General features: G+C 70.9%; 59 protein-coding genes, 2 tRNA genes and 1 pseudogene (1 of these 62 only partly in view). 39 read left to right on the top strand and 23 right to left on the bottom strand.

The features are described from left to right. Positions 1-109 carry the end of a xanthine dehydrogenase family protein molybdopterin-binding subunit gene (locus ACH4ZX_RS24890; RefSeq protein ID WP_398276671.1) on the top strand. 2201 nt of this gene lie to the left of the window's left edge, so the window shows 109 of its 2310 coding nt (coding positions 2202-2310); its start codon lies off the left edge, out of view; its stop codon occupies positions 107-109. A gap of 206 nt (positions 110-315) precedes the next feature. Here the strand turns inward: ACH4ZX_RS24890 and ACH4ZX_RS24885 are convergent, their stop codons facing one another. Then, on the bottom strand, positions 316-948 hold the full coding sequence (locus ACH4ZX_RS24885) for an RDD family protein (RefSeq protein WP_398276668.1): 633 nt from the start codon (positions 946-948) through the stop codon (positions 316-318). Between the two features lie 381 nt (positions 949-1329). Here ACH4ZX_RS24885 and ACH4ZX_RS24880 point away from each other — a divergent pair, with 381 nt between their 5' ends. Next, on the top strand, positions 1330-2016 hold the full coding sequence (locus ACH4ZX_RS24880) for an SUKH-4 family immunity protein (protein WP_398276665.1): 687 nt from the start codon (positions 1330-1332) through the stop codon (positions 2014-2016). Positions 2017-2168: 152 nt separating this feature from the next. Here the strand turns inward: ACH4ZX_RS24880 and ACH4ZX_RS24875 are convergent. Next, positions 2169-2240 (bottom strand) — tRNA-Cys (locus tag ACH4ZX_RS24875). A 185-nt stretch (positions 2241-2425) separates the two neighbouring features. Between ACH4ZX_RS24875 and ACH4ZX_RS24870 the strand changes: the two genes are divergently transcribed. From ACH4ZX_RS24870 to ACH4ZX_RS24845, 6 genes are all read left to right on the top strand, one after another. Then, positions 2426-3892, top strand: a complete 1467-nt coding sequence (locus ACH4ZX_RS24870) for an MFS transporter (RefSeq protein WP_398276662.1) — start codon at positions 2426-2428, stop codon at positions 3890-3892. Between the two features lie 12 nt (positions 3893-3904). Next, positions 3905-4102: a hypothetical protein gene (locus ACH4ZX_RS24865; RefSeq protein ID WP_398276659.1), complete on the top strand. Its 198-nt coding sequence runs from the start codon at positions 3905-3907 to the stop codon at positions 4100-4102. Continuing rightward, positions 4102-4470, top strand: a complete 369-nt coding sequence (locus ACH4ZX_RS24860; RefSeq protein WP_398276656.1) for a type II toxin-antitoxin system death-on-curing family toxin — start codon at positions 4102-4104, stop codon at positions 4468-4470. The genes ACH4ZX_RS24865 and ACH4ZX_RS24860 overlap by 1 nt, the downstream gene beginning before the upstream one ends. 140 nt (positions 4471-4610) lie before the next feature. After that, complete coding sequence (locus ACH4ZX_RS24855) at positions 4611-6416, top strand: DEAD/DEAH box helicase (protein WP_360749968.1); 1806 nt, start codon at positions 4611-4613, stop codon at positions 6414-6416. A gap of 345 nt (positions 6417-6761) precedes the next feature. Beyond that, on the top strand, positions 6762-7403 hold the full coding sequence (locus tag ACH4ZX_RS24850; protein ID WP_351885781.1) for a helix-turn-helix domain-containing protein: 642 nt from the start codon (positions 6762-6764) through the stop codon (positions 7401-7403). 215 nt (positions 7404-7618) lie between these two features. Continuing rightward, entirely contained in the window at positions 7619-8410 is a 792-nt protein-coding gene (locus ACH4ZX_RS24845; RefSeq protein WP_398276652.1) for a S16 family serine protease, read from the top strand. Between the two features lie 126 nt (positions 8411-8536). Here the strand turns inward: ACH4ZX_RS24845 and ACH4ZX_RS24840 are convergent, their stop codons facing one another. Further along, on the bottom strand, positions 8537-9007 hold the full coding sequence (locus ACH4ZX_RS24840; protein WP_398276649.1) for an Lrp/AsnC family transcriptional regulator: 471 nt from the start codon (positions 9005-9007) through the stop codon (positions 8537-8539). 127 nt (positions 9008-9134) lie between these two features. Between ACH4ZX_RS24840 and hppD the strand changes: the two genes are divergently transcribed. The 3 genes from hppD to ACH4ZX_RS24825 all read left to right on the top strand — a co-directional run bounded on the left by hppD (position 9135) and on the right by ACH4ZX_RS24825 (position 12762). Beyond that, positions 9135-10280 carry a 4-hydroxyphenylpyruvate dioxygenase gene (gene hppD, locus ACH4ZX_RS24835; RefSeq protein ID WP_398276646.1) on the top strand — a complete coding sequence of 382 codons (1146 nt, stop codon included), beginning with the start codon at positions 9135-9137 and terminating at the stop codon, positions 10278-10280. Positions 10281-10386: 106 nt separating this feature from the next. Continuing rightward, on the top strand, positions 10387-11256 hold the full coding sequence (locus ACH4ZX_RS24830) for a Teichoic acid biosynthesis protein C (Precursor) (RefSeq protein WP_398276643.1): 870 nt from the start codon (positions 10387-10389) through the stop codon (positions 11254-11256). Positions 11257-11355: 99 nt separating this feature from the next. Continuing rightward, complete coding sequence (locus tag ACH4ZX_RS24825; protein WP_398276640.1) at positions 11356-12762, top strand: FAD-binding oxidoreductase; 1407 nt, start codon at positions 11356-11358, stop codon at positions 12760-12762. Between the two features lie 13 nt (positions 12763-12775). On the opposite strand, the gene ACH4ZX_RS24820 is transcribed toward ACH4ZX_RS24825, so the two are convergent. After that, a complete protein-coding gene (locus ACH4ZX_RS24820; RefSeq protein WP_398276637.1) occupies positions 12776-13189 on the bottom strand; it encodes an SsgA family sporulation/cell division regulator in 414 nt (137 codons plus the stop codon). Positions 13190-13430: 241 nt separating this feature from the next. On the opposite strand from ACH4ZX_RS24820, the gene ACH4ZX_RS24815 reads away from it, so the two are divergent. Together ACH4ZX_RS24815 and ACH4ZX_RS24810 are read left to right on the top strand one after the other, a co-directional pair. Beyond that, complete coding sequence (locus ACH4ZX_RS24815; RefSeq protein WP_398276634.1) at positions 13431-15113, top strand: RDD family protein; 1683 nt, start codon at positions 13431-13433, stop codon at positions 15111-15113. 102 nt (positions 15114-15215) lie between these two features. Beyond that, positions 15216-15917 carry an RDD family protein gene (locus tag ACH4ZX_RS24810; protein ID WP_398276631.1) on the top strand — a complete coding sequence of 234 codons (702 nt, stop codon included), beginning with the start codon at positions 15216-15218 and terminating at the stop codon, positions 15915-15917. A 26-nt stretch (positions 15918-15943) separates the two neighbouring features. Here ACH4ZX_RS24810 and ACH4ZX_RS24805 read toward each other — a convergent pair whose 3' ends face one another. Beyond that, positions 15944-16225 carry a hypothetical protein gene (locus ACH4ZX_RS24805; protein ID WP_398276628.1) on the bottom strand — a complete coding sequence of 94 codons (282 nt, stop codon included), beginning with the start codon at positions 16223-16225 and terminating at the stop codon, positions 15944-15946. 398 nt (positions 16226-16623) lie between these two features. Here ACH4ZX_RS24805 and ACH4ZX_RS24800 point away from each other — a divergent pair, with 398 nt between their 5' ends. Together ACH4ZX_RS24800 and ACH4ZX_RS24795 are read left to right on the top strand one after the other, a co-directional pair. Then, the gene (locus ACH4ZX_RS24800; protein WP_398276625.1) at positions 16624-18963 is read left to right on the top strand and encodes an immune inhibitor A domain-containing protein; all 2340 of its coding nucleotides are present in this window, start codon (positions 16624-16626) and stop codon (positions 18961-18963) included. 121 nt (positions 18964-19084) lie between these two features. Next, positions 19085-19423, top strand: coding sequence for a hypothetical protein (locus ACH4ZX_RS24795; protein ID WP_398276622.1), 339 nt, complete (start codon positions 19085-19087; stop codon positions 19421-19423). A gap of 58 nt (positions 19424-19481) precedes the next feature. Here ACH4ZX_RS24795 and ACH4ZX_RS24790 read toward each other — a convergent pair whose 3' ends face one another. The 4 genes from ACH4ZX_RS24790 to ACH4ZX_RS24775 all read right to left on the bottom strand — a co-directional run bounded on the left by ACH4ZX_RS24790 (position 19482) and on the right by ACH4ZX_RS24775 (position 23357). Continuing rightward, positions 19482-20273: a hypothetical protein gene (locus ACH4ZX_RS24790; protein ID WP_398276620.1), complete on the bottom strand. Its 792-nt coding sequence runs from the start codon at positions 20271-20273 to the stop codon at positions 19482-19484. A 30-nt stretch (positions 20274-20303) separates the two neighbouring features. Beyond that, positions 20304-20906 (bottom strand): hypothetical protein, encoded by a 603-nt coding sequence (locus tag ACH4ZX_RS24785; RefSeq protein WP_398276617.1) that lies wholly within the window; start codon positions 20904-20906, stop codon positions 20304-20306. 160 nt (positions 20907-21066) lie between these two features. Next, positions 21067-21660, bottom strand: a complete 594-nt coding sequence (locus tag ACH4ZX_RS24780) for a nicotinamidase (RefSeq protein ID WP_398276614.1) — start codon at positions 21658-21660, stop codon at positions 21067-21069. 359 nt (positions 21661-22019) lie between these two features. Continuing rightward, positions 22020-23357, bottom strand: a complete 1338-nt coding sequence (locus tag ACH4ZX_RS24775) for a nicotinate phosphoribosyltransferase (protein ID WP_398276611.1) — start codon at positions 23355-23357, stop codon at positions 22020-22022. 91 nt (positions 23358-23448) lie between these two features. On the opposite strand from ACH4ZX_RS24775, the gene clpS reads away from it, so the two are divergent. The 7 genes from clpS to ACH4ZX_RS24740 all read left to right on the top strand — a co-directional run bounded on the left by clpS (position 23449) and on the right by ACH4ZX_RS24740 (position 28381). Then, positions 23449-23766 (top strand): ATP-dependent Clp protease adapter ClpS, encoded by a 318-nt coding sequence (gene clpS, locus ACH4ZX_RS24770; RefSeq protein ID WP_249836901.1) that lies wholly within the window; start codon positions 23449-23451, stop codon positions 23764-23766. 185 nt (positions 23767-23951) lie between these two features. Continuing rightward, positions 23952-24554, top strand: a complete 603-nt coding sequence (locus ACH4ZX_RS24765) for a DUF2017 domain-containing protein (protein WP_398276608.1) — start codon at positions 23952-23954, stop codon at positions 24552-24554. Positions 24555-24903: 349 nt separating this feature from the next. Next, on the top strand, positions 24904-26328 hold the full coding sequence (locus ACH4ZX_RS24760; RefSeq protein WP_398276605.1) for an amino acid permease: 1425 nt from the start codon (positions 24904-24906) through the stop codon (positions 26326-26328). 97 nt (positions 26329-26425) lie between these two features. Continuing rightward, positions 26426-26845: a Mov34/MPN/PAD-1 family protein gene (locus tag ACH4ZX_RS24755; protein WP_398276602.1), complete on the top strand. Its 420-nt coding sequence runs from the start codon at positions 26426-26428 to the stop codon at positions 26843-26845. 90 nt (positions 26846-26935) lie between these two features. Next, a complete protein-coding gene (locus tag ACH4ZX_RS24750) occupies positions 26936-27031 on the top strand; it encodes a putative leader peptide (RefSeq protein ID WP_019759525.1) in 96 nt (31 codons plus the stop codon). Positions 27032-27146: 115 nt separating this feature from the next. Beyond that, entirely contained in the window at positions 27147-27425 is a 279-nt protein-coding gene (locus ACH4ZX_RS24745) for a MoaD/ThiS family protein (protein WP_324784107.1), read from the top strand. Positions 27426-27430: 5 nt separating this feature from the next. After that, the gene (locus tag ACH4ZX_RS24740; RefSeq protein ID WP_398276598.1) at positions 27431-28381 is read left to right on the top strand and encodes a PLP-dependent cysteine synthase family protein; all 951 of its coding nucleotides are present in this window, start codon (positions 27431-27433) and stop codon (positions 28379-28381) included. 71 nt (positions 28382-28452) lie between these two features. Here ACH4ZX_RS24740 and ACH4ZX_RS24735 read toward each other — a convergent pair whose 3' ends face one another. Next, positions 28453-28974 carry a type II toxin-antitoxin system PemK/MazF family toxin gene (locus ACH4ZX_RS24735; protein ID WP_398276595.1) on the bottom strand — a complete coding sequence of 174 codons (522 nt, stop codon included), beginning with the start codon at positions 28972-28974 and terminating at the stop codon, positions 28453-28455. 204 nt (positions 28975-29178) lie between these two features. Between ACH4ZX_RS24735 and ACH4ZX_RS24730 the strand changes: the two genes are divergently transcribed. Continuing rightward, a complete protein-coding gene (locus ACH4ZX_RS24730; protein ID WP_398276592.1) occupies positions 29179-29931 on the top strand; it encodes an MBL fold metallo-hydrolase in 753 nt (250 codons plus the stop codon). 160 nt (positions 29932-30091) lie between these two features. Here the strand turns inward: ACH4ZX_RS24730 and ACH4ZX_RS24725 are convergent, their stop codons facing one another. Continuing rightward, positions 30092-31345 (bottom strand): PTS transporter subunit EIIC, encoded by a 1254-nt coding sequence (locus ACH4ZX_RS24725; RefSeq protein ID WP_398276589.1) that lies wholly within the window; start codon positions 31343-31345, stop codon positions 30092-30094. Between the two features lie 219 nt (positions 31346-31564). Between ACH4ZX_RS24725 and ACH4ZX_RS24720 the strand changes: the two genes are divergently transcribed. The 4 genes from ACH4ZX_RS24720 to rdgB all read left to right on the top strand — a co-directional run bounded on the left by ACH4ZX_RS24720 (position 31565) and on the right by rdgB (position 33866). Continuing rightward, positions 31565-31798, top strand: coding sequence for a PTS glucose/sucrose transporter subunit IIB (locus ACH4ZX_RS24720; protein ID WP_351885721.1), 234 nt, complete (start codon positions 31565-31567; stop codon positions 31796-31798). A gap of 74 nt (positions 31799-31872) precedes the next feature. Beyond that, positions 31873-32610: a ribonuclease PH gene (gene rph / locus ACH4ZX_RS24715; protein ID WP_398276586.1), complete on the top strand. Its 738-nt coding sequence runs from the start codon at positions 31873-31875 to the stop codon at positions 32608-32610. Positions 32611-32781: 171 nt separating this feature from the next. Then, positions 32782-33189 carry a hypothetical protein gene (locus tag ACH4ZX_RS24710; protein WP_398276583.1) on the top strand — a complete coding sequence of 136 codons (408 nt, stop codon included), beginning with the start codon at positions 32782-32784 and terminating at the stop codon, positions 33187-33189. Between the two features lie 74 nt (positions 33190-33263). Continuing rightward, the gene (gene rdgB / locus ACH4ZX_RS24705; RefSeq protein WP_398276580.1) at positions 33264-33866 is read left to right on the top strand and encodes an RdgB/HAM1 family non-canonical purine NTP pyrophosphatase; all 603 of its coding nucleotides are present in this window, start codon (positions 33264-33266) and stop codon (positions 33864-33866) included. Between the two features lie 44 nt (positions 33867-33910). Here rdgB and ACH4ZX_RS24700 read toward each other — a convergent pair. From ACH4ZX_RS24700 to bcp, 4 genes and pseudogenes are all read right to left on the bottom strand, one after another. Further along, positions 33911-33993 (bottom strand) — tRNA-Leu (locus ACH4ZX_RS24700). A gap of 13 nt (positions 33994-34006) precedes the next feature. After that, positions 34007-34531: an HNH endonuclease gene (locus tag ACH4ZX_RS24695; RefSeq protein ID WP_398276577.1), complete on the bottom strand. Its 525-nt coding sequence runs from the start codon at positions 34529-34531 to the stop codon at positions 34007-34009. 104 nt (positions 34532-34635) lie between these two features. Beyond that, positions 34636-34836, bottom strand: a pseudogene (locus tag ACH4ZX_RS24690) (HNH endonuclease); the annotation flags it as partial. Positions 34837-34976: 140 nt separating this feature from the next. After that, a complete protein-coding gene (bcp, locus tag ACH4ZX_RS24685; RefSeq protein WP_360750051.1) occupies positions 34977-35444 on the bottom strand; it encodes a thioredoxin-dependent thiol peroxidase in 468 nt (155 codons plus the stop codon). A gap of 94 nt (positions 35445-35538) precedes the next feature. On the opposite strand from bcp, the gene ACH4ZX_RS24680 reads away from it, so the two are divergent. After that, complete coding sequence (locus ACH4ZX_RS24680) at positions 35539-35868, top strand: DUF3618 domain-containing protein (protein ID WP_324784095.1); 330 nt, start codon at positions 35539-35541, stop codon at positions 35866-35868. 55 nt (positions 35869-35923) lie between these two features. Then, positions 35924-36280, top strand: a complete 357-nt coding sequence (locus ACH4ZX_RS24675) for a co-chaperone GroES (protein ID WP_351885703.1) — start codon at positions 35924-35926, stop codon at positions 36278-36280. A 93-nt stretch (positions 36281-36373) separates the two neighbouring features. Here ACH4ZX_RS24675 and ACH4ZX_RS24670 read toward each other — a convergent pair whose 3' ends face one another. Next, a complete protein-coding gene (locus tag ACH4ZX_RS24670) occupies positions 36374-38761 on the bottom strand; it encodes a transglycosylase domain-containing protein (RefSeq protein WP_398276572.1) in 2388 nt (795 codons plus the stop codon). A gap of 202 nt (positions 38762-38963) precedes the next feature. Here ACH4ZX_RS24670 and ACH4ZX_RS24665 point away from each other — a divergent pair, with 202 nt between their 5' ends. The 4 genes from ACH4ZX_RS24665 (at position 38964) to ACH4ZX_RS24650 (ending at position 42521) form a co-directional block, all read left to right on the top strand. Beyond that, entirely contained in the window at positions 38964-39764 is an 801-nt protein-coding gene (locus tag ACH4ZX_RS24665; RefSeq protein ID WP_398276569.1) for an ABC transporter permease, read from the top strand. Positions 39765-39888: 124 nt separating this feature from the next. Beyond that, positions 39889-40653 (top strand): ABC transporter permease, encoded by a 765-nt coding sequence (locus ACH4ZX_RS24660; RefSeq protein WP_398276820.1) that lies wholly within the window; start codon positions 39889-39891, stop codon positions 40651-40653. Further along, positions 40611-41621, top strand: coding sequence for an ATP-binding cassette domain-containing protein (locus ACH4ZX_RS24655; protein WP_398276817.1), 1011 nt, complete (start codon positions 40611-40613; stop codon positions 41619-41621). Before ACH4ZX_RS24660 ends, ACH4ZX_RS24655 begins: the two co-directional genes overlap by 43 nt. A 9-nt stretch (positions 41622-41630) precedes the next feature. Then, entirely contained in the window at positions 41631-42521 is an 891-nt protein-coding gene (locus tag ACH4ZX_RS24650) for a DUF1707 domain-containing protein (protein WP_398276567.1), read from the top strand. A gap of 74 nt (positions 42522-42595) precedes the next feature. On the opposite strand, the gene ACH4ZX_RS24645 is transcribed toward ACH4ZX_RS24650, so the two are convergent. After that, the gene (locus ACH4ZX_RS24645; RefSeq protein WP_398276564.1) at positions 42596-43936 is read right to left on the bottom strand and encodes an SGNH/GDSL hydrolase family protein; all 1341 of its coding nucleotides are present in this window, start codon (positions 43934-43936) and stop codon (positions 42596-42598) included. Between the two features lie 187 nt (positions 43937-44123). Between ACH4ZX_RS24645 and ACH4ZX_RS24640 the strand changes: the two genes are divergently transcribed. After that, entirely contained in the window at positions 44124-45536 is a 1413-nt protein-coding gene (locus ACH4ZX_RS24640) for a DUF445 domain-containing protein (protein ID WP_398276561.1), read from the top strand. 53 nt (positions 45537-45589) lie between these two features. Continuing rightward, positions 45590-47092 carry an MFS transporter gene (locus tag ACH4ZX_RS24635; RefSeq protein ID WP_398276558.1) on the top strand — a complete coding sequence of 501 codons (1503 nt, stop codon included), beginning with the start codon at positions 45590-45592 and terminating at the stop codon, positions 47090-47092. Between the two features lie 200 nt (positions 47093-47292). On the opposite strand, the gene ACH4ZX_RS24630 is transcribed toward ACH4ZX_RS24635, so the two are convergent. Further along, positions 47293-47595: a hypothetical protein gene (locus ACH4ZX_RS24630; protein ID WP_398276555.1), complete on the bottom strand. Its 303-nt coding sequence runs from the start codon at positions 47593-47595 to the stop codon at positions 47293-47295. A 178-nt stretch (positions 47596-47773) separates the two neighbouring features. On the opposite strand from ACH4ZX_RS24630, the gene ACH4ZX_RS24625 reads away from it, so the two are divergent. Further along, positions 47774-48199: an Hsp20/alpha crystallin family protein gene (locus ACH4ZX_RS24625; protein WP_360750086.1), complete on the top strand. Its 426-nt coding sequence runs from the start codon at positions 47774-47776 to the stop codon at positions 48197-48199. A 175-nt stretch (positions 48200-48374) separates the two neighbouring features. Continuing rightward, positions 48375-48917 carry a DUF2267 domain-containing protein gene (locus ACH4ZX_RS24620; RefSeq protein ID WP_398276814.1) on the top strand — a complete coding sequence of 181 codons (543 nt, stop codon included), beginning with the start codon at positions 48375-48377 and terminating at the stop codon, positions 48915-48917. Here ACH4ZX_RS24620 and ACH4ZX_RS24615 read toward each other — a convergent pair. After that, on the bottom strand, positions 48872-49681 hold the full coding sequence (locus ACH4ZX_RS24615) for an alpha/beta fold hydrolase (protein WP_398276550.1): 810 nt from the start codon (positions 49679-49681) through the stop codon (positions 48872-48874). The genes ACH4ZX_RS24620 and ACH4ZX_RS24615 overlap by 46 nt on opposite strands. Positions 49682-49744: 63 nt before the next feature. Between ACH4ZX_RS24615 and ACH4ZX_RS24610 the strand changes: the two genes are divergently transcribed. Beyond that, positions 49745-50167, top strand: coding sequence for a MarR family winged helix-turn-helix transcriptional regulator (locus ACH4ZX_RS24610; protein ID WP_398276547.1), 423 nt, complete (start codon positions 49745-49747; stop codon positions 50165-50167). 63 nt (positions 50168-50230) lie between these two features. On the opposite strand, the gene ACH4ZX_RS24605 is transcribed toward ACH4ZX_RS24610, so the two are convergent. The 4 genes from ACH4ZX_RS24605 to ACH4ZX_RS24590 all read right to left on the bottom strand — a co-directional run bounded on the left by ACH4ZX_RS24605 (position 50231) and on the right by ACH4ZX_RS24590 (position 51922). Continuing rightward, complete coding sequence (locus ACH4ZX_RS24605; protein WP_398276544.1) at positions 50231-50524, bottom strand: hypothetical protein; 294 nt, start codon at positions 50522-50524, stop codon at positions 50231-50233. Next, positions 50521-50778 (bottom strand): DUF6247 family protein, encoded by a 258-nt coding sequence (locus ACH4ZX_RS24600; protein ID WP_398276541.1) that lies wholly within the window; start codon positions 50776-50778, stop codon positions 50521-50523. The genes ACH4ZX_RS24605 and ACH4ZX_RS24600 overlap by 4 nt, the downstream gene beginning before the upstream one ends. Positions 50779-50858: 80 nt before the next feature. Next, on the bottom strand, positions 50859-51077 hold the full coding sequence (locus ACH4ZX_RS24595) for a DUF397 domain-containing protein (protein WP_398276538.1): 219 nt from the start codon (positions 51075-51077) through the stop codon (positions 50859-50861). Next, positions 51074-51922 (bottom strand): helix-turn-helix domain-containing protein, encoded by an 849-nt coding sequence (locus ACH4ZX_RS24590; RefSeq protein WP_398276535.1) that lies wholly within the window; start codon positions 51920-51922, stop codon positions 51074-51076. Before ACH4ZX_RS24590 ends, ACH4ZX_RS24595 begins: the two co-directional genes overlap by 4 nt. A gap of 213 nt (positions 51923-52135) precedes the next feature. On the opposite strand from ACH4ZX_RS24590, the gene ACH4ZX_RS24585 reads away from it, so the two are divergent. After that, positions 52136-52765 (top strand): ATP-binding protein, encoded by a 630-nt coding sequence (locus tag ACH4ZX_RS24585; protein ID WP_398276532.1) that lies wholly within the window; start codon positions 52136-52138, stop codon positions 52763-52765. Positions 52766-53880 lie beyond the last annotated feature (1115 nt).

The raw sequence follows: 53880 nt of genomic DNA, 5'->3' as shown, positions 1-53880 counted from the left end.
GGTCGTCACGTCCCCGGCGGCGATCGCCTCCGCGGTCCGCGCCGCCACGGGCCGCCCGGTCAACCGCCTCCCCATCCGCCCCCAGGCGGCGGTGGTGACGGGCCAGTGACCGCACCCAACCCCCAAGAGCACGAACCGCCGCCGGCCCGGATCCTCGTCCGGATCCTCGTCCGGACCCTCACCGGTGCCGAACGCCCGCGGGTCGCCTGACGTCCTCCCCGGGCGCCGCCGCACGGAACCCGAAGCCCGGTCGCCGCCGAGGATGATCGGGGCAACCGGGCTTCGTGGCACTCACTGGGGTCGACCGGCGACCGTTCAGGCCTCCTTCACCACCACGGTCTTGGCCGCCTTGTCATGGAAGCACTGCTGCAGCGGCTTGTCCCAGAGCAGCGACAGCACGTTCACCAGGGAGAACAACGAGCCAATCAGGTAGACCGCCTGGGGCAGGCCGAAGACCGCGCTGCGGATCCAGAGCTCGTTGTCGGAGGGACGGCCACCGTGCGCCGCTGAGACCACCCGCAGCTTCATCACCTTCTTGCCGATGGACTGCTGGCCCTGGGTGAGCATCATCACACCCTCGTAGCCGAAGACGATCGCGGCGCCGATGACGCCGGCCACGATCGAGCCGACCGCGACCGCGATGGTGAATTGGACCAAGACCAACGGAATCAGCAGGATGCCGAAGTCGATCAGGCGGGCCAGGAAGCGGTCGCCGGGATTGGCCAGGGTAGGGGTGCCGGGCGGCGGCGGGCCGTACGGGCCGGCCTGGCCGAGCCACGGCGGGAGCTGGCCGGCGCCCTGCGGGTAACCGGGCGGCGGCGGGGGCGGGTAGCCCGGGCCGGGCTGCGAGTCGTACGGGCCCTGCGGGGCGCCGTAACCGGGCTGAGGCTGCTGGCCATGGTGGTTCTGGTCTGACGGGTAGCCGTAGCCAGGAGGTTGGTTCGTCATCGTCCTGCTTGTCTCGTGGGTGACTTACCCCTGAGGTTTACGGCCCCGGCGATCGTTTAGGAATACTTTGAGACTGACTGTTACGTGAATACTGATGATTCGCGATCTCGTCACGACCGCTTCAGATCGGCGATCGCACCGGGGCCGACAGCCCGCGGGTGGGCGGTGAGCTTGTCGTGACGGCAGGCAGTGATCTCGGAGGTGCGTCCTCACGATGCACACCACTCAGTGGCCCGATGGTCAATGGACCGTAAGTCGGTGGGGCGTTGTCAGTGGGGCGGCGTAGTGTTCTGGCAGTGGGGACGGCGGCCTCCGGCGGGAGACCGGACGGCGACGCGGCCGTGCCCCGCACGGGGACGAGCAAGCACATCCGGGGGAGCCATGAGCACGACCGACACCGCCGTCGCGGCGACCGCGTCGATCGACGACCATACGAATCCGCAGGCGTTCGACGACCATACGAATCCGCAGGCGTTCGACGACCGCCCGAGTCCGCAGGCGTTCGACGACCGCCTGGACCCGCAGGCGTTCGGGGGCCTGCTGCGCCCGTCCGGCCTGCGCGGCCGGCCCGGCGACGCGGACGCGCCCCGCCCGCTGACCCGGTCCGCCGTCACCCCCACCGTCTCCGGCCTCTCCCTCGACCTGCCCGCCCGCCTGCTGGACCGCGAGTTCGGCCCCGGCCGGCTGGTCCGTTTCGAGGACATCGACTTCCCGTCCACGCTCACCCACGAGCCGACCCGCCGCTTCCTGTGCGAGACCGGCCTGCCCGAGGACACGGCCCTCTTCCACCTGGACACGGACATCCCGCTGCCGACGCTGGCCGAGTACTACGCGGACGACCACCGCCCCGACGCGGCCCCGTCGCCCGACCGGCTCCCGCCGCGCCCGGCCCACCTGATACGCCTCGGCGACCTGGACGAGCAGCACGCGGTGCTGCTGGACGGCGCCACCGGCACGATCCTGACCTGGCGCGGCCCCGGCACGCCCCCGCACCCGCTGTCCACGGACGTCTCCACCTTCGCCCTCACCCTCTGCCTCCTCCACCACGACGGCACCCACCCGGAGTGAGGCGGACCCGTTCGCGGATTCGACATTTGAAGGGCCCTGGGCAAGCACACGCCTGCCCAGCCCGCTCCCGGGACAGCTTCACGTGCCGCCCGAGCAGGCAGAGAACCCCGCATGGGGTGCCGCCCTTTTGCTTTGCCTGGTCAAGGCGTCAGAGGCCGTGGCGGGAATCGAACCCGCGTAACTCGCTTTGCAGGCGAGTCCCTGAACCACTCGGGCACACGGCCGTGTCGGTGAGAAGACCGTAGGGCGGGGCGGGGAAGGGGCTCAAGGGAATCGCGGGGGCCGCAACGGGACTGCCATACGCCGTTCATGAACGGGCCGGAAGCGCGGGGGCGTAGGACCAAGGTCCCGGAGTCCGGGCGACCTTGGACAGGGGTCAAAGCGGGCTGCGGACCTTACCCTGGCGACCATGGCCGTCCATGAGCCGCGGGACACCGCGACCGAAACCGAACCCGCCGACAGAGCAGACAGAGCCGACAGGGCCGACGAGAGTGTGCTGGGGCGGTCCCATCGCGCGCTCAGCATCGGGATCGTGTCCGTCGTCCTGCTGATCGCCTTCGAGGCCACGGCGGTGGCCACGGCGATGCCGGTCGCGGCGCGGGAACTGCACGGGGTGTCGCTGTACGCGTTCGCGTTCTCCGGGTACTTCACCACCAGCCTGTTCGGGATGGTGCTCGCCGGGCAGTGGTCCGACCGGCGGGGGCCGCTCGGGTCGCTGACGACCGGCATCGCCGCCTTCGCCGCCGGGCTGCTGCTCGCCGGGACGGCCGGAGCGATGTGGGTGTTCGTCCTCGGGCGGGCCGTGCAGGGGTTCGGCGGCGGGCTGGTGATCGTCGCGCTGTACGTCGTCGTCGGCCGCGCCTACCCCGAGCGGCTGCGACCGGCGATCATGGCGGCGTTCGCGGCGGGCTGGGTGGTGCCGTCCGTGGTCGGCCCGCTCGCCGCGGGCGCGGTGACCGAACACCTCGGCTGGCGCTGGGTGTTCGTCGGCATCCCGGTGCTGGTGGTCTTCCCGCTGGCGCTCGCGCTGCCGCAGATACGGCGCCGGGCGTCCGGTCCGGTGGAGCGGGCGGCCGACGCCTCCCTCGACCGCCGCCGCATCCGGCTCGCCCTCGGCATCTCCCTCGGCGCCGGGCTGCTCCAGTACGCCGCCCAGGACCTGCGCTGGATCTCGCTGCTGCCCGGCGCCGCCGGCGCCGCGCTGCTCGTACCGGCCGTGCTCGGGCTGCTGCCGCGCGGCACGTACCGGGCGGCGCGCGGGCTGCCGTCCGTGGTGCTGCTGCGCGGCATCGCCGCCGGGTCGTTCATCGCCGCGGAGTCGTTCGTGCCGCTGATGCTCGTCACCCAGCGGGGGCTGTCCCCGACGCTCGCCGGGCTCTCCCTCGCGGCGGGCGGCGTGACGTGGGCGCTGGGATCGTGGGTGCAGGCGCGGGCGCGCGTGGAGCCGTACCGGGAGCGGCTGATGACGGTGGGGATGCTGCTGGCCGCGGCCGCCGTCGCGGCCGCGCCGAGCGTGCTGATCGACGCCGTGCCCGCCTGGACCGTGGCCGTCGCCTGGGGGTTCGGCTGCTTCGGGATGGGCCTGGTGATCTCCTCCACCAGCGTGCTCCTGCTCCAGCTCTCCGCCCCCGAGGAGGCCGGCTCCAACTCCGCCGCCCTGCAGATCTCCGACGGCCTGGCCAACGTGATCCTGCTCGCCGCGGGCGGCGCCGCCTTCGCGGCCCTCGGCGGCGGCTCGGTGACCCACGCGGCGACGCAGGCCACGGCGTCCCGTCCGGCCGCCTTCGCGGCGGTGTTCCTGCCGATGGCGGGGGTGGCGCTGGTGGGGGCGTGGGTGACGACGCGGTTGCGGACGGCACCGCGTGGTACCGAGTAGTACCATCGGCGCATGGCCGGACTGAACCTGCGATTCACGGACGAAGAGCTCGACGCCCTGCGTGAGCGTGCGGCGGCGGAAGGGCGCAGCATGCAGGCGTTCGCGCACGACGCGGTCATCGCTGCCGTGAACGAGCACTCGCGACTGTTCAACGAGGCGGCAGAGCATGTGCTCAGGGCCAGCACCGAGTTGAACCGCAGGCTCGCCTGATGCGCTACATCACTCTGCCCGAGCTGCTGAACCTCGCGAAGCGGCTCGGGGCGGACGAGGTGCGCGACTACGGGCTGCTGGACTCGGCTCTGGCGCGTCCGCAGTCGAGCGTGTTCGGGCAGGACGCCTACCCGGACGTATGGCAGAAGGCCGCGGCGCTGATGGAGTCCCTCGCCCGCAACCACGGCTTGGTCGACGGGAACAAGCGCCTCGCCTGGTACGCGACATGGGTCTCCCTGCACATCAACGGGCATCCGCTCGACGCGGACTTCGATGTGGACGAGGCCGAGCGCTTTGTGCTGGACGCCTGCCAGGGCGCCCTGGACGTGCCCAAGATCGCGGCGCAGCTGCCGCGGTTCGCGCGCTGACGGGCGGCGCCGGTCTCCGTGTGACCTCGGTCCCACCCGTGGCCGACCCGCGCTCGTCCGCGCATGGGCACCGCCGCGCCGCCGGTAGGGTGGCCCGGTCGTCGTACGCAGCCGAGCCGTCCCAACCCTCTCCGGAGACCGTGACTACCACCGCCGCTTCTGCCTCGCACGCCCACTCGCACCACCTGTCACCCGCCTTCCCCGGCCGCGCTCCCTGGGGCACCGCCGGCAAGCTGCGCGCCTGGCAGCAGGCGGCGATGGACAAGTACATCCAGCAGCAGCCGCGCGACTTCCTCGCGGTCGCCACACCCGGCGCCGGAAAGACGACCTTCGCGCTGACGCTGGCCTCCTGGCTGCTGCACCACCACGTCGTGCAGCAGGTGACCGTGGTCGCGCCGACCGAGCACCTGAAGAAGCAGTGGGCGGAGGCCGCCGCGCGGATAGGGATCAAGCTCGATCCCGAGTACAGCGCGGGTCCGCTCGGCAAGGAGTACGACGGCGTCGCCGTGACGTACGCGGGCGTCGGTGTGCGGCCCATGCTGCACCGCAACCGCGTCGAGCAGCGCAAGACCCTCGTCATCCTCGACGAGATCCACCACGCCGGCGACTCCAAGTCCTGGGGCGAGGCGTGTCTGGAGGCCTTCGAACCGGCCACCCGGCGCCTCGCGCTCACCGGTACGCCGTTCCGGTCCGACACCAACCCCATCCCCTTCGTGACGTACGAGGAGGGCCAGGACGGGATCCGCCGGTCCGCCGCCGACTACACCTACGGCTACGGCAACGCGCTCGCCGACCACGTCGTGCGGCCCGTCATCTTCCTCTCCTACAGCGGCAACATGCGCTGGCGCACCAAGGCCGGCGACGAGGTGGCCGCCCGGCTCGGCGAGCCGATGACCAAGGACGCGATCAGCCAGGCCTGGCGTACCGCGCTGGACCCGCGCGGCGACTGGATGCCCAGCGTGCTGCGCGCCGCCGACCAGCGGCTGACCGAGGTCAGGAAGGCCATCCCGGACGCGGGCGCCCTCGTCATCGCCTCCGACCAGGACTCCGCGCGCGCCTACGCCAAGCTCATCCGGGAGATCACCGGCAGCAAGGCCACCCTCGTGCTGTCCGACGACGCCGGCGCGTCCGGCAGGATCGACGAGTTCAGCGGCAACCAGGACCGGTGGATGGTCGCCGTCCGCATGGTGTCCGAGGGCGTCGACGTGCCCCGGCTCGCCGTCGGGGTCTACGCCACCACCATCTCCACCCCCCTCTTCTTCGCGCAGGCCGTCGGCCGCTTCGTGCGTTCCCGGCGCCGCGGCGAGACCGCCTCCGTCTTCCTGCCGACCATCCCGGACCTGCTCACCTTCGCCAACGAGATGGAGGTCGAGCGCGACCACGCCCTCGACAAGCCGAAGAAGGAGGGCGAGGAGGACCCCTACGCCGAGTCCGAGAAGGAGATGGAGGAGGCGAACAAGGAGCAGGACGAGGACACCGGCGAACAGGACATGCTGCCCTTCGAGGCGCTGGAGTCCGACGCCGTCTTCGACCGGGTCCTCTACGACGGCGCCGAGTTCGGCATGCAGGCCCACCCGGGCAGCGAGGAGGAGCAGGACTACCTCGGCATCCCCGGACTCCTCGAACCCGAGCAGGTGCAGCTGCTGCTGCAGAAGCGGCAGGCCCGGCAGATCGCGCACAGCCGCAAGAAGCCGGACGCCGAGGCCGACCTGCTGGAGCTGCCCGCCGAGCGCCGGCCCGTCGTCTCCCACAAGGAGATGATGGAGCTGCGCAAGAAGCTCAACACGATGGTCAGCGCCTACGTCCACCAGAGCGGCAAGCCGCACGGCGTGATCCACACCGAGCTGCGGCGCGTGTGCGGCGGCCCGCCGAGCGCCGAGGCCACGGCCGGGCAGCTGCGCCAGCGCATCGCCAAGGTGCAGGAGTGGGCCACCCGGATGCGGTGACGCCGGCCGCGCCGACGTGGGCGTTCTCCTGGCGTGTGCGCAGCGCAGAGGTGGTGCGTGCCGGTTGCTGGCCCCCGTACGAACCAGGACATACGGCGGCAGTCGCTCCTTATCGGTGCCCGGATTCTGGACGGAGCCTTCCGCTGAGCGAACCTGCTTCGCTACTGTCCCGCTACGCACACGCCCCGTGGCAGCGCCGCCGCGGAGCGCAGCCGTGAAGCGACGCGGTCCGGGACATGCCGGGCCGCCGGCCGATCGGCGGCCTCTGAAGCGCGTCGCCGACGGGACTCGGTGACGCACGCCGCGAGAGGGCCGCCGACCTCACCACCTGGAGGAGTGGGCGTCGTGACCGCGGAGACCTCTCAGACGCTCGACCGGGGACTGCGCGTCCTCAAACTGCTGGCCGATACGGACCACGGGCTGACCGTCACCGAGCTGTCCAACAGACTGGGCGTGAACCGGACCGTCGTGTACCGGTTGCTCGCCACCCTCGAACAGCATGCGCTCGTGCGGCGCGACCTGGGCGGACGTGCCCGGGTCGGGCTCGGCGTGCTGCGCCTGGGCCGGCAGGTGCATCCCCTGGTACGGGAGGCCGCGCTGCCCGCGCTCAGGTCGCTGGCCGAGGACATCGGGGCGACCGCGCACCTGACGCTGGTCGACGGGGCGGAAGCGCTGGCGGTGGCCGTCGTCGAGCCGACGTGGACGGACTACCACGTCGCCTACCGCGCCGGGTTCCGCCACCCGCTGGACCGCGGCGCCGCCGGCAAGGCGATCCTCTCCGCCCGGCGGCAGCCGTCGAAGGACCCCGGGTACGTCCTGACGCACGGTGAACTCGAAACGGGCGCGTGCGGAGCCGCCGCACCGCTGATCGGTGTCACGGGGGTCGAGGGCAGCGTCGGTGTGGTCATGCTGGCCGACGTGGTGCCGGAGCGGGTGGGCCCCCGGGTGGTGGACGCGGCCCGCGAGGTGGCCGAGGCGCTGCGCTGACACCCGCCGAGCACCGCCGACGGAACGCGGCCGACGGAACGCCGCCGACGGAACGCGGCAACGGAACGCGGCCGACGGAACGCCGCCGACGGAACACGGCCGACGGAACGCCCGCCGGAACCCGGCTCCCGGCCGCCCCCGGCGCCCCCGCGGCAGGCCGGTCGCCCCGGTCCACCGGCATCCGGCCGGAAGTCGCCGTCCCGTAGATTGATCCCGTGCTCTCTCGCCTCACGCGTACTCAGGCCCTCGCCGTCTGTGCCCTGCCCGTGGCGGCTCTGGTCGCCACGGCCGTCTTCGCGCCGCTGCCGTTCTCGCTCGCGCAGCCCGGGATGACGGCCGACGTGCTCGGCGAGAACAAGGGCACCGCGGTGATCACGGTCTCCGGCGCGCCCACCCGCAGGACGAGCGGTCAGCTGCGGATGACGACGATCGAGGCGACCAACCCGGACGCGCACGTCTCGCTCGGCCAGGTGATCGACGCGTGGTTCGCCACGGACCGCGCGGTCATGCCGCGCGACTCGGTCTATCCGAGCGGCGAGAGCACCGAGGAGATCCAGAAGCACAACACCGAGCAGATGAAGCAGTCCCAGGACGCGGCGACCGAGGCCGCGCTGGACTACCTGCACATGAACGACAAGGGCGTCGAGGTCACCCTGCGGCTCGCCGACGTCGGCGGCCCCAGCGCCGGGCTCCTGTTCACCCTCGGCATCATCGACAAGCTGCACGGCGACGGCAGCGGCGGCGACCTCACGGGCGGCCGCACCGTCGCCGGCACGGGCACCATCGCCGCCGACGGGACCGTCGGCGCGGTCGGCGGGGTCGCGCTGAAGACGCAGGCCGCGCGCCGGGACGGGGCGACGGTGTTCCTCGTCCCGAGGGCCGAGTGCGCCGACGCCCGGGCGGAGCTGCCCAAGGGGCTGCGGCTGATCCCGGTGACCAACCTGAAGGGCGCGGTGAACGCCCTGACCGCGCTGCGCAAGGGCACGGGGGCCGTCCCCGCCTGCTGAACGCCCGGCCGGACGTACCCCTGCTCGGCGGCTCCGCCGGACGTGCCGCGCCGTGCCGTCGACCGGCTGCGGCGCCGTCGTGGCCGGTCGCACCGTTCCCCGCGCCCCTTCAGGGCGCCGAGGCGGTCACTCGTCCCGTGCCGCCTGCTCCACCAGGGGTATGGTCCGCAGCGGGACGGGGTTCTCCATCACGATCGCGGTCGAGGCCCGCACGATGCCGTCGAAACCCACGACCAGGTCGATCACCCGTTGCAGGTCGGCGTTGGAGCGGGCCACCAGCCGGCACAGCATGTCCCCGCTGCCGGTGGTGGTGTGCAGCTCCAGCACCTCCGGGACGGACGCCAGGTGCGCCCGCACGTCGGCCCCCTGCCCCTGGCGGATCTGGAGCGTGGCGAAGGCGGTGACCGGATAGCCGAGGGCCGCCGGATCCACCTGCGGCCCGAACCCGCGGACGACCCCGCTCGACTGGAGCCGGTCCAGCCGCGCCTGCACCGTCCCCCGGGCCACCCCCAGCCGCCGGGACATCTCCAGCACCCCGATCCGCGGCTCCCGCGCCAGCAGCACGATGATCCGTCCGTCCAGCCGGTCGATCGCCACGGCAGCCTCCCGCGTGAGGTGGTCATCCTGTACAGAAAGCCCGGAGGAACAGGCGTTCGGCTGGGCAGATTGCCCAGCGAATACGCAAACTATTGCGCACCTTGCCGTCCGCCACCAGGCTTCCGGTATGACCCAGACCACTCACCACGCTCCCGACACCGCCCGGCAGGCCGACCCCTTCCCGGTCAAGGGAATGGACGCGGTCGTCTTCGCCGTGGGCAACGCCAAGCAGGCGGCGCACTACTACTCCACCGCCTTCGGCATGCGGCTGGTCGCCTACTCCGGACCGGAGAACGGCAGCCGCGAGACCGCCAGCTACGTGCTGGAGAGCGGCTCGGCGCGGTTCGTCCTCACCTCGGTGATCAAGCCCGTCACCACCTGGGGCCACTTCCTCGACCGGCACGTGGCCGAGCACGGCGACGGCGTCGTCGACCTCGCCATCGAGGTCCCGGACGCGCGCGCCGCGTACGCCTACGCGATCGAGCACGGCGCCCGCTCCGTCGCCGAGCCGTACGAACTGAAGGACGAGCACGGCACGGTCGTCCTAGCCGCGATCGCCACCTACGGCGAGACCCGCCACACCCTCGTCGAACGCACCGGCTACGACGGCCCGTACCTCCCCGGCTACGTCGCCGCGAAGCCGATCGTCGAGCCGCCCGCCGAGCGCACCTTCCAGGCGGTCGACCACTGCGTCGGCAACGTCGAACTCGGCCGCATGAACGAGTGGGTGGAGTTCTACAACAAGGTCATGGGCTTCACGAACATGAAGGAGTTCGTGGGCGACGACATCGCCACCGAGTACAGCGCGCTGATGTCGAAGGTCGTGGCCGACGGCACGCTCAAGGTCAAGTTCCCGATCAACGAGCCCGCCGTCGCGAAGAAGAAGTCCCAGATCGACGAGTACCTGGAGTTCTACGGCGGCGCCGGCGTCCAGCACATCGCGCTCAACACCAACGACATCGTGCGGACGGTACGGACCATGCGCGCGGCCGGTGTCGAGTTCCTCGACACCCCCGACTCCTACTACGACACCCTCGGCGAGTGGGTCGGCGACACCCGCGTCCCCGTGGACACCCTGCGCGAGCTGAAGATCCTCGCCGACCGCGACGAGGACGGCTACCTGCTGCAGATCTTCACCAAGCCGGTCCAGGACCGTCCGACCGTCTTCTTCGAACTCATCGAGCGGCACGGCTCGATGGGCTTCGGCAAGGGCAACTTCAAGGCGCTGTTCGAGGCGATCGAGCGGGAGCAGGCCAAGCGCGGCAACCTGTGAGCCTGTGAGCCGATGAGCCGCGATCCTTGCGACCGGTGAACGGCAGTTGACACCCTCGAGTCCCGCGGCCGCCGCACGGGCGTCCGCAGGACTCGCGGGAGCCCGTGTGGAGACACGCATCGACCTGGCCGTACCGTCCGCCGGTTGGCTGTCGCGGAAGGCGACGCTGAAGGAGCCGACGGTGCTCCAGTCGTTCGCCTTCGACGACGTACGCGGGCACCTGTACGTCCTCCAGGTCACCGCCCACGGCCACGCGGCCGGCGACCTGTGCCTGAACCGGCTCGACCACCGGGGCGAGCGGCTGGGCCACATGTACCTCAAGGGTTTCGGCCACGGCGTCAGCATGGGCGTGCAGCACGACGCCTCCGGCGGCAGCCCCTGGATCTGGACCGAGGCCGACGCGAAGAACGGCTACGGCCAGGGCGTCACCCGCTTCCACTTCGCCGCCGGCGCGGTCCGCACCGCCGCGAACGTCAAGGTGCGCCACCCCGTACCCGGCTCCGCCAACAACCAGCCGTCCGTCTGCCCGGAGTCCGGCCGCATCGCCGTCCGCTACCGGGACAAGGCCGGCCGGCCCCGCTACCGCGTCTGGGACCTCGACGCCTTCGTCGCCCGCGACTACGCGAACCCGGTCGCGGACATCGCGCAGACCGGCGCCCACCCCGACCCGAAGGTCCCCTTCCAGGGCTACGCCCTCTACCGGGACGGCATCTACCAGCTGGCCGGCTCCCCCTACGACGAGCGCACCAACCCGCGCGCCTCCCGCGGCAACGCCTACGTCTCCTGCCTCGACATCCGCACCGGCGAACTGCTCCAGCAGGAACGCACCGTCGCCGGGTACGGCCTGGAGCACCGCGAGCCGGAGGGCCTCGCCGTGCGCGGCGGGACCGACCCGCGGATCTACATCGGCTTCGCCTCCGGCCCCCTCGGCGCCCGGCGCTTCTCCCTCTACGTCAAGGACGCCGCGGCGGCATAGCGCCTCAGCCGTCCTGCTCCTGCCGGTTCCGGTCCGGCCCCTGGGCATCCGGCGGCTGCCGTACCCGGGGTTCACAGCGATGGCCGCCGGTGCGACGCTGTGATCATGAGCCGTATCGAAGCGCCCCGCGACGAGGTCACCGGCAACCTGATCGACCGGCTGCGCGGCGGGCTGCCCGCCGACGCGGTCCTCACCGACCCCGACGTCACGGCGTCCTACGCCAACGACATGGCCAGCTTCTGTCCGGCCGGCGCCCCCGCGGCCGTCGTGCTGCCGCGCACCGTCGAACAGGTCCAGCACGTCATGCGCACCGCCACCGAGCTGCGCGTCCCGGTCGTCCCGCAGGGCGCCCGCACCGGCCTGTCGGGCGCCGCCAACGCCACCGACGGCTGCATCGTGCTGTCGCTGACCAGGATGGACCGCATCCTGGAGATCAACCCGGTCGACCGCATCGCGGTGGTCGAGCCGGGCGTGGTCAACGCCGCCCTCTCCCGCGCGGTGGGCGAGCACGGCCTCCACTACCCGCCGGACCCCTCCAGCTGGGAGACGTGCACGATCGGCGGCAACATCGGCACCGCCTCCGGCGGCCTGTGCTGCGTGAAGTACGGGGTGACCGCCGAGTACGTCCTGGGCCTCGACGTCGTCCTCGCCGACGGCCGCCTGATGACCACCGGCCGCCGCACCGCGAAGGGCGTCGCCGGGTACGACCTCACCCGCCTGTTCGTCGGCTCCGAGGGCTCGCTCGGCGTGGTCGTACGGGCGGTCCTGGCGCTGCGGCCGAAGCCGCCGCGGCAGCTGGTGCTGGCGGCCGAGTTCGCCTCCGCGGCCGCCGCCTGCGACGCGGTGTGCCGGATCATGGCGGGAGGGCATGTGCCGGCCCTGCTGGAACTGATGGACCGCACGACGGTGAAGGCGGTCAACGACCTGGCCCGCATGGGCCTGCCGGAGACCACCGAGGCCCTCCTGCTGGCCGCCTTCGACACCCCCGACCCGGCCGCCGACCTCGCCGCCCTCGGCGCGCTGTGCGAGGCGGCCGGCGCCACCGCGGTCGTCCCGGCCGACGACGTGGCCGAGTCGGAGCTGCTGCTGCAGGCGCGGCGGCTGTCGCTCCCCGCGCTGGACGCGGTCAGGGGCACGACGATGATCGACGACGTGTGCGTGCCCCGCTCCCGGCTCGGCGACCTGATCGACGGGGTCGAGCGGATCGCCGGCAAGCACGGACTGACCATCGGCGTCGTCGCCCACGCCGGCGACGGCAACACCCACCCGACGGTCTGCTTCGACGCGCAGGACGCCGACGAGTGCCGGCGCGCCCGTGAGTCCTTCGACGAAATCATGGCCCTCGGCCTGGAACTGGGCGGCACGATCACCGGCGAGCACGGCGTGGGCGTGCTGAAGAAGGAGTGGCTGGCGCGCGAGATCGGCCCGGTGGGGCTGGAGATGCAGCGGCAGATCAAGCAGGTCTTCGACCCGCTGGGCATCCTGAATCCGGGCAAGCTCTTCTGACGCCCGCGGTCCGTCACCGGGCGAGCAGCTCGTCGAGCGCGTCGTCGAGGCCGAGCTGGTCCGCCTCCGTCCCCGGGGGCACCGCCCGCAGCGTCCGCTCCAGCCAGGCGGACACGATGCCGGCCGGCGCCTGGAGCAGGGCGTCGCCGGCGGGGGAGTCCAGCGCCACCAGCACGACGCCGCGCCCGTCGGCCTTGCTCGGCCACACCCGCACGTCCCCGTGCCCGCACGGCCGGAACACCCCCTCCACCAGCAGGTCACGGGAGAACGTCCAGTCCACCTGATGCTCGGAGCCGACGTGAAAACTGACATGGACGGCGTACGGGTCGTCGGTGCGGTAGCCGAGCCTGGCCGGGACCGGAATGCTGCGCTCCGGCGAAAGGATCAGCCTCAGTTCCAGTTCGCGTTCCACCACGGTGTGGCGCATGGCGTGCGTTCCTCTCTCGGGCAGGTGTACGGGGCCCGATGGGCGAGCCCGTACGGGTGAGAGGGGGGTGACAGTCATTCCTTACGCGAGTCGGACGGATTTTTTTACGAAACGTGCGAACCCGGTGCCTGTCATTGCCCGGAAAGTGGTGGGTCCGGCGGGATTTGCCGTGCCGGGGCGGCCGGTCTGGTAGATGTGGAGCCCCCCATACCCACCCCCGAGCAGATACGGGACGACGGACATGAGCGCCCCAACGCCGGCACCCGGTGACGACAGGCCCCGCGAAGGGTATTACCCGGACCCGTCCATTCCTGGATACGTCCGGTACTGGAACGGTGCCGCCTGGGTGCCGGGCACCAGCCGTCCGGCGCCGACGGACGGCGAGCGGCTCGTCCCGCCGCCCGGCGCGGGCCCGGCGCCCGCCCCGGTCGAGGAGACCGGCCCGCACTTCTTCGACGAGGACCCCCAGCCGCAGGCGTCCCCGGCCGACGCGGGGCACGGCAGCCGTCCCGAACCCGCCTCCGCGTGGGGCGCCGACCGCTCGCACCAGACCGGCTTCGGCGGCGGCCAGGACCGACGGGTCTCCTGGGGCGCTCCGCAGGGCGCCGACCCGCGCCTGCCCGCCGGGCCCGTGCCCCGGCCCGCGGGGCCCGTGCCCCGGCCCGCCGGGCCCGCACCCCAGCCCGCCGGGCCCCAGTCCCAGCCGGCCGGGCTTTCCGCCTCCGCGGACCGCGCGGCGACGATCCCGCCGACGGACGAGGCCTCCGGGCAGGCGCCTGCCGGGCAGCACGCCGCCGGTGAGGTGTCCTCGGACGGCACGTTCGTCTTCCGCCGCCCGACCGGGACGCCCCAGGGAAGCCCCCACGGGGCGGGCACGCCCGGGGGCCCCGGCGTGGGGGCGGCGCCTTCCGCGGGGCCTGCCGCTCCCGGCGCCCAGGGGCCGGTCGGTCCTGCCGGCGACGACGGCACCATGATCTTCCGTACGTCGTCCCCGCGCGCGCAGCGGCAGGGCTCGGGTCCCGGCTTCGGCGCCGGCAAGGCCGCCGCCGAGCGGGCGGCCGCGGCACAGGCGGCTCCCGGGGCTCCGGCGCCCGCTGCCCCGGCGGCTCCCGTGCCCCCTGCGGCCCCCTCGGCCCCGGCGCCCGTGACACCGTCTCCGGCCGCCCCTTCCGGCCCCCAGCAGGTCCCTACGGCGGCCGCTCAGCCGCCCGCGGCGCAGCCCGCTCCCACCCCCGCCGCCCCGGTCCCTTCCCCCGCCCCCATTCCCGCTCCCGCCCCCGCTCCTGCCCCCGCCCCGGTGACCGCGGGGCCCGGTGGCGGGCAGCCGTCCTGGGCGCAGCAGGTGCACCGGCTCGCCGGGACCACCGGCGACGAGCGGCCCGTGGCGCCCTGGAAGCCGCCGGTCGAGGACGTGTTCCAGGCCGCCGCCCGGCGTCAGGCCGCCGCCCGCCCCGCGGGCCTCGGCAAGCGGCTCGTCGCCCGGCTGCTGGACACCCTCGTGGTCGCGGGCGTCACCGCCGTGGCCGCCGTACCCCTCGGCACCAGGGCGCTCGACCACGTCGACGAGAAGATCGACGCGGCCAAGCTGTCCGGACAGACCGTCACCGTCTGGCTGCTCGACGGGACGACGTCGGCCTGCCTCGGCGCCGTCCTCGCCGTGCTGCTCCTGACCGGCGTCCTGTACGAGGCGCTGCCCACCGCCAAGTGGGGCCGCACGCTGGGCAAGAAGCTGCTGGGCCTGGAGGTGCGCGACATCGAGGCGCACGAGCCCCCGTCCTTCGGCGCTGCGCTGCGCCGCTGGCTCGTCTACAGCGTGCCCGGCGTCCTGGTGATCGGGGTCGTGGGCGTCCTGTGGTGCCTGTTCGACCGTCCGTGGCGCCAGTGCTGGCACGACAAGGCCGCGCACACGTTCGTGGCGGGCTGACCGCGCACGCCGACCGCGTTCGTCGAACGGACGCCCGGATCCCGTACTCCGGACGGCCGCTCGCCGGATGCGGACGACGGGCGTTCGCGGTCGACTCGGGCCATGAGCACCGAACCGCCCCCCGGCTCCGGCCGGCAACCGGATGACGATCCGTTCAGGAAGCAGCCTCCGTCCGGAGAGCCCGGGGCGGGCTCGGGCTCCCCGTACGACGCCCCGCACGGCGGCGGCGACCAGCCGCCTCCCCACGGCGGCGGCCCGTACGGCGGCGGGCCTCCCGGGGGTCCTCCGGGCGGCGGCCCGTACGGCGGCGGGCCTCCCGGCGGTGGCCCGTACCCCGGTGATCCGCTGGCCGGCATGCCCCCGCTCGCCGACAGCGGCCGGCGCACGCTGGCCCGGATCATCGACATGATCCTCGTCGGCATCGTGGTCTGGCTGATCACCTGGGCGATCGGCACGCACCAGTACACCGTCGCGGCGGCCGAAGTGCAGTCCGCCAAGTCGTTCGCGCAGGCCCTGGTCGCCGCCGTGCTCTACATGGGCTACGACACCTTCATGATCAGCAGGTCGGGCCAGACGCTCGGCAAGAAGTGGCTGAAGATGCGGGTGGCCAACCTCGCCGACGGCGCCACGCCGTCGGTGCAGACGTCCCTGATCCGCGCGGCGGTGCTGTGGATCCCGTTCGCGTTCTGCTGTGCCTGCGTCTGGACCGCGATCTCGGGCGGCTGGAGCTTCTTCGACAAGCCCTACAAGCAGGGCCTGCACGACAAGGCGGCCAAGACGGTGGTGGTCAGCACCGCCGGCTGACGCGGATCAGGGACGGCTGCCGGGTGTCAGGCGGAAGCCGACCGGCCGGAGGCCGCGACCGGCACCGGCTGCCCCGCCTGCTGCTCGGCCCGGCTCTCGGCCCGCGCCGCGGGTTCGGGCGCCGGTACGGTCCTGGGCCTGGACGGCGCGACCGTCAGGGCGACGAGGAGCCCCAGCGCGATCGCCGAGACGGCGATGACCGCGATGCCCGTGACCGAACTCGTCCCGGACAGCAGCAGCATGGCGAGCGTCGAGAAGATCACGGTGCACGAACCGTAGGCGAGTTGTGCGACGGTCGGACGAGGCATGGCAATCGTGTCCTCGGAAGTGGGGGTCCACGGGGGTGTCGGCCTGGCTTTCCGCCGTATTCAGGGCGTTCCGCAGTCGACTCTAACCGCGTGCATGCCCGAGTGGAACGAAGAGTAAGCGTGACCTAACCAACAGTGCGGATGCACGGGGGGCGCACGGAGTCATGACGTCCACCAAGTGGACGGACTCGCGCGCCTGTCGGACGGTCGAGCGAGCGTTCGTAAAGCGAACTTCAGGTCCGCATAGTGCAGTTGACCTGTCCAAGTCAAGGTCTGTTTTTTCTTACCAACCTCTAGTCAAATGACGTCACTTGACAACACGCGTACCCCACGCGCGCGGCTCTCCCCTGTCCGGGACCACCTTCCGCGCGTGTCCCGGACGCGGGGGAGGAACTCAAGTGACCCACAGATCATGGACGTTCAGAGCGGCCGCGGTCGGTGTCGCGCTCGCGGCGGCGACCGCCACGTTCTCGACGTCCGCCGTGGCGCAGGCCGACAAGGCCGCGGGCGCCACCGTCGACCGGCACGACCCGGCGGCGGCCAGGAGCATGGAGCAGCACGACCTCGACGGCCCGCTGTCCAAGACCCAGGACGCCCAGCGGCAGGAGGCCCTCGACCAGGTCATCTCCGGCAAGGCCCAGGTCAAGGACCGCAACGGTTCGCAGGTCGTCCAGCTCAAGAGCAAGAAGGGCGACAGCAAGTACGTCGAACTCGGCCGCGAGAAGACCGACAAGATCTTCACGATCCTGGTCGAGTTCGGTGACCAGGTCGACAGCACCTACGGCGGCACGGCCGGCCCGGCGCACAACCAGATAGCCGCGCCCGACCGCACCAAGGACAACTCGACCGAGTGGCAGGCCGATTACAACCAGCAGCACTACCAGGACCTCTACTTCGGCACCGGCGACGGCGTCGAATCGCTGAAGAAGTACTACGAGAAGCAGTCCTCGGGCCGCTACTCGGTCGACGGCGAGGTCACCGACTGGGTCAAGGTCCCGTACAACGAGGCCCGTTACGGCTCCAACAGCTGCGGCAACTGCGCCTGGTACGCCGTGCGCGACGGTGTCACCGCCTGGGTCGCCGAGCGTGAGGCGGCCGGCGAGACCGCCGCCCAGATCCGCGCCGAACTCGCCGAGTTCGACCAGTGGGACCGCTACGACCACGACGGCGACGGCGACTTCAACGAGCCCGACGGCTACATCGACCACTTCCAGATCGTGCACGCCGGCGAGGACGAGTCCGCCGGCGGCGGCGCGCAGGGCGAGGACGCCATCTGGGCGCACCGCTGGTACGCCTTCGGCACCGACGCCGGCGCCACCGGCCCCGAGGACAACAAGCTCGGCGGCACGCAGATCGGCGACACGGGCATCTGGGTCGGCGACTACACCATCCAGCCGGAGAACGGCGGCCTGGGCGTCTTCGCCCACGAGTACGGCCACGACCTCGGCCTGCCGGACGAGTACGACACCAACGGCGGCGAGAACTCCACCGGTTTCTGGACCCTGATGTCGTCCGGTTCCTGGCTCGGCACCGGCAAGAACGCCATCGGCAACCTGCCCGGCGACATGAACGCCTGGGACAAGCTCCAGCTCGGCTGGCTCGACTACGACGTGGCGCAGGCGGCCACCCGCTCCACGCACAAGCTGGGCGTCGCCGAGTACAACACGAAGAACGCGCAGGCGCTCGTGGTCGAGCTGCCGCGCAAGGAGGTCACCACCGAGGTCGTCGCCCCGGCCCAGGGCGCGAGCCAGTGGTGGAGCGGCAGCGGCAACGACCTGCGGAACACGCTGACCCGTTCCGTGGACCTCACCGGCAAGACGTCGGCGGCGCTGACCCTCGACGGCTGGTACGACATCGAGGCCGACTACGACTACCTCTACACCGAGGTCTCGACCGACGGCGGCGCCAACTGGACCGCCCTGGACGGCACCGTGGACGGCCGGCCGATCCCGCGTGACGGCAGCGACAAGCCCGCGCTCACCGGCTCGGTCGACGCCTACGCGAAGCTCGCGTACCCGCTGGACGCCTACGCGGGCAAGAAGATCGACCTGCGCTTCCGCTACCAGACCGACGGCGGCGTGGCGTTGAAGGGCTTCGCGGCGGACGAGATCACGGTCACCGCCGACGGTGCCGCCGTCTTCTCGGACGACGCCGAGTCCGCCGACGCGGCCTGGACGGCGAACGGCTTCTCCCGCATCGGCGCCTCCATCACGGACGACTACGCCCAGTACTACATCGCGGAGAACCGCCAGTACGTGTCCTACGACAAGACCCTGAAGGTCGGCCCGTACAACTTCGGCTTCTTGACGTCCCGTCCGGACTGGGTGGAGCACTACCCCTACCAGAACGGTCTGTTGATCTGGAAGTGGGACACCTCCCAGCCGGACAACAACACCGGCGACCACCCGGGCACCGGCCTGATCCTCCCGATCGACTCGCACCCGACGGCGCTGAAGTGGTCCGACGGCACGCTGATGCGCAACCGCATCCAGGCCTACGACTCGCCGTTCAGCTGGTACCGCACGGACGGCATCACGCTGCACAAGGCGGACGTCGCGACGAAGATCCCGTCGCTGCGGGGCGTGCCGGTCTTCAACGACCACAAGCACACCTACTACGACGAGTCGAACCCGGCCGCGGGCGTCAAGATCACTGACACCAACACCAAGATCAGGATCGTCCAGGAGCCGCTGAGCGGCTCGACGATCTCGCTCGAGGTCGGCCCCGCGGTGAAGTAGTCGGCATTTCCGCAGTTCAAAGGCGTATCGGCGGTGACCCCCTGGCGGGTCGCCGCCGATCGTGTTTAGGTGCGTCCTGTGACTCGCTTATTGACACCGAAGCGCACGGGGGTATGACCGCATGGCCACAGGAGGTTTCGCCAAGCTGCCGACCGGCAGCGTGGTGGTGGCGCTGAACCTGCCCAGCCCCACCGCCGACGGGACGGGCCCGGTCCGTGTCCTCGTCCACGCCCGCAACCGCGCACGCGCCCTGACCAGGCTGCGCAATCTCGGCATGCGGGCGGTCTACCTGCGGGGCAACGCGGCCCCGCCGACCCCCGACGAGATCACCGCGGTCCTGCACCATCCGGACGGCCTGATATGGCGCACGGCCCCTGACAACGGTGTCGCCCCGGGCCCGGTCCAGGAGCTGTGGCACCCGATCAGGGCGCTGCTGAGCCGCCCGGCGGCCCGGACCTGACGCACGGAGGCCCGCGCCGTACGCACGGCGCGGGCCTCCTGTGCGGCGGGTACCGCGGTCACTTCTTCCTGTTCTTGTGGGACACGGCGCGCTCCTTGGCGGCGGCCACCGCGGCGGCCTTCCTGAGCCCCTTGACGGTGAACGACGGGCGCCGCGAGGGCGCATCCGAGTTCGCGTCGACCTTTTCGGCGTCCGCCGCGGTCAGCGCCACGATGTTGGCCGAGGCCGGCTGGACGCTGCCCTTGGCGAGAACGAAGATGCCCTGGTTGCCGCCGACCGGGATCCAGAACTCGGGCACCGAGGTGATGCCGGGGTGGTCGCCCGCGGCCAGCTGGGTGAGGTAGAGGGCGTACTGCTTGCCGACGGTGAGCGGCGTGGTCCCCTCCATCGACACGGCGTCCGTGTCGATGTTGCCGACGGCGATCTCGTCGCCTTCGTCGACTCCGAAGCCGCGCTTCATCATTGTGCTGACGCGCACCTTCAGGAAGACCATCGGCATACAGGTGGGGTCTCCTGGGCCGTCGCCGGCGACCCCGGACGGCGTCGACGTCGGGGCGGGTGAGCTGGTGGCAGACGGATCGGGGCTGGGGTCGGTGCTGTCAGGGTCGGTCGGGTCGACGGTCGGCTCGGTCGTGGGTTCGCCGCCCTCGTCGCACTCCTTGGTCTGCACGCTCAGGATCGGGCCGGTGATGGCGATGTCCGCGGCTGTGGTGACCTCCTCGGCGCTGGCGTACTGGGTGTAGTCCGCGTCCGCGTGGAGCCGGCCGTCGCCGCCCTCGGCGGACGAGCCGGGGCCCGAGCAGGCCGTGAGGCAGGCGAGGGCAACGCCGGCAGCGACGGAAAAACGCATGCTCTTCTTCACAACTGTCCTCCGCGTCGCTCAGTACTTGGCCTTGACGCCCTGGACGTCGTCGTACCAGGGCCCGTCGCTACCGCATCCGAACTTCCCCTCACCCTGACGCATGACGGCCGGGCCGGGGTTCGCGCACGTGTAGTACTCGTGATCGAGTCCGTAGGCGTGGCCCAGCTCGTGCTCGGCGACGATCTTCTTCTCCCGCGCGGTGAGGCCGCCCATGGTGCGGGTGTTGAAGGCGATGTAGACCTCGTCGTACGACCAATAGCCGAAGGTGCAGCCCTGCCACGAGGTGCGCGCCCAGTCGCTCCAGCTGTAGGACCTGTCGCGGACCTCGATCTCGGGGTCGCCGTTGCTCTTCTCGTACCGGAAGTAGCCGGTCGCGCTGGTGGCGTCCCAGCGTCCTTGGGCGCTGTTGAAGGCGTTGTAGTACGAGGTGCCGATGTCGTAGTAGCGGTACGAGATGGGGTCGTTGCCGCTGACCCCGTAGAACTTCCCGCACAGGTGGTGGTAGGCCTGGGCCGGCGTCGCGGTGGTGAGGTGTACCGCGACGAAGGCGACGCAGATCAGGAAGACCGGGACGACTCGTGTGAGGACGCTGGATCTGCGACGGCGCGGCGGTTCCGACATCGATTTGACTCCCCGAGAAAGACGACGTGTGCCCCGGGTCAGGGGGCACACAAGGGGAGCTCTTCATCCCCCCTTGGCGTGAACATTACACAACGCAGGCACGGGGTGAAGGCTTGGTGATCAAATTCGGGATCTTCGGTTGTTCGGGCGAGCGCCCAGGTCAGGCGGAGACCACGGGCTTGCCGGTCAGCTCCACGCCCGCCTCGCGCATCTCCTCGACCGCCCGCTCGGTGGTCTTCGCGGCCACCCCGGCGGTCAGGTCGAGGAGGACCTGCGTGCGGAAGCCCTCCCGCACGGCGTCCAGGGCGGTGGCCCGCACGCAGTGGTCCGTCGCGATGCCCACCACGTCCACCTCGCCGACCTCCCTGGCCCGCAGCCAGTCGGCCAGCTTCACGCCGTTCTCGTCGGTCCCCTCGAAGCCGCTGTAGGCCGCCGCGTAGGCGCCCTTGTCGAAGACGGCGTCGATGGCACCGGAGGCGACGGCGGGCGCGAAGTTCGGGTGGAAGCCGACCCCCTCCGTCCCGGCGACGCAGTGGGCGGGCCAGGAGCGGACGAAGTCGGGGTTGTCGGCGAAGTGGCCGCCGGGCGCGATGTGGTGGTCCCGGGTGGCCACCACGTGCTGGTAGCCGGAGCCGGCCGCCTGCCCGATCAGCTCGGTCACGGCGGCGGCCACGTCGGCACCCCCGGACACCGCGAGGCTGCCCCCCTCGCAGAAGTCGTTCTGCACGTCTACGACGATCAAGGCGCGGCGCATGGTGGTGTGTCCTTCGGCTAGGGCCTGTCGTTCGGATCAGGCCGGCTGTGAGGTGCGGCTTCTTGCGGCCTACCCGAGCGGGGTCTGGTGCGTGCAGTTGCGAGGCGGAGGAGGGAGTCGACGCGATGGGGGTCCCCCCGCGCGAGCGCAGCCGAGCGTGGGGGAGTCGGGGACCGACGACAACGCGGCAGATGCGCGTGCCAGGGCCCGCGACGCAGGGCTTTCGAACGGCAGGGCCTGAGGGTCGGGTAGGGGTGCGGGCCCGGCCGTTGGACTTCCGAGCCTAGAGACTTCGGGGGCGGGGCGGGAGGGGGGCGTCGCGGAACGTGACCGCGCGTCCCGCCGGCCGCCCCGGGACCTCAGCGCGGATGGACGTACTCCGTCGGGATGACGGCCTCTCCGCGGGAGAGCTGGGTCGCCGACAGCGGCAGCCCGCCCCGCGCCGCCGCGTGCCGGTCGCGCACCACGTCCAGCGGCTCGCGGGCGACCACCGCACCGCCCTTTATCAGCTCCACCAGCAGCTGCCGGTCGGCCAGCTCGGCCGGGACCGGCCCGGTGCCGACGACCTCGGCCTCGGCGACCCCGTCCGCGTCCAGCCGCCGCGCGGCCCACTTGCGGCCCCCGACCGACGTCTTGCCGCCGCTGGACCGCTTCGCCACCGGCACCAGCGGCGCCCTCGGGTCGTCGGACTCGGCGCGGGCGACCAGCTTGTAGACCATCGACGCCGTCGGGTGCCCGGACCCGGTCACCAGCTGGGTGCCGACGCCGTAGGCGTCCACCGGCGCGGCCGCCAGCGAGGCGATGGCGTACTCGTCCAGGTCCGAGGTCACGACGATCTTCGTGTCCCGGGCGCCCAGGGCGTCCAGCTGCTGCCGCACCCGGTGCGCGACCAGGAGCAGGTCGCCGGAGTCGATACGCACCGCGCCCAGCTCGGGCCCGGCGATCTCGACGGCCGTGCGGACGGCCTCGGCGACGTCGTAGGTGTCGACGAGCAGCGTCGTGCCCCGGCCCAGCGAGACGACCTGGGCGCGGAAGGCGTCCCGCTCGCTGTCGTGCAGGAGGGTGAAGGCGTGCGCGGAGGTGCCCACGGTCGGGATGCCGTAGCGGAAGCCGGCCGCCAGGTCGGAGGTGGAGGCGAAACCGCCTATGTAGGCGGCGCGGGAGGCCGCGACGGCCGCCAGCTCGTGGGTGCGGCGGGCGCCCATCTCGATCAGCGGCCGGTCGCCCGCCGCCGAGGCCATGCGGGAGGCGGCCGCGGCGATCGCGGAGTCGTGGTTGAGGATGGACAGGATCACGGTCTCCAGCAGCACGCACTCGGCGAAGGAGCCCTCCACCCGCAGCACCGGCGAGCCCGGGAAGTACACCTCCCCCTCGGGGTAGCCCCAGATGTCGCCGGAGAAGCGGTAGCCGGCGAGCCACTGCAGCGTCTCCTCGTCGACGATCCGCCGCTCCCGCAGGAAGCCGAGGACGCCCGCGTCGAAGCGGAAGTTCTCGACGGCGTCCAGTACGCGTCCGGTGCCCGCCACGACGCCGTAGCGCCGCCCCTCGGGCAGCCGCCGGGTGAAGATCTCGAACACCGACCGCCGTCCGGCGGTGCCCGCCTCCAGGGCGGCCTGCAGCATCGTCAGCTCGTAGTGGTCCGTGAAGAGCGCCGTCGACGGGACGTCCACCGGCAGCCCAAGGTCCGCTGTGTTCATGGCAGGCGATGGTACCCCCATTTCGTCAGTTTGACGATTTTCGTGGTGCGGCTCCGGGCCGTTTGTGCGACCACCCCCCTCGGGTGGCAGCATGGGCCTTGTGACGTCACCCGCTCCCGTAGAGATCGAACGCACCGAATCGGCGGAGGAGGTATTCGCCGTACCCGAGCCCGACGTCCCCTGGGTCACGATCGTCCACAACGACCCGGTCAACCTGATGAGCTACGTGACGTACGTCTTCCAGACGTACTTCGGCTACAGCAAGGACAAGGCCACCAAGCTCATGCTCGACGTCCACCACAAGGGCCGGGCGGTCGTCTCCAGCGGCACGCGCGAGGAGATGGAACGCGACGTGCAGGCCATGCACGGCTACGGCCTGTGGGCCACCCTCCAGCAGGACCGGAAATGACCCGCCCCCGGACCGCAGGACCGGAAATGACCCGCCTACGGGCCGCAGGACCCGAAAAAGCCCCCCGGGCCGCAGGACCCGAAACGGCCCCCCGGGCCGCAGGACCCGAAACGGCCCGCCCGCCGGCCGCAGGACCGGACACGACCCGCCCCCGCCCGCAGGACCGGAAGTAGCGAATCGCCTTCATGCCCGGACACTTCGAACCGCTCCCCGGCGGCGGCGCGGCCGTCGCCCTCGACGACGTCGAGATCTCCATCATCCGGTCGCTGGCCGTCCAGCTCCTGGAGCTGATCGGCCCCGGCCCCGCCGAGGACGCCCCCGCCGACCCGCTCGCCGGGCTGTTCGCCGACGGCCCCAGCGAACCGCCGAAGGACCCCGTCCTCAAACGGCTGTTCCCCGACGCCTACAGCGACCCGGAACAGGCCCCCGGCACGGCGGCCGAGGCGGAGGAACGGCGGGCGCACTCCGCCGAGTTCCGCCGCTACACCGAGAACGACCTGCGCGCCGGCAAGCGGGAGAACGCCCTCGCGGTGGTCCGCTCGCTGGACGCGCTGGCGCCGGCCGGCGGCGGGGCGGTGCTGAAGCTGTCGGCCGGGGAGTCCCGGCAGTGGCTGGGCGCCCTCAACGACCTGCGCCTGGCGATCGGCGCCCGGCTGGAGATCACCGACGAGGACGACACCGACGCCCTCTACGGCCTGCCCGACGACGACCCGCGCAAGCCGATGGTGATGGCCTACCTGTGGCTGGGCGGCCTCCAGGAGACCCTCGTCGCCACCCTCATGCCCTGACCCGCCCGCACCGGCGGCGGCCCGGCGTTCGCTCAGACGACGCTCAAATCGGGATAACGATCACATCACCGCGGCGGCCGGGTATGCGCCTGACGGGTGTTCTTTGTCCGCTTCTCCCCGTGGCGTGTCTCACTTTCCGCGCCGATGACGACCATTGCGGCCGTGATAAATCTTCACGACCGCCCGGCGAACACCACCCACGTTCGCCGGGTGCGCCACCGAGCCGACGACCGCCGGCCAGGCACGAGCGGGCTGCGAGGCCCGCTCAACTCCATTCATCCGGGGGGATCGAGAGCCGGTCCGCGGCCGACGAGAGGCCGGGCTCGGCATGGAGAAAGGCGCACGACACATGACCTCCGCCCAGGTCGACACGGAGAACACCTCCGAAGAGGGGTACGAGCGCGGACTCGGCAGCCGCCAGGTCCAGATGATCGCCATCGGCGGCGCCATCGGCGTCGGACTGTTCCTGATGGCCGGAGCGAACATCGCCAAGGCCGGCCCCAGCCTCATCCTGATGTACGCCCTCGCCGGCGCCATCGTCTTCTTCATCATGCGAGCGCTCGGCGAACTGCTGCTGTACCGCCCGGTCTCGGGCTCCTTCGCCGAATACTCGCGCGAATTCCTCGGCCCGTTCTTCGGCTACTTCACCGGCTGGACCTACTGGCTGATGTGGGTCGTCACCGGCATGTCGGAGCTGACGGCCACCGCGATCTACGTCCACTACTGGTTCCCGGCCGTGCCGCAGTGGGTGACCGCCCTGGTCTTCCTGGTGATCCTCTTCGGGGTCAACCTCATCTCGGTGAAGGTCTTCGGCGAGCTCGAGTTCTGGTTCTCGATGGTCAAGGTCACCGCCCTCATCGGCATGATCGTCATCGGCCTCGGCGTGCTCACCTTCGGCGTCAGCTCGGCCGGCGACACCGCCGCGGTCTCCAACCTCTGGGCCTTCGACGGCTTCTTCCCCAAGGGCATCGGCTCGTCCCTGATGACGTTGCAGGGCGTGATGTTCGCCTACCTCGCCGTCGAACTGGTCGGCGTCACCGCCGGCGAGTCGGAGAACCCCGAGAAGACCCTGCCCAAGGCCATCAACACGCTGCCCTGGCGCATCGCGCTGTTCTACGTCGGCGCCCTCGCCGTCATCCTGTGCGTGGTGAAGTGGACCGAGTTCGCGCCGGGCGTGAGCCCCTTCGTCGCCGCCTTCGCGAAGATCGGCATCCCGGCGGGCGCCGGCATCGTCAACTTCGTCGTGCTGACCGCCGCCCTGTCCTCCTGCAACTCCGGCATGTACTCCACCGGCCGCATGCTGCGCACCCTGGCCGACAACGGCGAGGCGCCCAAGGGCTTCCAGCGGCTGTCCGCCGCCAAGGCCCCGGCGCTCGGCATCACCGTCTCCGTCCTGTTCATGGGCATCGGCGTGGTCCTGAACTACGTCGTCCCGGAGAAGGCGTTCGGCTACGTCACCTCGGTGGCCACCGCGGCCGGCATCTGGACCTGGCTGATGATCCTGATCAGCCACGTCCGCTACCGCCGCGCGGTCGTCGCGGGCCGGCTGCCCGCCTCCGCCTTCCCCGCCCCGGGCGGCTCGGTGTGCAGCTGGATCGCCATCGTCTTCCTGCTCTTCGTCACCGGCCTGATCGCCTACGACGCCGACTCCCGCGTCTGCCTGTACGTGATGGCCGGCTGGGCCGCCGCCCTCGGCGTCGGCTGGGCGGTGCTCAGGAACCGCAACCCGCGGCTCGCCGAGCGCGGCGAGCCGGCCCTGGAGAAGGTGGGCTGACCCGCCAGGCCACCGCACCGGCGCCAAACCGTCCGGCATATGGGCCGCCCCGTACCACCCTCCGGTACGCGGCGGCCCTCTGCTTATCCTGGCCACCATGCTGACCATCACCCAGGCCCTGTACGACCAGATCGTCGCCCACGCGCGCGAGGACCACCCCGACGAGGCGTGCGGCGTCGTCGCGGGCCCGGTGGGCAGCGGCCGCCCCGAGCGCTTCGTCCCGATGCTGAACGCGGCCCGCTCGCCCACGTTCTACGAGTTCGACTCGCACGACCTGCTGAAGCTCTACCGCGAGATGGACGACCGCGACGAGGAGCCGGTGATCATCTACCACTCCCACACCGCGACCGAGGCCTACCCCTCCCGCACCGACATCTCCTACGCCAACGAACCCGGCGCCCACTACGTCCTGGTCTCCACGGCGGACACCGACGGCGCCGGCGAGTTCCAGTTCCGCTCCTTCCGCATCGTGGAAGGGAAGATCACGGAAGAGGAAGTCAAGGTGGTGGAGGCCTAGTGACCTCCCGATCTCAAACTCCGGATGAATTCCGTCCGCAATCTGAGATCACACTCGGGGTGCCCGGAGGGGAATCGATACGATGAGTCCATGGTTTCCCATGACGTGAGCGAAAAGACGCCGGGCATGCTGCTCGTGGCGCGGCTGCACGTCGACCTGTGCAGGCTCGCCAGCGCCATCTGTTGACGCTGCCCTGCCGCCGTACGGCCGTGAGCCGCGGCGCCTCACACACGCACGACCTGCTGTACAGCGCTGCCGCGCGCCCACCGACCCGAACACCATCCGACAGGAGCCCGCAACCATGGCCATCGAGGTCCGCATCCCCACCATCCTCCGCCAGTACACCGACGGTCAGAAGGCGGTGGAGGGCCAGGGAGACACCCTCGCCGAGCTCTTCGCCGACCTCGAGACCCGGCACACCGGCATCCAGGCCCGGATCGTCGACGGCGGCGAGCTGCGCCGGTTCGTCAACGTCTACCTCAACGACGAGGACGTGCGCTTCCTCGACGGCATCAACACCAAGGTCGCCGACGGCGACAACGTGACGATCCTGCCGGCCGTGGCCGGCGGTATGGCCTGATCCACATGCGCTACGACTCGCCGATCGCCGCGGTGGGCAACACGCCCCTGGTCCGCCTGCCGCGCCTGTCGCCGTCCGACGACGTCCGCATCTGGGCCAAGCTGGAGGACCGCAACCCCACCGGCTCGATCAAGGACCGCCCCGCGCTGTACATGATCGAGCAGGCGGAGAAGGAGGGCCGGCTCACCCCGGGCTGCACCATCCTGGAGCCGACCTCCGGCAACACCGGCATCTCCCTGGCCATGGCGGCCAAGCTCAAGGGCTACCGCATGGTCTGCGTGATGCCCGAGAACACCTCGCAGGAGCGCCGGGACCTGCTCGGCATGTGGGGCGCGACGATCATCTCCTCCCCGGCCGCGGGCGGCTCCAACACCGCCGTGCGGGTCGCCAAGGAACTGGCCGCCGAGCACCCCGACTGGGTCATGCTCTACCAGTACGGCAACCCGGACAACGCGGGCGCCCACTACGCCACGACCGGCCCGGAGATCTTCGCCGACCTGCCCTCCATCACCCACTTCGTGGCGGGCCTGGGCACCACCGGCACCCTCATGGGCGTCGGCCGCTACCTGCGCGAGCACAAGCCGGACGTCAAGATCGTGGCCGCCGAGCCGCGCTACGACGACCTGGTCTACGGCCTGCGCAACCTCGACGAGGGCTTCGTCCCGGAGCTGTACGACGCCTCCGTCCTCACCACCCGCTTCTCGGTCGGCTCCGCCGACGCGGTCACCCGCACCCGCGAACTCCTCCAGCAGGAGGGCATCTTCGCGGGCGTCTCCACGGGCGCCGCGCTGCACGCGGCGATCGGCGTCGGCCAGAAGGCACTGAAGGCCGGCGAGCACGCCGACATCGTCTTCGTGGTGGCCGACGGCGGCTGGAAGTACCTCTCCACCGGCGTCTACACGGCCGCCACCACCGAAGAGGCGATCGAGACCCTGCACGGCCAGCTCTGGGCGTGAGCCCTGGGGCAGGGGCTCTCGGTGAGGGGTCCTCGGTGAGGGGCCCTCGGTGAGGGGTCCTCGGTGAAGGCTCAGCCGGCCAGATGACGGACCTGGTCCCACAGGACCGGGTCCACCACGCCGACCCGGCGCCGGAAGTCCCCCACCGGCACCTCGCGCAGTTCGGCCGTCTCCAGGAAGCTCGCGCGTCTCCGGGCGTCACCCACGGCGCCCGGCGGCAGCGCGATCACTCCGGGCCGCTCGTCGCGGTACCGGCTGGTGATCTTCGCGACGGTCGCCCGCTCGCCGTGCACCACCAGCACCAGGCAGGGCCGGTCCTTCGCCCGCCCGTCCCGCCCCTTCGCGCCGCCCGCCGCGCCGCGCGCGGCCCTGCCCGCTCCCGGACCGTCCTCGAACGGGACGTTCGCCCACCAGATCTCCGCCGGCCTCGGCCGCACCCGAGGCCGCGCGCCCGGACGCCCCGGCGGGCGCGTCCGCCGTCCCGCGGGCCGCCGCCCGGCCGGCCGCCGCCCGCGCCCCCACCCGTCGACGAGCGTCGCGACGAGCGCGAGGAGCACCACCGCGGCGAGAGCCGGCCACCAGGACGTGTCCATGAGGACGACGTTACCGGCGCGCACCCGGCGTCGCGCGCCGCCTCGCACCCCCTGTCCGCCCCGCTTCCAGCCGAACCGGTGACACCACAGGTGAGTTCGCCCACAACAGCCCTTGCCGGAGGAGCGACCGGGGGTTTTGCGCCTTACGCTCGACGGACCGCACGACCCCCGTCTTCACATCCCGCCAGCGGAGGTTTCTGCTCCATGAAGCTCACCGTCGTCGGCTGCTCGGGGTCGTTCCCGTCCGCGGAATCGGCCTGCTCGAGCTACCTCGTCGAGGCCGACGGCTTCCGGCTGCTTCTCGACATGGGCAACGGCGCCCTTGGTGAGTTGCAGCGCCACTGCGGTCTCTACGACCTCGACGCGATCTTCCTCAGCCATCTGCACGCCGACCACTGCATCGACATGTGCGCGTACTTCGTCGCGCGCTACTACCGCCACGACGGCGGCCGTTGCGAACCGATCCCCGTCTACGGCCCCGAGGGCACCGAACACCGGCTGACCACCGCCTACGCGGACACCCCCACCGCCTCCTCCATGAGCGAGGTCTTCGACTTCCACACGGTCAAGCCCTCCACGTTCGACCTCGGCCCCTTCACGGTGCACACGGAACGCGTCGCCCACCCGGTGGAGGCGTACGGCATCCGCATCGAGCACGGCGGGAAGGTCCTGACGTACTCCGGCGACACCGGCGTGACCCGGGTCCTGGACGAACTCGCCCGCGACAGCGACCTGTTCCTGTGCGAGGCCGCCTTCACGCACGGCAAGGAGGACATCCCCGACCTGCACCTCAACGGCCGCGAGGCCGGGGAGTCGGCGGCCCGGGCGGGCGCCCGGCGCCTGGTCCTCACCCACATCCCGCCGTGGACCGACCCGCAGATCAACCTGGCCGACGCGCGCGCGGTCTTCGACGGCCCGGTGGAACTGGCGACGCCCGGGACGACGTACGAGATCTGACGCCCGGATCCGACGCCCGAATCTGACGCCCGGATCCGACGCCCGAATCTGATGCCCGGATCCGACGCGCACGGCACGGCGAAGGCCCCCTCGCGCTGGAACTCGAGCTCAAGTTCAAGCTCAAGATCGCCGCTCGGGGGCCTTCGTCGTGCTGTTCGGCTCACGCCTTCGTGAGGTCCTCGACCTCCTCCTCGGGCTCGCGGCCCGGGGTGGGCAGGTCGAACCTGGTGATGGCGAAGCGGAAGACCGTGTAGTAGACCGCCGCGAACACCAGGCCGACCGGGACGATCAGCCAGGGTTTGGTGGCCAGGCCCCAGTTGAGGAAGTAGTCGATGGCGCCGGCCGAGAAGCTGAAGCCGTGGTGCACGCCCAGCGCCCAGGTGACGGCCATGGAGACCGCGGTCAGCAGCGCGTGGATGACGTACAGCAGCGGCGCGATGAACATGAACGCGAACTCGATCGGCTCGGTGATGCCGGTCACGAACGACGTCAGCGCCAGCGACAGCATCATTCCGCCGACGGCCTTGCGGCGCTCCGGACGGGCGCAGTGGGTGATCGCCAGGGCGGCGGCCGGCAGCGCGAACATCATGATCGGGAAGAAGCCGGTCATGAACTGGCCCGCGGTCGGGTCGCCGTGGAAGAACCGCGGCAGGTCACCGTGCCAGACCGCGCCGGAGCCGTCCTTGAAGGAGCCGATCTCCTGCCAGGCCACCGTGTTGACGAACTGGTGCATGCCGACCGGCAGCAGCGCCCGGTTGATGGCGCCGAAGATGGCCGCGCCGAGGGACCCGAGGCCCGTCATCCACTCGCCGAAGTCCGTGATGACGTCGCCGACGGGCTCCCACACCAGGCCGAACACGACGCCGACGCCGGTGCCGATGAACGCCATCAGGATGGGGACCAGGCGGCGGCCGTTGAAGAAGCCCAGCCAGTCGGGCAGCTTGGTGCGGTGGAACCGCTGCCAGGTGACGGCGGCGATCAGACCCATGATGATGCCGCCGAGGACCTTGGGGTCGTTGTAGGTGGCGGCGACGTCCGCGCCCTTGGTCACCTTGGCCTCGGTGATCGGGAACGCGGTCAGCACGTTCTTGTACACCAGGAAGCCGACCAGCGCCGCCAGCGCGGTCGACCCGTCGGACTTCTTGGCGAAACCGATGGCGATGCCGACGCAGAACAGCAGCGGCAGGTTGCTGAAGACGGCGTCGCCGGCGGTGCCGAACACGGCCGCCACCTTGTTCCAGCCGAGGCCGTCCTTGCCGAACACGTCGTCCTGGCCGAGCCGCAGCAGGATGCCCGCCGCGGGCAGCACGGCGATCGGGAGCTGAAGACTGCGGCCGACCTTCTGCAGGCCCTGCAACAGGCCCGATCCCCACTTCTTCGAGGGGGCCGCCGTCGGCGCGGTGGCGGTGCTCATAGACTTCCTCCATCGGGTGGTGGTCTACACCACTCAGTGGTGTAGACCTGTTGTAGCACGATGAAGGCGACGTGAGGAACCCTCCGGAACCGGAACCGGAACACAACATTCCAGTACCGGGAACCGGCTGCAGGTTACTGCGACAAAACGGTCCACAAGACGCTTCACAAAACGGGCCACAAACGGTCCACGAAGCGGTTCGAATCAGGGGAGAAGGACATGGCCAGCAAGGCTGAGAAGATCGTCGCCGGGCTCGGCGGCATCGACAACATCGAGGAGATCGAGGGCTGCATCACCCGGCTGCGCACCGAGGTGTCCGACGCCTCGCTGGTCGACGAGGCCGCCCTCAAGGCCGCCGGCGCCCACGGCGTCGTCAGGATGGGAACCGCCGTCCAGGTCGTCATCGGCACCGACGCCGACCCGATCGCGGCGGAGATCGAGGACATGATGTGAACCCCGCGCTTCACTGACCGGGCCCTTCCCGCCGGGGGAGGGCCCTCCGCGCCGGTACGGCTAGGCTCAGCGCCATGTCTCGAATCGACGGCCGTACCCCCCGACAGCTCCGCCCGGTCACCATCGAGCGCGGCTGGAGCAAGCACGCCGAGGGCTCCGTCCTCGTCTCCTTCGGCGACACGAAGGTCCTCTGCACCGCCTCCGTCACCGAAGGAGTCCCCCGCTGGCGCAAGGGCAGCGGCGAGGGCTGGGTCACCGCGGAGTACGCCATGCTGCCCCGCGCCACCAACACCCGCGGCGACCGCGAGTCCGTCCGGGGCCGGATCGGCGGCCGCACCCACGAGATCAGCCGCCTCATCGGCCGCTCCCTGCGCGCCGTCATCGACTACAAGGCGCTCGGCGAGAACACCGTCGTCCTGGACTGCGACGTCCTCCAGGCCGACGGCGGCACCCGCACCGCCGCCATCACCGGCGCCTACGTCGCCCTCGCCGACGCCGTCGCCTGGGCCCAGGGCAGGAAACTCATCAAGGGCGGCCGCCAGCCGCTGACCGGCACCGTCTCCGCCGTCTCCGTCGGCATCGTCGGCGGCGTCCCGCTCCTCGACCTCTGCTACGAGGAGGACGTCAAGGCCGAGACCGACATGAACGTCGTCTGCACCGGCGACGGCCGCTTCGTCGAGGTCCAGGGCACCGCCGAGGCCGAACCCTTCGCCCGCGACGAACTCGACGCCCTGCTCGACCTCGCCGTCGCCGGCTGCACGGAACTCGCCGCCCTCCAGCGCACCACCCTCGACGCGGTCCTCGACAGGTGACGGGCGCACCCGGTAAAAGGACCGGGTAAAAGGAACGCCAAGGAAAGCGGGCGCCGGGGGCAACCCCCGACGCCCGCCCGCGCGTCCGTACGATTGCGGGCGCACGACACACCGTCGTGCGCCCGACCAGTACGGGGGGCCTACGGGCCTGGACACGGAGGGACACCCAGCATGGCCGCGAGCCGACGCCGGCACAGCCGTCGCACCGCCGCAGTCGCCGCCACGGCGGCGGCCGTCGCGCTGACCGCCGCACTCACCACCGGCTGCGACGCCGTCAACAAGGCGCTGGACTGCGTCCAGACCGCGGACGCCATCGCCGACAGCGTCACCGACCTCCAGCAGGCCGTCGAGAACGCCGCCGACAACCCCACCCAGCTCGACCAGTCCCTCGCCTCCATCGACAAGAACCTCGACAAGATCGGCGACAAGACCGACAACGCCGACGTCAACAAGGCCGTCGACGACCTGCAGAAGGCCGTGCAGAACGTCCGCACCGCCGTCCGCGACGGCGACAGCACCCCCGACATCAGCCCGGTCACCGACGCGGCCGGCGAACTCACCAAGGTCTGCACCTCGTAACCGGGGCGACCCGGCGACCCGGCAACCCGGCAACCCGGCGAACCCACACCGCCGGGCCCGCGATACTGAGGGACATGACCCGCCTGATCCTCGCCACCCGCAACGCCGGAAAGATCGCCGAACTCAGGGCCATCCTCGCCGAAGCAGGCCTGCCCCACGACCTCATCGGCGCGGAGGCCTACCCCGACGTGCCCGACGTCAAGGAAACCGGCGTCACCTTCGCCGAGAACGCCCTCCTCAAGGCCCACGCCCTCGCCCAGGCGACGGGCCTGCCCGCGGTGGCCGACGACTCGGGCCTCTGCGTCGACGTCCTCGGCGGCGCCCCCGGCATCTTCTCCGCGCGCTGGTCCGGCCGCCACGGCGACGACAAGGCCAACCTGGACCTCCTCCTCGCCCAGCTCGCCGACATCGACGAAGCCCACCGCGCCGCCCACTTCGCCTGCGCCGCCGCCCTCGCCCTCCCGGACGGCCGCGAACGCGTGGTCGAGGGCCAACTCCGCGGCACCCTCCGCCACGCCCCCACCGGCACGAACGGCTTCGGCTACGACCCGATCCTCCAGCCCGACGGCGAAACCCGCACCTGCGCCCAGCTGACCCCGGAAGAAAAGAACGCGATCAGCCACCGCGGCAAGGCCTTCCGCGCCCTGGTACCGGTGATACGGGATCTACTGGGCTGAGAGACAGAAGAGGGGCCGCCTCTTACGACGGCCCCTCTCTGACGTGCGGCCGATGGGATTCGAACCCACATGGGCAAACGCCCCGAGGCACCTAAAACCTCTGCTTATACCATTCAGCAACGGCCGCGTGCCCGCCCATGCTACCGGGAACGGGTGCGGCCGCGGTTTCCGCCTCGGCACCAGGTGTCGGTGATCGCATGGCAGTTGGGACACAGCAACCGCAGATTCTCCCGTCGGTCGTCGCTCCAGTCGCCGTTGATGTGATCGATCTCCAGCGTCATGGGCCTGCCGAGCCACTCCGGACCGATCCCGCATTCGGCGCAGACCTCCGGTTCACCCACTTCCAGGAGCGCCCGGCGCAACAGGTGGGTTCTCGTGCGGCGGCTGCCGTCGTGCTGGACCAGGATGTCCGCGGCGCGCCGTAGCGGCACGACGCCCGGCTTGCCTCGCCCATGCGCCTGGCCCAGGAAGTGCGAGGTGTCGAGAGCGTCTTCGGTCACCCATACGCGAAGCCGTCTGCGGTGCGTGTCGTTGTACGGTTCCAGCCCCAGCCTGCGCAGCGCGTCCGCGATGGAGTTCGCTCCCTCGACCGCGCGTCGCAGTTCCTCGGCGGGCGGCTTGGCTTCCCGGCAATATCGGTCCCGGCGTGGCTCGTCGCTGCTCATGAGACGCTCCGCTTGCCGCGCCCCTTCGCGCGCCCACGGTAGCTGTCCGTCGTCGAGTGGCAGTTGGGGCAGAGCAACCGCAGATTTTCGATGCGATCCGCGGCCTGAAGGATCTCCTGGGTCCACTTGACTCCCTCGCGCTCGAAGTGCGACGTGTCCACTCCCAGTCTTCTCATCCGCCCCAGGACGTACCGCCGCGTCGAGCTCTGCGGATCCACCCCCAGCCTCTCCAGCGCCTCCGTCAGCGTCCGTGCGCCCCGGGCCGCCTCCTCCAGCCGCGCCCTGGTGTACTCACTGGCCCCCATCGAGCCCCCTCCGTTCTCGGCCGCGTGTTCGTGGCCTCGTACGGAGTAACGAAACAGTTGTCGGACGGTCACGCCCGGTGACGCGAAGCGGCCCGCGCCGGGTATCCCGGCGCGGGCCGATCGGCGGCAGTCGACGGGTGTCAGATGCCCAGGTCCTTGATGATCTTGGCGACGTGGCCGGTGGCGCGGACGTTGTAGAGGGCGCGTTCCACCTTGCCCTCCTCGTCCACGACGATCGTGGAGCGGATGACGCCCAGGTAGGTCTTGCCGTAGTTCTTCTTCTCGCCGTAGGCGCCGTAGGCCTCGGTGGTGGTCTTCTCGGGGTCCGCGAGCAGGGTGACCTTCAGGTTCTCCTTCTCGCGGAAGCGGGCCAGCTTCTCCGGGGCGTCCGGTGAGATGCCGATCACGTCGTAGCCCGCGCCGGCCAGCAGCTCCAGGTTGTCCGTGAAGTCGCAGGCCTGCTTGGTGCAGCCGGGGGTCAGGGCGGCCGGGTAGAAGTAGACGATGACCTTGCGGCCCCTGTGGTCCGACAGGGACACCTCGTTGCCGTCGGCGTCGGGCAGGGTGAAGTCGGGGGCAACGTCCCCGGGCTGGAGTCGCTCACTCATCGACCTAGCGTAACCGGGGGTCCTGGCCGTGCGGCGGCACGCGGAGCTGACAGACTGTCTTGGACAGCATCAGCAGACTTCCGGAGGCCGTACGGTGGCGGACACGTCGGACACGAGAACGCCGGCGCAGATCGAGGCGGACATCAAGCGCCGCCGCGAGGTGCTGGCCGAGACCCTCGACGAGATCGGGGTGCGGGTGCACCCGAAGACGATCGTCGGGGACGCCAAGGCCAAGGTGGCCGCCAACGTCGATCACACGCTCGGACGGGCCTACGTGGAGGTCAACCGGGTCGTCAGCGACGTACGGGCCAAGTTCGTGGACGAGGAGGGCGCCCCCCGGCTCGAGCGGATCGTGCCCGTCGCCCTGGTCGCCGTCGGACTCGTGGGCCTGTTCGCCCTGAGCACCCGGCGGCGCAAGGGCTGACCAAGGGCTGACCCACCGGCGCACGGACGCGGCAAGGACAGGTAGGTTCGACGGCGTGAGCGCCAAGAGAAACGAGCAGAGCACCCAGCACGACAAGCTGCCCATCCGGATGCTGCACGACCGTGTGCTGGTGCGGCAGGAGACCGGTGAGGGCGAGCGGCGGTCGGGCGGGGGCATTCTGATCCCCGCCACCGCGGCGGTGGGGCGGCGGCTGGCCTGGGCCGAGGTCGTGGCCGTCGGGCAGAACGTCCGCACCGTGGAGCCGGGCGACCGGGTCCTGTTCGACCCGGAGGACCGGGCCGAGGTGGAGGTGCGGGGCGTGGCGTACGTGCTCATGCGTGAGCGTGACCTGCACGCCGTGGCCGCCGACCGTTTCGAGGGAGCCGAGGACTCGACCGGGCTCTACCTCTGAGGAAGAGGAAGAGGAAGAGGAAGACGTAGGACGGACAACGGCGAAGGGGGCCGGTGACGGTTGTCACCGGCCCCCTTCGCCGTCTGTCGTCGGTCACTGCCTGCGGCTGGTGGTGAACAGGCCCGCCGTGGTTGCGCCGGTGTCCGTTCCGGTCGTGCCGCCGTTCGTGCCGCCGGTCGTCGTGCCGTCGGTGGTTCCGCCGGTCGTCGTGCCGCCGGTGGTGGTGGTTCCGCCGGTCGTACCGCCCGTGGTGGTCGTCCCGCCGCCGGTGGTGGTGGTTCCGCCGGTCGTGCCGCCCGTGGTCCCGCCGGTGGTGCCGCCGGTCGTGGCGCCGTCGGTCGGTGTGGCCGTGCCGCCGGTGGTCGCGCCGCCGGTGTCCTGGCCGCCGTTGTCGGTGCCGCCGTCCTGGCCGCCCGTGTCCGGCTTCTGGGTGGGGGAGGCGCTGGGCGGCTGCTGGACCACGTCGGCGCCCGGCTGGAGCTGCAGGTCGAAGTCGGCGGCCGGCTTCCCCTTCAGGGCGGCCTTGGTGTACTGGGCCCAGATCTCGGCGGGCGGTCCGCCGCCGTTGACGCGGGGCAGGCCCATCGCGCCGTACAGCGACTTGTGCTGGGCGGTGACGGGGTCCTGGCCCATCACGGCGACGACCGTGGCGAGGTCGGGGGTGTAGCCGGCGAACCAGGCGGCCCGGTCCTCCTCGGCGGTGCCGGTCTTGCCGGCGGCGGGCCGGCCGGCGCCCTGCGCGGCGGTGGCGGTGCCGTTCTGGACGACGGACCGCAGGATCGACGTGGTGGTGTCGGCGGCCTCCCGGCTGACCGCCTGGGAGGTGGTCTTCTTCGGCAGGTCCATGACGTCCTTGCCGTCCTTGGTGATCGACTCGACGATCGTGTAGACGCCGTGCTTGCCGTGGTTGGCGAGGGTCGCGTACGCCTGTGTCATGTCCAGCACGCTGGCGGTGGCGGTGCCCAGCGCGATGGACGGGTAGGGGTTGAGGTCCTTGGTGTCGGACGGGATGCCGAGGGCGAGCGCGGTCTGCTTGACCTTGTCGGGGCCGACGTCCACGGCCATCTGCGCGTACACCGAGTTCACGGACTTGTCGGTGGCGGTGCGGACGGTGATGTCGCCGTAGGAGACGCTGTCCTCGTTCTCGGGGGCGTAGGTGCCGCCGCTCCACCCCTGCACGGGGCGCCTGTTGGTGCCGTCGTAGTAGGTGTTGGGCGTGATGGGGTCGCCGCCCTGGGTCTCGGACTCGTTCTGCACGGCGGAGGTGAACACGAACGGCTTGAAGGTGGAGCCGACCTGGAAGTCACCGCGGGTCGCGCCGTTGGTGTACTGCTTGACGTAGTCGATGCCGCCGTACATCGCCACGACCTTGCCGGTCTTGGGGTCGATGGAGGCGCCGCCCGCGCGGACGTAGGTGTCGACCTTGCGGTGCTTCTTGTCGAGCCGGGAGATCACCTTGTCGTTCACCGCCTTCACGAAGGCGTCCTGCTTGCTCTTCTGCAGGGTGGTGGTGATGCGGTAGCCGCCGGCCTCCAGCTCGTCCTTGTCGACGATCTTGTTCTCGGTGAGGTAGTCCTTGACGGCCTCGACGAGGTAGCCGCGCTGCCCGGACATGCCGGTGGAGACGGTCTGCTCCCTCGGCGTGGGGAACTTCAGCCCGGCGCGCACCGACTGCGTCAGCCAGCCCTTCTTGACCATGCCGTCGAGGACGTAGTTCCAGCGGGCGACGGCGGCGGGCCTGTTCTGCGGGTGGGCGACGACGTCGTACTCGCTGGGCGCGTTGACGAGCGCGGCGAGGTAGGCGGCGTGGGCCGGGTCGAGGTCGGCGGCGTCCTGGCCGTAGTACGCCTGCGCGGCGGCCTGGATGCCGTAGGCGTTGCGGCCGAAGTAGCTGGTGTTGAGGTAGCCCTCGAGGATCCGGTCCTTGGACTGGGTGCGGTCCAGCTTGATCGAGATGAAGAACTCCTTCACCTTGCGGGTGACGGTCTGCTCCTGGGCCAGGTAGTAGTTCTTCACGTACTGCTGGGTGATCGTCGAGCCGGACTGCTTGCCCTTGCCGGTGGCGGTGTTCCAGCCGGCCCGCAGCATCGCCTTGGGGTCGATCGCGGACTCGGTGTAGAAGTCGCGGTCCTCGGCGGCCAGCACCGCGTGCTGGGCGTCCTTGGAGACCTGCGCGAGGGTGACGTTCTCCCGGTTGATCTCGCCGTCGCGGGCGAGCTGGGAGCCGTCGGCGTACAGGTAGACGTTCGCCTGCTTGGTGGCGAGCGCGTTGGCAGGCGGGATCTTCACCATCGAGTAGCCGAGGAAGAACAGGCCGACGAGCAGCAGGACGCCGATCACGAAGGTGCCGAGCACCATGCGCCAGGTCGGGAACAGCCGGCGCCAGCCGGTGCGCCGGGGCCGCTTGGGTTTCGTCCCCCCGCCCTGTTCACCCCCCTGCTGACTGCCCTGGTCGGCCGGCTGCTGCGCCTCGTCACTCATGTGTTGCACGGACTCCTGTTTCGCGTCGTACGTTCCCGTACGACCTCGTTCGCCTTCTGCGCCCCCTGTTGAAGACTCTCGCACCCGTCGTTCCGTTCCCGGATCCCGGCACGCGTCCGGTCCGGAAAACGCGTGGCGTGCGTCACGGTCCGCGCACTAGGCTCCTGCGCTTCGGTGCCGGTCGGCTGAGGAGGTCTGTGGCGTGGGTTCGGGGCGGTTGTACGCGGCCGTCGCGGCAGGGGGGTTCAGACGGTACGCGACGTATCGGACGGCCACTGCGGCCGGGGTGTTCACGAACACCGTCTTCGGGGTGATTCTCGTCTACACCTACCTGGCGCTGTGGGACGTGAAGCCGCATCTGGGCGGTTACGACCGGGCGCAGGCGGTCACCTACGTGTGGCTGGGGCAGGCGATGTTCTCCACGCTGGCCATCCAGGGCGGGGGCGTGGAGCGGGAGTTGATGGAACGCATCCGCACGGGTGCGATCGCCGTCGATCTGTACCGGCCGGCCGATCTGCAACTGTGGTGGCTGGCGAGCGACATGGGGCGGGCGGTGTTCCAGTTGCTGGGGCGGGGCGTGGTGCCGTTCGCGTTCGGGGCGCTGTTCTTCCCGTTGGCGCTGCCGGGCGACGTCGCCACCTGGGCGTCTTTCGGTGTCGCGCTGGTGCTGGCGATGGCGGTCAGTTTCGGGATCCGCTACCTGGCGGCGCTGAGCGTGTTCTGGCTGCTGGACGGCATCGGCGTCGGCCAGGCCCTGATGGTGACGGGGGTGTTCTGCTCGGGTCTGACGCTGCCGTTGAACGTCTTTCCGGGCGGGCTCGGCGATGTGGTCCGGGTGCTGCCGTGGGCGGCGCAGTTGCAGGTGCCGGCGGACGTGCTGATGGGGGAGACCGCGCCGTTGTCGGCGTTCGCCTTCCAGGCGGCGTGGGCGGTGGCGCTGCTGGCGGCGGGGCGGCTGGTGCAGTCGGCGGCGACGCGGCGGGTGGTGGTGCAGGGTGGGTGAGGTCTCCGGGGCGAGGGAGGTCGCCGGGGCGCGTGGGGTCCGCGGGGCCACCGGGCCGGGCGGGGCTGCCGGGGCGGTTTCCCGGGTGGTCGACGGCCTGCGGGCCTACCGGCTGATCGCGGGCATGTGGATCCGCTCCACGATGACCTACCGCACGTCCTTCGCGCTGACGGTGGCGGGCAATCTGCTGCTGACCGGGATGGACTTCGTCGCGATCCTGCTGATGTTCTCCCGGGTGGACTCGCTGGCCGGCTGGACGCTGCCGGAGGTCGCCTTGCTGTACGGGCTGTCGGTGACGGCGTTCGGGATCGCCGATCTGCTGTTCGGCTCGGCGGAGGCGCTGGGCGCCCGGATGCGCGACGGTTCCTTCGACACGCTGCTGGTGCGGCCGGTTCCGGTGCTCGCGCAGGTAGGCGCGGACCGTTTCGCGCTGCGGCGGCTGGGCCGGATCACGCAGGGCACGCTGGTGCTGGGGTGGGCGCTGGCCTCCGTCGACGTCGCCTGGAGCGTGGAGAAGGTGCTGCTGGTGCCGGTGACGCTGGTCAGCGGCGCGGCGGTGTTCGGCGCGGTGTTCGTGGCGGGCGCGGCGTTCCAGTTCGTGGCGCAGGACGCGGCCGAGGTGCAGAACGCGTTCACCTACGGCGGCACCACGCTGCTGCAGTATCCGCCGACGGTGTTCGGCCGGGACCTGGTGCGCGGGGTGACGTTCGTGCTGCCGCTCGCCTTCGTCAACTGGGTGCCGGCGGCGTATGTGCTGGGGCGGCCGTATCCGCTCGGCCTGCCCGGGTGGACGGCGTTCGCGTCGCCGCTGGTGGCGGTGGTGTGCTGTGCGGTGGCGGGTCTGGCCTGGCGGGCCGGGCTGCGGTCCTATCGGAGTACGGGGAGTTGACGGTGGACGGTGCCCTGATCGAACTCGACGGTGTCGAGAAGGTCTTCGACGTGCGCAGGAAGACCGGTTTCCTGAAGCGGGAGCGGCGGCGGGTGCGGGCGGTCGACGCGTTGTCCTTCACCGTGGAGCGCGGTGAGATGGTCGGCTACATCGGGCCGAACGGCGCGGGCAAGTCGACGACGATCAAGATGCTGACGGGCATCCTGACGCCGAGCGGCGGCCGGCTGCGGGTGGCGGGTTACGACCCGTCGCGGGAGCGGACCCGGCTCGCGCACCGGATCGGGGTGGTGTTCGGGCAGCGTACGACGCTGTGGTGGGACCTGCCGCTGATCGAGTCGTACCGGCTGATGCACCGCATGTACCGCATCCCGGACGCCCGTTACCGGGAGAATCTCGACCGCTGTGTCGAACTGCTGGAGCTGGGCGAGTTGTTGGACGTGCCGGTGCGGCAGCTGTCGCTGGGGCAGCGGATGCGCGGCGACATCGCGGCGGCGCTGCTGCACGATCCGGAGGTGCTGTACCTGGACGAGCCGACGATCGGCCTGGACGTGATCTCGAAGACCAAGGTGCGGGAGTTCCTGCGGGAGTTGAACGCCGAGCGCGGCACGACGGTGCTGCTGACCACGCACGACCTCCAGGACATCGAGCAGTTGTGCTCGCGGGTGATGGTCATCGACCACGGCCGTCTGATGTACGACGGTCCGCTCGCGGGGCTGCACGAGGCGGGGGAGAGCGAGCGGACCCTGGTGGTGGACCTGGAGCGGGAGCTCGCGCCGATCGAGCTGCCGGGTGCGCGGGTGGTGCGGGTGGAGGGGCCGCGGCAGTGGCTGGCGTTCCCGGCGGGGCAGTCGGCGGCGCCGCTGGTGGCGCGGATCGCGGCGGAGTACCCGCTGGTGGACCTGTCGGTGCGGGAGCCGGACATCGAGGCCGTCATCGCGAAGATGTACGCCGGGAAAGCGGTCTCGTAGGCTGCTGTCATGACCGACGACGCAGTCCCGGATCTCCGCGCGTCCGACGCCGACCGTGAGCGGGTCGCCGAGGCCCTGCGGGACGCCCTCGCGGAGGGCCGCCTCGACATGACGGAGTTCGAGGAGCGCCTGGAGGCGACGTACCGGGCGCGGACGTACGGCGAACTCGCGCCGATCACCCGGGACCTGCCGGTGTCGGGTGTGACCCCGCCGGCCCCCGTCTCCTTCGCCAAGGAGGGCGCCGGGAGCGGGGAGTGGGCGGGGCGGATCGTCGGCGGCGAGGGGTCGTCGACGTGGGCGGTGGCGGTGATGTCCGGCTTCCAGCGCAAGGGCCGCTGGACCGTGCCCCGGCGGTTCACCTGCTTCGCCTTCTGGGGCGGCGGCGAGCTCGACCTGCGCGAGGCCGACTTCGCCGACCGCGAGGTCGTGATCAACTGCGTCGCGATCATGGGCGGGGTGAACGTGATCGTGCCGCCCGGCGTCGAGGTCGTCGTGCGCGGGATCGGCGTCATGGGCGGTTTCGACCAGCGTGCGGAGGGCGTGCCCGGTCAGCCGGGGGCGCCGCGGGTGATCGTGACCGGCTTCGCCTTCTGGGGCGGCGTGGGCGTGGAGCGCAAGCCGACCCGGGCGGAGCGGCGCCGGCTGAAGGAGGAGCGCCGCCGGGAGCGGCTGGAGCGCGGCCGGCGGGAGTCCTTGCCGGAGGGGCGGGAGCGGGAGTCGCTGCCGGAGGGGCGGGACGAGGAGTACGACGAGTACGGGGCCCACCGCCGGATGCTCGACGACCACCACCGGATGCTCGACGCGCACCGCGAGCGGCGGCAGGAGCAGCGCGAGGAGCGCCGGGAGCGGCACCAGGAGCGCCGGGAGCGGCGCGAGCGGCGCCACTCCGACGACTACTGACCTTCCTACCGGTACTGACCTCCTACCGGCCTCCTACCGGCCTCCTACCGGCCTGCTGACACCCGGCCGCCCCGCTACAGCTCGGCCGGCGCCGACCCGCTCAGGTCCTTCAGGTCGAAGACCTCCGCCATCCGGGCGTAGCCCTTGTCGCTGGGGTGGAGGTGGTCGCCGGAGTCGTAGTCCGAGCGCAGCCTGCGCGGGTTGTACGGGTCCCGGAGCGCCTTGTCGAAGTCGACGACGGCGTCGTAGACCCGGCCCGCGCGGATCTCGGCGTTGACCTGCTGGCGTACCCCTTCGCGGGCGGGGGTGTAGCCGCGGTGGCCCTGGAAGGGCATGAGGGTGGCGCCGACGACCTTGATGCCGCGGGCGTGGGCCTGGCGGACCAGTGTGCGCAGGCCGTCGAGGATCTCGTCGGGGTCGGCGAGGCGGGGGTTGCGCAGGATGTCGTTGACGCCGAGGTCGATGACGACGACCTTGACGTTGGTCCGCGCCAGCGCGTCGCGGGAGAAGCGGAGCAGGCCGCTCTGGTTGTCGGCGGGGCGGCCCAGCCCGCTGGCCAGGACCTGGTTGCCGCTGATGCCCTCGTTGACGACGCTGTAGCGCGGCACGTTCCGGCCGGCGGCGAGCGCGGTGCGCAGTCGCCCGGACAGCACGTCCGGCCAGCGGTGGTTGGCGCCCTCGGTGGAGGTGATGCCGTCGGTGAGGGAGTCGCCGAAGGCGACGACCGTGCCGGCCGACTCGTTGCTCAGCACGTCCAGCGCGGTCAGGTAGCGCCAGTACGCCACCTGTTCGGTGTACGCCGTACCGGTGACGTCCTCGGTGGCGTCCCCGTCGGCGACGTAGGAGATCTGGCGGGCGTGCGGGTGGTAGGTGACCGGGCCGGAGGGGGTGGGCGAGTAGGTGGTGACCAGGACGTCGCTGTCGTGCGGGACGGCGACGCGGACGGCGTCGCTGAGCACCTGGCGGCCGGCCGGGACGACGACGGCGGTGCTGCCGTTGAACGTCAGCCGCCGCATGGTGCGGGCCGTCGCGGCCGCGGTGCCGTCGCCGGCGGCCACGGCGATCGAGGCGTGCGTGATCGTCAGCGGTGACTGGCCGTAGAGGTTGGACAGGGTGATGCGGGCGCTGGTGCCGCCCACGCTGACGTGGACGACGTTGCGCACCGAGCGGCCCGCCAGGCCTTCGGTCTCGGTGCCGGGCTCGGCGCCGGCCGGGGAGGCCGCCCAGGCGCCGACCCAGATGCCGGTGGAGGCGGGGGCGGCGGAGTTGTGCGGGCGGCTGCCCTTGGCCGGCGTGCTGTTGCCGGCGGTGGCGGTGCCGTCGTCGGCCGCGACACCGACGTAGAGGGCCGTCGCCAGTCCCACGATCAGGGCGGTGATCGCGGAAAGCAGGGCATAACCGTGACGCCTGGTCATGCGGTGCGCGTCTCCTCGGGAGCGTGGGAGCCCGAGGCTCCGAAATGATCATCCCAATGATGAGGCATGGGATGAGGGGTAGTTGAACAGGTTCCCCCATGGGGCCGCCGGAGTTCTCCGTGCATTCCCCCTCCGGACAGACGCCGGGAACTTCCGTTCCGTTCCAGGAGTCGGTCAGGAAGGGACAATGTGTGCGAGGGATCACGAACGGGTGGAGCGGGTGGAACGGGTGCGACGGATGGAACCCACTGAACCGGACAACGCGACGGACGAAGCGGTACGGCACGCCCGCCCGGACACCGCCGGCCGGACCGTCCCCCCTGCGGCCGTACGCGCGATGACGACCTTCAGCGCCGCCGACGTGGAGAAGCAGCGCGGCGTGCGCCGGATGAAGCTCACCGCGACCGGCATGCTGCTGTTCGTCGCGCTGGTGTACGTCCTCGCCAAGTGGGCGGAGAACGCGGGCGCCGGAGCCTGGGCGGGCTATGTCGCCGCCGCCACCGAGGCCGGCATGGTCGGCGCGCTCGCCGACTGGTTCGCCGTCACCGCCCTCTTCCGCCGCCCCCTCGGCCTGCCCATCCCGCACACCGCGATCATCCCCACCAAGAAGGACCAGCTCGGCGTCTCCCTCGGCGAGTTCGTCGGCGAGAACTTCCTCTCCCAGGACGTCGTACGGCAGCGGCTGCGCGCCGTCGGCATCGCCGCCCGGCTCGGCCGCTGGCTGTCCGAGCCCGAGCACGCCGACCGGGTCACCGCCGAGCTGTCGGCCGCGCTGCGGGGGGCGCTGACGGTGCTGCGCGACTCCGACGTGCAGGCCGTGGTCGGCGAGGCGATCACGCGCCGCGCCGAGGCCCAGGAGATCGCGCCCGGCATGGGGAAGATGCTGGAGAAGGTCGTCGCCGACGGCGGCCACAGACGGTTCGTCGACCTGGTCGTCGGGCGGGCGCACGACTGGCTGGTGCTGCACCGCGAGAACGTGATGGACGCCGTGCAGGGCGGCGCGCCCGGCTGGACCCCGAGGTTCGTCGACAAGCGGGTCGGCGAGCGCGTCTACAAGGAACTGCTGCGTTTCGTCACCGAGATGCGCGACATGCCCTCCCACCCGGCCCGCGGCGCCCTCGACCGCTTCCTCACCGACTTCGCCTCCGACCTGCAGTCCGACACCGACACCCGGGCGCGGGTGGAGCGGCTCAAGAGCGAGGTGCTGGGCCGCGGCGAGGTCCAGGACCTGATCGCCTCCGCCTGGACCGCCGTACGCTCCATGATCGTGTCGGCGGCCGAGGACGAGCGCAGCGAACTGCGGCTGCGGGTGCGGGCGTCGCTGCTGTCGCTGGGCGCCCGGATGGCGGCCGAGGCCAAGCTGCGGGGCAAGATCGACGGCTGGGTGGAGGGCGCCGCGGTGTACGTCGTGGCGACCTACCGCACGGAGATCACCCTGCTCATCACGGACACCGTGGCGAGCTGGGACGCCGAGCACACCACGAAGAAGATCGAGGCGCACATCGGCCGCGACCTGCAGTTCATCCGCATCAACGGCACGGTGGTCGGCTCGCTGGCCGGCCTGTTGATCTACACCGTGTCGCGGGCGCTGGGGGCGTAACCGCGCCGGGCGGGGGCACCCGATCGGGGTTCCGCCCGGTGAGGAGGGAGCCCATGACCACCGCGCAGGCCGAGACCGGCCGCACCATCACCACCGACATACCCGCTCGCCTGGACCGCCTCCCCTGGTCACGCTGGCACTGGACCATCGTGATCGGGCTCGGCACCGTCTGGATCCTCGACGGTCTGGAGGTCACGGTCGTCGGCAACATCGCCGGCCGGCTCTCCGAGCCCGGCAGCGGGCTGCCGATCACCTCCGGCGAGGTCACCGGTCTCGCGGCCGCGCTCTATGTCGCCGGCGCCTGCTTGGGCGCCCTGTTCTGGGGCCGGCTGACCGACCGGTTCGGCCGTAAGAAACTCTTCATGATCACGCTGGCCGTCTATCTGGCGGCCACCGCTCTGACCGCGGTCTCCTTCGAGACCTGGTGGTTCTTCGCCTTCCGCTTCCTGACCGGCTTCGGCATCGGCGGCGAGTACGCGGCCATCAACTCCGCGATCGACGAGCTGATCCCGGCGCACTACCGCGGCCGCGTGGACCTCGCCATCAACGGCAGCTTCTGGGTCGGCGCGGTCTTCGGCTCCCTGCTGTCGATCCTCGTACTGAACGAGTCCATCCTGCCCGCGAACGTCGGCTGGCGGCTGACCTTCGCGCTCGGCGCGGTCCTCGCCCTGGTGATCCTGCTGGTACGGCGGCACGTCCCGGAAAGCCCGCGCTGGCTGCTGATCCACGGCCGTGACGACGAGGCCGAGGAGATCGTCACCTCCATCGAACGCCAGGTCCGAGGCGGCCACCGCGCGCCGCTGCCCGAGCCCGCCGGCGAGATCACCATCCACCAGCGCCGCAGCGTCACCTTCCTGGAGATCGCCCGCACCGTCTTCGCCGACTACCGCAAGCGCTCGGTCCTCGGCTTCTCCCTCTTCATCGGCCAGGCGTTCCTGTACAACGCGATCACCTTCGGCTTCGGCGCGATCCTCACCAAGTTCTACGACGTCCCCGCCGACCACACCGGCTACTACTTCGCGGTCATCGCGGTAGGCAACTTCTTCGGCCCGCTGCTGCTCGGCAGGCTCTTCGACACCGTCGGCCGCCGGGTGATGATCTCCGGCACGTACCTGCTCTCCGGCCTGCTGCTGTTCGTCACGGCGTGGCTGTTCGGCCAGGGCTCGCTGAGCGCGGCCGGCCTGACGGCGTGCTGGTGCGTGGTGCTGTTCTTCGCCTCGGCGGGCGCCTCCAGCGCCTACCTGACGGTCTCCGAGGTCTTCCCCATGGAGACCCGCGCGATGTCCATCGCCTTCTTCTACGCCCTCGGCACGGCCGCCGGCGGCATCAGCGGCCCGCTGCTGTTCGCCGACCTCACCGGCACCGGCAAGGTCGCCGACACGGTGCTCGCCTTCCAGATCGGGGCGACCCTGATGTGCCTGGCCGGCCTGGTGGCGGCGGCCCTCGCGGTCCGCGCGGAACGCCGCTCCCTGGAGGACATCGCCCAGCCGCTGACGGCCGTGGCGGCCCCGGCGGTCGCCCGCACCGGCCCGGAACCGGGGACGGCTACGGCGTGACGGTGACCGCTGTGCGGAGCCTGATCGGGACCGCGGGGGCGCCGACGCCCGCCCCGCGGTCCCGGGCTGTGCAGGCGCCGTGCCGTGCCGCGCAGGCGCCGTGCCGCGCAGGCGCCGTGCCGCGCAGGCGCCGTGCCGCGCCGGGGTCGTGCAGGTGCCGTACCGGCCGTAACCCGGCCCCTGTCGGGGGTTCCGCGGTTTCAGCCCCGGCGGTCGGCGACGGCCCAGGACGCGAGGGCGACGGCGCCCGCCACGCCGAACACGGCGGGCCAGGCGCCCACCTTCTTGGCCAGCGGGTGGGAGCCCGTGAAGGCGGCGACGTACGCCGCCGACAGCGCCCCCGCGGCCTTCCCGCCGGCCCGCTGCCGCCACTGCTGCGCGGCGGCGGCCCCCGCGACGGCCAGCACGGCCCCGCCGAGCGGGCGCCTGCCGGTCCAGCGGGCCACGCCGTAGCCGCCGACGAGTCCGCTCGCGGCGATCACCGCACCGGGAACCTTGGCCATGGCCATTGTCTGCCTCCTGCCGCCGCCACTTCGACTGTGACTGATGTGCCCGAGGCTAACTCCAGCACCTCCGCAGGTCCCGAACCTGAGTCTTGGGTTGTCAAGTTTCCTCTGGCGGACTATATAAGAAGTCGTAGGGCATCGCACTGAGAGCACCTGAGGAGAGGAGTGACCAGTGATGCTCATGCGCACGGACCCGTTCCGTGAATTCGACCGAGTCGCGCAGCAGGTTTTCGGCTCGACCGCCCGCCCCGCCGCGATGGCGATGGACGCCTACCGGGCCGGCGACGACTTCATCGTCCACTTCGACCTTCCCGGCATCGACCCCGAGTCGATCGAGCTGGACGTCGAACGCAACGTGCTGAACGTCCGCGCCGAGCGCAAGTCCCCCGCCCCGGAGGGCGCGGAACTGATCGTCGCCGAACGCCCCACGGGTTCCTTCACCCGCCAGCTGTTCCTCGGCGACACGCTCGACACCGAACGCATCGACGCCTCGTACGAGGCCGGCGTCCTGACGCTGCGCATCCCCGTGGCCGAACAGGCCAAGCCCCGCCGCATCCAGATCACGGGCGGCAGCGACCGCCCCAGGCAGATCAGCGGCTGACCGCATCCGCGACACGACGAAACCGCGAAACCACGACAAGCGTCCCGCAGGCAGCGCGGCAGCCTGCGGGACGCGGCGCGCCCCTGCGTGAACCCGGAGGAGGAGCCCACACATGACGGCGACGACGGTACCGAGCGTGACGGTGCCGCTGACGACCACGATGCCCACGACCGCGATGTCGGCGACGACGCCGGCGCCGAGCGCGCCGACCGCCCCGAAGGCGACGCTGCTGAGCCCTCGGCCCGCACCCGCACCGGCCCCTGCGCCCGCATCCGCATCCGCATCCGCACCCGTACCGGCGCCCGGCTGCCCGAGACCCGAATGGGACGACCTGGTGGACGAGGTACGGGCAGTCGGCCAGTACACCACCCGGGGGGAAGCCGAACGCGTCACCCGTATCGTCCTGTCGGCTCTCGGCGGACATGTGGTCGGTGACGAACGGGTCGACCTCGCCCGCGCCCTGCCCGAGGAGGCGGCGCGCGTGGTCGCCTCCCAGATCCCGGCCACACGCCCGCTGACGGCCCAGGAGTTCGTCGACGCGGTGGCGGACCGCATCGAGGGAGCCACCCCCGCCACGGCCCGCTGGCACGTCAGCTCGGTCCTGGGCGTCCTGCCCGGCATCGTCGGCGACGACGACCTGATCGACCGCGTCCTGACCCAACTGCCTCCGGGCTACGCCCTGTTGTTCGGCCGCGCGGAGCTGGGCCCGCCGGCGTAGGCGTCGATGAGGCCGAAGACGGCCTCCGGCTGCTCGATGTGCGGAAGGTGGCCCGCCTTCGGGACGGTCTCCAGCCGGCCGTCACCGAAGGCGGCCGCGTACGCCGCCCCGTAGGCGGGCGTGACGATCCGGTCGCTCTCGCCCCACACCAGCAGAGCGGGCTGCCGCACCCGCGCCAGCCGCCGCAGCAGCTTCGGGTCGTGCATGTACGGCTCCCCGGCCAGGATCCGGATCGTGGCCATGTTGCCCTGGCGGCGGGCGAGTTCCTCGGCGTGCAGGTCCCCGGGGTCGGTGTAGTACCGGTCGGGCTCGTGCCAGGAGTGCTCGGCGGCGGCGCGCGGGTCGAGCGCGAAGATGTCGGTGACCGGCTCGGACTCGACGTACACGCCCACGGCGTTGATCAGCACCAGCCCGCCGACGACGCCGGCCAGGTCGCGTACGGCCATCTCGGCGGCGATCCAGCCACCGAGCGAGGAGCCGACCACGAGGACGTCGGTGAGCCCGCGGTCGTGCAGCAGGTGCAGGTAGGCGAGGGCGAGATCGTCGACACCGGTGCACCAGCCGGGGCGCGGGTTGCCGTCCCAGCCCGGGTGCACGGGGGTGAGGGTGCGGCCGGTGCGGGCGAGGTGCCCGGCGAGCCCGGCGACGGTCGCGGGCCCGCCACCGCCGTGCAGGACGAGCACGGGTCGGCCGCTCGCGGGGCCGTCCTCGGAGATGCGCAGGGGAAGGTCGTCGTACACGTGGCAGATCTGTTCGGCAGGCATGCGCAGTACTGTAACTAAGGATGCTTATATAAGCTAGCTTAGTTCCTTGCTATCCTTGCCCTCATGCACGTTGACCAGCGAATTCAACTCCTCGGCCGGGCGGTCAAGCAGGCCCAGTACCGCCAGCACCGGGCGCTGGACGGCGCGCTGGCCGCGGTCGGCACGACCCTGGCCCAGTGGGACGCCCTGCGCGCGATCGCCCGCACCCCCGGCGCGTCGGCCCGCGAACTGGCGCCGGCCACCTTCCAGACCGAGCAGGCCTTCGGCACCCTGGTGGGCCGCCTGGTCGCCCAGGGCCTGGTCGAACGCCGCCCGGACCGAGGCCGCCGCCTCGCCCACCACCTCACCCCGGAGGGCGAGCGGATCCTGGACGCGGGCCACCGAGTGGCTGACGCCGTCCTGGCGGAATGCTTCGCGCCGCTGGGGGAGGAGGAGCGGGGGGTTCTGCTGGGGTTGCTGGAGCGGCTGAACGGCGGCGAGGCTTAGGCGTGCTTGACAGTTCCCACTTCCCGCAGGCCACTCGACTAAGATCCCTGCGCTTCTCTCCATTCACCGCCACTCGGACGGGATGCCGTCGTCCGGTGTCACAGCGACGATGGCCACTGTGGGAGGCGACGGCGATGGCGTGTACAGGTACGCCACTGCGAGACCGGGCACGTCACCCCGGGGCTCGATCCTCGTCTTGCGTACCTCCGTGCCGTCGTGCTGCGGCGGTCCAAGGAGTACCCCGAGTCGAGGCGCGTGCTCCAGTTCTTGCCTTAGGGCTTCCAGCGCTTCCTCGGCGCCGAGCCCCTTCGCCCGCTGGGCGGCCCGTCCTGTGACGGCTGCGATTACACCGCTCACCGGCTCTGGTTCTCCTGCTTCAGTCGGGCCGTGAGGTCGATGCCTTCCTGCACTGCGATGTCGAAGTCGGGGTCCTGGTAGAGGCGGATCCTGCCGCGGTAATCGACGATCACGGCGGCGACGGCGTTCAGGTCCGTCTCGGACGACGCCTCCAGCGCCCGCTGAAGGTCCGCTTCGAAGGCTTCCCGGTCCCCTGGGAAGCCGTGGCCCGAACGCAGGGCGGCCCGAATGTCACCGATGGTCCGCAAGGGCAACGACGCAGAGACTGGCGGCTCCGAATGTTGTGCGCTCACTGTGGTCTGCTCCTCGATGTCCTAGTACTGAGGGGAGTGTCCTACAAACGCGGGTGTCGCGTCTGTGTGATGTGCTGCAGGAAGAATCGCCAGGCATCGCCACCGACGGTGATCGCGGACTTCTCCGTGCTCTTCGAGTCGCGTACCAGAGCGCTGTCATCGCCCAGCGCGCACTCGACGCACTCCCCTCCCGCGCCATTGCTGTACGAGGATCTGAACCAGACCGGCCGGCCGGTGCCCCTGGGTGCTGTAGAGCTCACCTTGCGTACTCCTTCAAGATCGACTCGACCAATAGTGCCGAGCGCTGAGGACTCAGAGCCGCTGCCCGCAGGCCGTCGAATGCCTTGGTGTACTCACGGACATGATGCTCGCCTTCCAGGTACACGGCATCGGTAATGCCGTCTCGATAGACCAGATCGGGATCTTCCGGGGCGGGAAATCCAAGCATGGTGAACGTCCCTGTTGCCGGATAGGTCCCTGAGTCGAAGGGGAGGACCTGCAGGGTCACGGTCGGCAGCCCGGCCGACTCCAGGACGCGCTCGAGTTGCTCCCGCATCAGACTGCGGTCCCCGATGACATTGCGAAGAGCACCCTCATTCACGATGAACCATGCATCAGGCGCATCGGGGCGAGTCAGCATGGCCTGGCGCTCCATCCGTACATGTACGGCTCTCTCGATGTCCGCGGCGGTCATGTGAGCGCCTGACCTGTGGAGTTCGCCGGCATAGGCCTCCGTCTGCATGAGGCCGGGGATCACCTCGCACTGATACTGACGTACCGTCGAAGCGTCCTGTTCCAGGCCGATGTAAATGTTGAACCACTCGGGGATACCGGCTCCGTGCAGCTGCCACCAGCCGCGTGTCTTGGCCTCCCGGGCCAAGGACTTGAGAAACTCGCGCAGCTCCTCGCTGGTGCCGTAGAACCGGCACAGGGCCTCGATGTCGGACGGCTGGACCCGGCCGCTTCCCGTCTCCATGCGGTTGACCTTGGAGCCGCTCCAGTCCAGGGCCCCACCGACCTGTGCGCAGGTGAGCGCGCTCTGCTCCCGGAGCTTCTTCAACTCGAACGAGAGACGGCGACGGCGTGCCGTCGGTGATCCGGCCATATCAACCCCGTTTCGGATAGCGGGCGTTCAGTCTCGCGCCAAGGGGTGCGCTTGCCAATCACTCAGAAGTGGGAATCTCGTCCTGCAAATTGCATGAAGGGATCCGCACCCCGCACTCTGATGCTGAAGCAACCCACCGTGATGACCGGTAACACTGGGTCGCTGGCGGGTTTAGCCGTAACGAGAGGAGATTTCGTGGGCCGGGAAGCATGCGTGACACGCGAACCCTGGGACCTTCCCTTCACGGCCGAGCCGACGGAGGTGGCCGCCCTGCGTCGGGCCATGCGGCTGCATCTGGGCATCTGGGGCTTGCACCAACTCGTCGACGAAGCCCAGCTCTGCGTGAGCGAGTTGGCGTCCAACGTCATCACGCACGTCGGCCCCGGCACGCCGGCCACGCTCGCAGTCTCGATGAGCGGAGTGCATCTGCGCATCGAGGTCCACGACCCTGACACGCGCGCCCTGCCCACGCTCCTGGACGCGAAGGCCGACTCGGAGGGTGGGCGAGGCGTGGCTCTCGTCGACGCCCTCGCGGACCGCTGGGGCGTGCAGGTCCGCCCTGACGGGAAAGTCACCTGGTGCGAACTGGCAACGGGCCTCACATCGCCGAGCGGCCACGTGGCAGGCCCCGGCGTACAGCGGGCCGAGGCCCTGTTGGAGTTCTACGCAGGTACGAAACCGCCCCTCCTGCCCGGCCCGGGAAGACTCGGGAGGGCGGTGGCCGAGGAGTCGGTGATCACGGTCATTGCGGACTTCCTTCACTGGCTCCGAGCCCATGGCCGCGACCCCGACGAGGTGCTGGACCGGGCGTTGACGCGTTACGACGCTGAACTGGACTGCTGAAACGTATGAATCGTTTCGTAGGTTGAGCGCCTGACGTAGGAAACCCACTGAGGGGCTCATGCGCGGAGAGGAGAAGCGCATCGCGCCCATGCAAGCCATGGCCGGCTGACCCACCGTTGCTGTGCCATCGAACGGAAAATCTAGCTACGTTGGGGGAACGGGGCCGTTACCGAGGGCGGTCAGGGAGCCGCGGCAGTCGCGGGCGGCGTGGCGGAGGGCGGCGGCGATGTTGGTGCGACCGTCCTGATGGTGGACGCCGATGGGAGGTTGCGCAGGCCTGCCATGATGCTCGGAAGGCGACCGACGTGGATCTTGGAGCCGTCCTCCCGGAAAATGCGGTTGCGGGCATGGTGCGGAGGTTTTTCAATGCTCCAGTGCCCTCTGGTCCAGGCGGAGATCTGGGGCCGGTCGACGTGCCGGGCGGCAGGCCGGTAATCAGGTGGACGCGCTCGATGGTGAGCTTGTCGCTGGAGGAAGTTCTCACTCTACCGCACGACTTGTAGTGCCGGGCGTGCGTCGAGGCGTCTCCCTCCGTCCGGAACACCACCTCCGGCGCAACTCCCGACCAGCCCGGCGATGCGGACGAACCCGATCACGCAACGCCCGGCAGCCATCAGTCGAAAATGCACCCCTTCACGAGGGAGCGCATGCGCAGGGCGCCTGACGGGCGCCGTGACTACAAGTTTCGCAGTGTTGAGAAACATCCCGGCGATTTCGTTTGATTTAGTCATTCGATCCGCATGCTTCGATCGTTTCAGATTCCGCACCATTCTGCGCGAGCTGAATCCAGTCGATTGTGACTGTTGTCTCTCGACTTTCGGTATCGAAATCTAAGTCCGTCCTCTTACCCTCCCGGTCACTCAACTGGAACCTCCCGTCTCGGGCCCAATCATGACCAGATGCATCGCCGAAGGAGAAGACATGAAGCAACAGTGCATTGATCTTCGATTTCTGCGGGCCAAGGGGCACTGCCTTTACTACGTCAGCGAGGGTGATCTTGTATTGCGTGCAGGGTGCGAGCAGGGCTTGATCAAGTTCCGTTGAGGTCGGGCTTGTAGGTGATGCCCAGGATGGGGAGGGCCCGTTCGGGTTGGTCGCGGATGGCGCGGGTGGTC

It is taken from the genome of Streptomyces sp. NPDC020490, from assembly GCF_044335305.1.
Lineage (GTDB): Bacteria > Actinomycetota > Actinomycetes > Streptomycetales > Streptomycetaceae > Streptomyces.
The sequence above is the reverse complement of the archived record's forward strand: the minus strand, read 5'-3'. Positions and strand labels throughout refer to the sequence as shown.

What these genes read in the sequence shown, in the direction of transcription:
- ACH4ZX_RS24815 (WP_398276634.1), top strand. Translation starts at nt 13,431, where the DNA reads ATGAGCGCCCCAACGCCGGCACCCGGTGACGACAGGCCCCGCGAAGGG.
- ACH4ZX_RS24885 (WP_398276668.1), bottom strand. Translation starts at nt 948, where the DNA reads ATGACGAACCAACCTCCTGGCTACGGCTACCCGTCAGACCAGAACCAC.
- ACH4ZX_RS24880 (WP_398276665.1), top strand. Translation starts at nt 1,330, where the DNA reads ATGAGCACGACCGACACCGCCGTCGCGGCGACCGCGTCGATCGACGAC.
- ACH4ZX_RS24720 (WP_351885721.1), top strand. Translation starts at nt 31,565, where the DNA reads ATGGCCAGCAAGGCTGAGAAGATCGTCGCCGGGCTCGGCGGCATCGAC.
- ACH4ZX_RS24810 (WP_398276631.1), top strand. Translation starts at nt 15,216, where the DNA reads ATGAGCACCGAACCGCCCCCCGGCTCCGGCCGGCAACCGGATGACGAT.
- ACH4ZX_RS24660 (WP_398276820.1), top strand. Translation starts at nt 39,889, where the DNA reads ATGTGGATCCGCTCCACGATGACCTACCGCACGTCCTTCGCGCTGACG.
- ACH4ZX_RS24860 (WP_398276656.1), top strand. Translation starts at nt 4,102, where the DNA reads ATGCGCTACATCACTCTGCCCGAGCTGCTGAACCTCGCGAAGCGGCTC.
- ACH4ZX_RS24590 (WP_398276535.1), bottom strand. Translation starts at nt 51,922, where the DNA reads ATGGCCGGATCACCGACGGCACGCCGTCGCCGTCTCTCGTTCGAGTTG.
- ACH4ZX_RS24780 (WP_398276614.1), bottom strand. Translation starts at nt 21,660, where the DNA reads ATGCGCCGCGCCTTGATCGTCGTAGACGTGCAGAACGACTTCTGCGAG.
- ACH4ZX_RS24630 (WP_398276555.1), bottom strand. Translation starts at nt 47,595, where the DNA reads ATGGCCAAGGTTCCCGGTGCGGTGATCGCCGCGAGCGGACTCGTCGGC.
- ACH4ZX_RS24740 (WP_398276598.1), top strand. Translation starts at nt 27,431, where the DNA reads ATGCGCTACGACTCGCCGATCGCCGCGGTGGGCAACACGCCCCTGGTC.
- ACH4ZX_RS24820 (WP_398276637.1), bottom strand. Translation starts at nt 13,189, where the DNA reads ATGCGCCACACCGTGGTGGAACGCGAACTGGAACTGAGGCTGATCCTT.
- ACH4ZX_RS24645 (WP_398276564.1), bottom strand. Translation starts at nt 43,936, where the DNA reads ATGACCAGGCGTCACGGTTATGCCCTGCTTTCCGCGATCACCGCCCTG.
- ACH4ZX_RS24760 (WP_398276605.1), top strand. Translation starts at nt 24,904, where the DNA reads ATGACCTCCGCCCAGGTCGACACGGAGAACACCTCCGAAGAGGGGTAC.
- ACH4ZX_RS24865 (WP_398276659.1), top strand. Translation starts at nt 3,905, where the DNA reads ATGGCCGGACTGAACCTGCGATTCACGGACGAAGAGCTCGACGCCCTG.
- ACH4ZX_RS24710 (WP_398276583.1), top strand. Translation starts at nt 32,782, where the DNA reads ATGGCCGCGAGCCGACGCCGGCACAGCCGTCGCACCGCCGCAGTCGCC.
- rdgB (WP_398276580.1), top strand. Translation starts at nt 33,264, where the DNA reads ATGACCCGCCTGATCCTCGCCACCCGCAACGCCGGAAAGATCGCCGAA.
- ACH4ZX_RS24610 (WP_398276547.1), top strand. Translation starts at nt 49,745, where the DNA reads ATGCACGTTGACCAGCGAATTCAACTCCTCGGCCGGGCGGTCAAGCAG.
- ACH4ZX_RS24805 (WP_398276628.1), bottom strand. Translation starts at nt 16,225, where the DNA reads ATGCCTCGTCCGACCGTCGCACAACTCGCCTACGGTTCGTGCACCGTG.
- ACH4ZX_RS24650 (WP_398276567.1), top strand. Translation starts at nt 41,631, where the DNA reads ATGACCGACGACGCAGTCCCGGATCTCCGCGCGTCCGACGCCGACCGT.
- bcp (WP_360750051.1), bottom strand. Translation starts at nt 35,444, where the DNA reads ATGAGTGAGCGACTCCAGCCCGGGGACGTTGCCCCCGACTTCACCCTG.
- ACH4ZX_RS24785 (WP_398276617.1), bottom strand. Translation starts at nt 20,906, where the DNA reads ATGTCGGAACCGCCGCGCCGTCGCAGATCCAGCGTCCTCACACGAGTC.
- ACH4ZX_RS24625 (WP_360750086.1), top strand. Translation starts at nt 47,774, where the DNA reads ATGCTCATGCGCACGGACCCGTTCCGTGAATTCGACCGAGTCGCGCAG.
- ACH4ZX_RS24635 (WP_398276558.1), top strand. Translation starts at nt 45,590, where the DNA reads ATGACCACCGCGCAGGCCGAGACCGGCCGCACCATCACCACCGACATA.
- ACH4ZX_RS24795 (WP_398276622.1), top strand. Translation starts at nt 19,085, where the DNA reads ATGGCCACAGGAGGTTTCGCCAAGCTGCCGACCGGCAGCGTGGTGGTG.
- ACH4ZX_RS24620 (WP_398276814.1), top strand. Translation starts at nt 48,375, where the DNA reads ATGTCGGCGACGACGCCGGCGCCGAGCGCGCCGACCGCCCCGAAGGCG.
- ACH4ZX_RS24730 (WP_398276592.1), top strand. Translation starts at nt 29,179, where the DNA reads ATGAAGCTCACCGTCGTCGGCTGCTCGGGGTCGTTCCCGTCCGCGGAA.
- ACH4ZX_RS24755 (WP_398276602.1), top strand. Translation starts at nt 26,426, where the DNA reads ATGCTGACCATCACCCAGGCCCTGTACGACCAGATCGTCGCCCACGCG.
- ACH4ZX_RS24615 (WP_398276550.1), bottom strand. Translation starts at nt 49,681, where the DNA reads ATGCCTGCCGAACAGATCTGCCACGTGTACGACGACCTTCCCCTGCGC.
- ACH4ZX_RS24670 (WP_398276572.1), bottom strand. Translation starts at nt 38,761, where the DNA reads ATGAGTGACGAGGCGCAGCAGCCGGCCGACCAGGGCAGTCAGCAGGGG.
- ACH4ZX_RS24790 (WP_398276620.1), bottom strand. Translation starts at nt 20,273, where the DNA reads ATGCGTTTTTCCGTCGCTGCCGGCGTTGCCCTCGCCTGCCTCACGGCC.
- ACH4ZX_RS24725 (WP_398276589.1), bottom strand. Translation starts at nt 31,345, where the DNA reads ATGAGCACCGCCACCGCGCCGACGGCGGCCCCCTCGAAGAAGTGGGGA.
- ACH4ZX_RS24745 (WP_324784107.1), top strand. Translation starts at nt 27,147, where the DNA reads ATGGCCATCGAGGTCCGCATCCCCACCATCCTCCGCCAGTACACCGAC.
- ACH4ZX_RS24775 (WP_398276611.1), bottom strand. Translation starts at nt 23,357, where the DNA reads ATGAACACAGCGGACCTTGGGCTGCCGGTGGACGTCCCGTCGACGGCG.
- ACH4ZX_RS24750 (WP_019759525.1), top strand. Translation starts at nt 26,936, where the DNA reads ATGGTTTCCCATGACGTGAGCGAAAAGACGCCGGGCATGCTGCTCGTG.
- ACH4ZX_RS24870 (WP_398276662.1), top strand. Translation starts at nt 2,426, where the DNA reads ATGGCCGTCCATGAGCCGCGGGACACCGCGACCGAAACCGAACCCGCC.
- ACH4ZX_RS24640 (WP_398276561.1), top strand. Translation starts at nt 44,124, where the DNA reads ATGTGTGCGAGGGATCACGAACGGGTGGAGCGGGTGGAACGGGTGCGA.
- hppD (WP_398276646.1), top strand. Translation starts at nt 9,135, where the DNA reads ATGACCCAGACCACTCACCACGCTCCCGACACCGCCCGGCAGGCCGAC.
- rph (WP_398276586.1), top strand. Translation starts at nt 31,873, where the DNA reads ATGTCTCGAATCGACGGCCGTACCCCCCGACAGCTCCGCCCGGTCACC.
- ACH4ZX_RS24735 (WP_398276595.1), bottom strand. Translation starts at nt 28,974, where the DNA reads ATGGACACGTCCTGGTGGCCGGCTCTCGCCGCGGTGGTGCTCCTCGCG.
- ACH4ZX_RS24765 (WP_398276608.1), top strand. Translation starts at nt 23,952, where the DNA reads ATGCCCGGACACTTCGAACCGCTCCCCGGCGGCGGCGCGGCCGTCGCC.
- ACH4ZX_RS24695 (WP_398276577.1), bottom strand. Translation starts at nt 34,531, where the DNA reads ATGAGCAGCGACGAGCCACGCCGGGACCGATATTGCCGGGAAGCCAAG.
- clpS (WP_249836901.1), top strand. Translation starts at nt 23,449, where the DNA reads ATGGGCCTTGTGACGTCACCCGCTCCCGTAGAGATCGAACGCACCGAA.